Source organism: Calothrix sp. CCY 0018, from assembly GCF_963920925.1.
In the GTDB taxonomy this organism is placed as follows: Bacteria; Cyanobacteriota; Cyanobacteriia; order Cyanobacteriales; family Nostocaceae; genus Rivularia.
The window spans coordinates 1-57,671 of record NZ_CAWUDI010000017.1; the positions used below are offsets into that span (position 1 = coordinate 1).

A 57,671-nucleotide genomic window follows, 5' to 3' on the forward strand; every position below is an offset into this window, starting at 1 on the left:
GCGGTAGTTCAATTCCCTCCTCCAACGAGTTATTTTTCCGCTATTCTATCTTGATCGACTATATTTTTAGCATACTAAGAAGTGAAGAGCCATTGTTAATGTATAACATGAAAATCAACGAAACCACCGCATCAAAATTAGTAGAATTAGTTTTAAACTGTGTCGAATGCGAATATCCCCACAGTAATATCTACTGGCTGAATAGCGATGAAGATGTCAAACCACCGCGTGAATTAACTCCCGCTTTTTACGGCTGTTTGGATTGGCATTCATCGGTACACGGGCATTGGTTACTTACTCGTTTAGCTCGTTGTTTTCCTGGAGCGTCTTTTAGTTTATTAGCCAAAGAGGCTTTAAATAAAAGTTTAACTCCTGAAAATATTGAAGGAGAAGTATCTTATTTCAAACGTCATCCCCGCTTTGAAATTCCTTATGGTGTGGCTTGGTTATTACAACTTGCTGCGGAATTGCACGAATGGGATGATGATTGTGCTAAACAATGGCGAACAATATTGCAACCATTGGAAATCCAGATAGCAGACAACTTACAGCGGTGGTTGGATAAATTAACGATTTGCGATCGCACTGGGATGCACAAACAAACTGCTTTTGGATTGAGTTTAATTTTAGATTGGGCAATTACTACGAAAAATACTGATTTTATTAATTTAATTGAAACTAAAGCAAAACAATTTTATCTAGATAATAAAAACTATTCTTTACGATTTGAGCCACTAGGATATGATTTTCTTTCACCTTCTCTTGCTCAAGCGGATTTAATGCGACGAATACTGACAAAAAATGATTTTTCTGACTGGTTAACTGAATTTCTTCCAGATATATCCGTTGATAATACAAATTGGTTAAAACCCGTTCAAGTTGATGATTCAGAAGACTATATGCAAGCTCATTTCTATGGACTAAATTTGAGTAGAGCTTGGATGTTAGAGGGAATAATTTCTGGATTACCAAATCAAGATAAGCGAATAAATACACTGCAAAATACTGCTACTATTCATCGTCAAATTGGGTTAGCAAACGCCGTTAGCGAACATTACGCTGCTAGCCATTGGTTGGGAACTTTTGCTGTTTATTTAACAACTTCCCGTGGTTTAAATATTTAATTCCCTATTAATTGTAAAATCATCATGCAGCAAAATTTCAGAATATCAAAATTTAAAAAGCCTTTATGACTCGCTTCCCTTACGATCAATTTGCCAAAGACTATCTTAAAGAATTATTACAACCTTTAGGAGAAGTCGAAACCAGCCGCAAAGTACCAGCCGAAATTACAGAAATTGACGTTTATTTCGTTCCCTCATCCCAGCCCACCGTAGATAAAATAGAATTAGGATTATTAGGGAGACTTGCCGATAAAATAGCACTATTTGAACCTTATAGAAACGCAGTTAAGATTCCAGAAATCCGTAGCTGCATGAAGAAAGTGTTCTATGTAATATCCGAAGTAGAGCGCGAAAACAAAAGAGACAATATTCCAACAGTGGAAGACGAGCTTCCCAAAGTATGGATATTAACACCTACTGCATCTACAGCAATCTTGAATAGTTTCAACGCTATTCCAGACGAAGAAAATTGGGGTAAAGGAGTATATTTTCTCGGTGAATCTGCCAAAATTGCTATTGTCGTCATCCATCAACTACCGCGCATCCCAGAAACATTGTGGTTGCGACTTTTAGGAAAAGGAAACGTGCAAAAGCAAGCTATAAATGAATTACAAGCATTACCCCCAGATAATCCATCGCGAGCCAAAGCAATTGATGCAGTATTAAGCTTGAGAAGCATCTTAGAAATCACCCAAAATCAAAACCAAGATATTAATGAAGAGGATAGAGAATTAGTCATGGCATTATCACCAATTTACTTACAACAATTAGAAGATGCAAAGCAAGAAGGAGTTCAGCAAGGAGTTACAACAGAGCGACGTACAGTAATTGAAAATCTACTGCAAATTCGTTTTGGTTCTGATGAAGAATTAAGTACAATTATCGAACCAATTTCAAGACTATCACCCCAGGAATTTACTCCTTTACTGCTACAGCTATCTCGCGAGGAATTATTAAATCGGTTTCGCCAACAATAAACACAATAAAAAAACAAATTAATGCCCGTTTTACAAATCGGTGAAACCAGTATTGATTATACAATCCGTTACAGCAAACGCAGTAAGAGACAGCGGATTATTGTTAGTTTTAAAGGGGTAGAAGTTGTAGCACCAATTAATACCCCTGAAGAACTAATTACTAATTTTGTAGATAGTAAAAAATGCTGGCTATTCAAAACTGTTACGGAAACAATTATCAAATATCCGCCAAAACTACCCCAACGCTATATAAATGGTGCAGAAATTATGTATCGGGGTAGTTATTTTATTTTGAAAATAGAACCAGCAGATGTAGAAAAAGTGATTATAAAATATGAAAATTGCTTTGATATCCAAGTACCACAATATTTAAGTGGAAATGAACAAGAAGCAGCAATAAAACAAGCATTAATTGATTGGAAGCGCGAGCAAGTTTATTTTGAGATTCAACAATTTGCTCAAATTTACGTTAAAAAACTCAACATTCAACCCAAATCTATCAAATTATCCCAACAAAAACGAGCTTGGGGAACTTGTTCGTCAAAAGGAAGTATTCGGATAAATTGGCGTTTAGCTGACGCATCTTTATCAGTATTAGAATACGTTATTGCTCACGAACTTACTCACCTATTGCACCACAATCATAGTAAAGACTTTTGGCAAGCTCTTGGTGATATAATGCCAGATTATAAACAGCGTAAAGCCGATTTGAAAGCATGGGAACTTGAATTACCGCTTTTATAAAAACTCCGCGTTACTCTGCGTATGCCTCCGCGCTCCTCTGCGTTTAAAAAAATATAATCCATACTCGTAGTATCGCCAATATGTCCGCTAGTCGGAACTCTTCTATCCGTCGGCTTAAGTCCATATAATCCGCAAAAGTGAGCCGGGTGACGAATCGAACCACCATTATCAGAACCCAATTCAAAAGCCGAAAAACCGGCTAAAACTGCTGCCGTTTCAGCAAGGTATAGAGGGTTACGATTTGACTGAAAATCAACTGATTGATGCAATGCGAATGGTTAACGCTGCGATTTACGGTTTTATTAGCGTCGAGCAAGCGGGAATGATGACTTTTGAGCGATCGACTGATGAAAGTTATGAAATTATGCTTGATGCTTTGATTGTGGCGATCGGGTATATTCGAGGTGGGGGATAGGGAATTTTATATCTTAATTATTTTGGCTGGATTCATATCCGCAGCGAATAGCAAAAGTCCATGATTTACCATCATTAGCTCAGACAATGGTAGATGCAGCAAATCTTAAAGAAAGTGTAGAAGAAATGCAAGAATTAATTGAACAAGATGAACGAGAAGGTTTGTATTAAGTGACAAGTAAGTGGTTCAAATTAAATCTAAAACCTCACCCTCAATCCCTCTCCTTACTAAGGAGAGGGAAGCCGGAGGCAGGGTGAGGTTCTCTTTCTTATATTTAATTACGCCTGACTACTTATTAGCCCTTTCACAGGTTAACTAAACTCATCAACTACAATTAAATTAAGTACAACATTCCCCACAACATTATTTTAGAGTTATAAAATGCAACAAATAACAGTCCAAGAAATCCAACAAAATCCTTCAAAGTATCTAAACCAAGTTGAAGCTGGTGAAAGTTTTATTATTGTCCAAGAAGACAAGCCTATTGCCGAACTGAAACCAATTACAACAAACAAAAAACCATCACGACCATTTGGTTTATGTAAAGGGGAATTTACTGTACCTGATGATTTTGATGCACCTTTACCAGATGATATTTTAAATATATTTTATACCAATCCAAAATCCAAAATCTAAAATCTAAAATCCAATGCCCCATGCCCAATTCCCAATTACCAATTAATTATTCATGTTTAACAACTCGTCATTCGATTTCATGGCGATTATTTACGCCATTCTCAGCATTGACACCATTTTGCGTTTATTCAATAATTGGGGTTCTTTCTGGGATGATAAAGTAACTGCCAAAGATAGATTTTTGTTAGAAAGAGTTGCGGTATTTATTCTAATTCCTTTAGGAGTATTTTTTCACGAAGTCGGACACGCTTTAGCTACTTTACAGGTAGGTGGTGAAGTTCGAGAATTTCAATGGCGAGTTGCTTGGGGTTATGTTATCGCTGTGGGAAATTTTCTTCCTGTAGAATCTTGGTGGATTGCGTTTAGCGGTAATTTAGTTTCAATTGCTCTGGGTTTTTTGGCAATTTTAGCGGTACCTTTAGTTAAAAAAGCAGTTTTAAAACATTTATTTTATACCTTTTCTCAAGCAGAATTAGTTTACTCGCTGGTGGCTTATCCGCTGTTTTCATTCACTGCCTTTCGAGGAGATTGGGTAAAAATATACGATTTTTCGGTAAAACCCTACGCTCAAATAACTCTGGGAATACATCTATTCCTTGTTTTTACTCTGTGGTTAAATTATAAAACTCAGTGGTTGGCAAAGTTGTTGAAAATACCCAGTTTAGATAAAAATAGTATTGACGAAAGTATTAACGAACAAATCATTACTCAAACCGAACGTTTAATTATTCGCGAGTTTCAAGTTTTAGATATTGAAGCATTAGCGCAAATTATGGCAAAGCCGGAAGTAATGCAATTTTCACTTGATGGTGTATTATCAACAAAACAAACAGCGGTGAAAATTCAAAGCTTTCTTGATTCTTATCAAAAATATGGTTATGGAAAATGGGCGGTAATTCATCGTCAAAGCGGACGTTTGATTGGTTATTGCGGGATTGCGGTTGAAGAAATCGAAGGTAAGTTTGAAAATGAATTGGGTTATAGAATTGATTCGGAGTTTTGGGGACAAGGTTTAGCAACGGAAGCAGCTAATGCTTGTTTGGAATATGCTTTTACTAAGTTTAATTTTGATTATGTTTTGGGAATTGTAGAACCAGAAAATCAAGCTTCAATTAGGGTTTTAGAAAAAGTTGGGATGGAATTTGTTAAGGAATCTACGTGGTGTGGGAAGGTTGTTTGTATTTATCAGGTGATGCGGGAATAAGTTAAAAATCGTTTAATTTGTATAAGTAGGTTGGCACCAATAAATATAACTATGTAACGAAATGTAAAAAAGATTGAAACCCTTGCGATGAACCGCAGCTCCGCTGAATGCAACCGAATGCCTCGTCGCAATGACAAAATATAATCACGTTTATTTACACCCACCTACTTATAGGGGTTCTGAGTTGAGTTCAATTCATCTGATATCTTGCACCAATGTCGTTAAGCCTTCACAACCGCCTAGAAATCAAAATCATCGGCTAATATACAAAGTACGTTAAAACGTACTAAAAGCCTTGCTCAGTCTTATGAAGGAAGACTTCGTATATTAGCCTGAGAATTTATTCTAAGGCGGTTGTTGAGAATGGTGCAAGATGTCAGATTCATCTAAGAGTACTCCACAAAATAACTGATCTAAAATCCGTCATTGCGAGCGAAGCGAAGCAATCCCAGTATCATGCGATTGCTAACGTCGTTCCTCCATTCCCTAAGAGGGAACACTCCGTGAACGCAATGACAAGGCTTTGAGCGATTTGGTCAATAGTTAAAAACCTATTCCCAGGTAGGATTTCAGGACTTCTCTGTACACGATAGCCTTGCCAAAAAGAGGGTGAGGTAAAAGTTTATTAAAAAGCAGCAAAATTAGATGAGCCGAACAACTCTTCGACTTTGCAGCCTACCAAGCTATCCGACTCGGTTTTATATTCGGAGATTGTTAACAATCTCACTGGAGCAGGTCTGGACTCTTATAAAGGTACGCTCGATGAATTCCCATTCACCAACTCTGACACATAAGAGTGCTGGAGGAAGCAACGACAACCCGAAACCCGATGTTGTTGTTGGTGTTATCGCGCTCGTTCCTATTGCGATACGCACTACGGCAGTTCCTCGGATTGTTGTTCCACGAACCGCCACGCAGCATTCGGAATTGCCAACCCCACTATCCAATTTAACACGATAGTTGCAATCTATAATCTATAATTTTGTGTAACTACTTATTTCTATATACCACTTGATTAAATCGTGGTTTTTCTCTATTATAAATAAGTTAGGTCATCGAGCTCCTCAAAAAAAATTCGCTCTTCGCGCGAAACAAAAAGAGAAAAGTAAAGAAGTGTAAAGGCCAAAAGGGTTAAAGTGCAAAGGGCTAAGAAGTCCTGGAGGACGCAACCACAACCCGAAACCCGATGACGTTGACGGAGTCACCGTGCCCGTACCTATAGCGATACGCACTACGGCAGCACCTCGGACTGCAGTTCCACGAACTGCCACGCAGCAGTCGATAGCAATTATCATTCTCAGCTTTTATACAACTATCTCCATTAAATGGCGCACCGTTATAATTTTCATGCCAAAAATCCTGGCACCACTCCAATACGTTCCCATGCATATCATATAAGCCAAAGGCATTAGCAGGGAAGCTATCAACATCTGTGGTTTGTCTTCTAAATTCGCCTTTGGATGCAGAACCATAAGTATAATTCCCATCATAGTTCGCTAGATCAGTGGTGATAGTTTCACCAAAGTAAAATGGGGTAGTCGTTCCAACCCGACAAGCATATTCCCATTCAGCTTCGCTAGGTAAGCGATAGGTTTTTCCAGTCCTTTGAGATATTCTAGCACAAAATTCGACTGCATTATCCCAACTTACACATTCAACAGGTTTATTTATCCCTTTGAAGTGAGAAGGATTTTCACCCATGATTGTTTGATACTGTAGTTGGGTAACTGGAAATTTACCCATAAAAAAGAGTGGAATTGTGACAATGTGCTGTGGTCCTTCCCGATCAAAACGTTCTAGTTCATCCTTTGGGGAACCCATAAGGAAGCTACCACCAGGAATTTTCACCATTTCTAAGAATACACCGTTACCTAAATCTTCCTTAAAAGACTCGGCTCGTCCGCGACTAGGGTTGATTTCACAATTGCTTCGGAAAATTCCAGATTTGACGATTAGGCTAGCTGTTTCAAATTCAAATGGCTGAGTTTGAATAGTAGGATTGCGATGGGGAGGATTCGGTGGGGAAAAGGGTAAGTTTTCCGAGGTATTTGATGAAAATTCTTCAGCTATAGCTTTTAAATATTCATTTCCAGGAGTTTTACTAATTGCAGCACAAACTAAGCCTTTAAGCCATCCCTGAGCTTCTGCCGTACAGATTAAATTATATACAATTTCTTCTAAATTACTACCCCCTACAATTACATCCAAGTTGTGTCCTAATTCATCATCAACCATCATCCTTAATTGAGTGATGTTTGGATAAGCACTAATAATAGCTTTTCGTAGTTTTTGTTTACGCTTATCAGTTTGTTGATTTATATCACCATTACCATACATAAATTTATCTTAATAATTACTTTTAGCAGTATTAATCAAAGCTACTGTAAAATAATAAACTATTATTATTCCTTTTTCTTCAAAACTGGTATAGAACCTTGTGAAGGATTTTCCATTTGAATCGCTACCATACCTTCATCAAAAGCTCGTTGAAACACATCTTGGTTATTTGAAATGTAACCCAGCCCATCATAAAATCCCTCAGAAAATGCAATTGCTGGATTGTCTAGAATTGAGTTATTCATACCAATTACATAATTAATATATTGACTAATTGTCTGGGCAGATTTTTCTGAATGACAAGCATTAAGCAGCACGCATTTAACATAATCAGCGTGTAACTTAAACAAAGATGCTAAAGCGGATGGTGAAACTGACTTATTATTTCCGCCATCATCTTCTAAAATCAAACTACCATCTTTCTCACCATGACCGCAGAAATGAACGATTTGCGGTTGTTCTTCAGCAATTGCTGTACGAATAACTTGAGGAAGTACAGCAGTTCTAATCTTTACTTCAAATATATCTCGATTCCTGGCTCTTTCTATAGCGGATTGAATTTTCCGAATTTCTTTACCTAAAAGCAATCCGTGGGGTATTGCTTCCAAAATCAATATTGTTTGTTGCTGAGTGCTTTGTCCCAATTCTTCAGCTACAGCTTTTAAATATGAATTCCCAGGATTTGATTCAATTGCACCACTAACTAAATCTTGAAGCCATCCCTCAGCTTCTGCCGTAATGATTAAATTAAAGACAACTTCTTGTAGGTTACTACCCCCTGCAATTGCATCCAAGTTGTGATTTAATTCATCATGAACCATGATCTTTAATTTACGGATGCTTGGATAAGCACTGAGAAGACCTTGGCGTAGTTTTTTACGCTGTTCGCCACTTAGCTTTGTCATTTTTTTTTATTAAGCAAACTAAATCTATAATTATAGAAATAACATATTGACAAAGGTTAAATTTTCTGACTTAAGCAATAAATTGCCAATATTCTAATAGACATCTCCGGAAATGAAAAAAACCTCTCTCCAAACCTCTCTCCTGCAAGGAGAGAGGCTTTAAAACCCCACTTCCCTGCTCCGGGAAGGGGGGTAGGGGGGCTCGCGGTTTGCGTGTAATTTTAAACCATAGAAATGTTTTCCGGAGATGTCTAATGTATTTATAGGTTCAGGTTCGCTCTACTTATGCAGTTGGGGTTTAATCTTAATTATGTGTTGAGAATTGTAGAATCAGATAATCAAGCTTCAATTATAATCTTAGAACAAATTGGGATGGAATTTATACAATAGTCTAGATAGTCTACATGGTGTGGGAAAATTGTTTATATAGCGGTTTTCAGTTCAATCCAATACACTCGAAACCTGACCCCACCCATCCTACGGACACCCCTCTCCTTAACAAGGAGAGGGGATGGGGGTGAGGTTAAGCCCGTATTGCATCCAAATAAAAACCGCTGTATATAAGAGAATGTTTTAAAAGTATCGTTTTTAGCCTAATTATCGGTTTATCCCCCCTTCCCCCCTTATAAAAGGGGGGTAACGGCTCCCCCTTTTTAAGGGGGATAATGGGGGATCTAAAAATTTGTGGTTGTATTTATGACTTTTCAAACATCCTCTAAGATTGCCAACAATCCACCTCAATAAATCAATTTTATTTTTTTAGTAAGTAATAAATTTAACCATTTAAGCCGAAAAATAGTAATTTAACTGAGAAAATCCTGGGGTTATATAAATCATAATTGTAAAAATTGCTGCAAATACCAATTACCAATTACCAATTACCAATTACCTCTCTCAATCCTTAAGAATCCGCTGTTCAAATTCCTTCGCTCTTTTGCGATTGGGAATTCCAGTCATCAACCTTTCAACAAGTTGCTTTGGAGTTAAATCTGGATTTTCTTCTAAAGTATCTCTAATTACGACGCTAGCAAAAGGCCCCACAAAACTGCTAAATTCTCTACGACAATAATCTAGAAAATCTGGGTGACTAATTGCGGGGGTGGTTGTCAAACTTGAAACGGATTGAGTTAGCTTTGATGGTTGTTCTGTTTTATATTGTTTCAAAAGTTTGATGTTACTTCTAAAACTTTCTGCTCTTTGGGCATCTGGAATTTTTTGAGCTAAAACTTCTACAAAATCTTTGGACACAATATCGGGGTTTTCTGCCAAAGTTTGTTCCATCACCATGCTAGCTAAAGGCCCCACAAAACTAGTAAGCTGTTGCTTACAATAATCTACAAATTGTGGGTTTTGAGAAACTGGTATTTGTCCGAGTAATTCAAAATTATTCGTATTCTCCGCATTCTGCTGCTCGTTTTGCTGGGTTCTTCTCGGTAAAATATTTGAAATAATGCCACCTAATGACATTTTTGGCTTTAAGTTATTATTAGTAACCGTCTGATTAATATTAGTATTAACGCTTCGATTATTCTGAAGTTCTGTTATTACTTCCGTTGCCGATTGATAGCGTTCGCTGGGTGCTGATGCCAACATTTTATTAAGAATGCCAGCTAAAGATTTACTAACATTTACATAAGATTGCCAATCCCAGTTTAAAGAATTATCTATTAATGAATGCGGCATTTTCCCAGTCAAAAGAATCAGCGCACTCACAGCAAGCGCGTACATATCGCTTGAAGGATAACAATGTCCTAAACGCAATTGTTCCGGTGGAGAATAACCCATTTTTCCTACTACCGAAGCTTGTCTAAAGGATTGCGAGGAATTATTTAAAAATAGCTGGGTAAACTTCTCTTTCACCACTCCAAAATCAATCAATACGGGTTTTGATCGATCCTTGGGAAGCATGACATTTTCTAACGAAATATCGCGGTGAATAATATTGCAACCGTGAATATATTCTAAAACTGGCAGCATATCCAAAAGCCATTCTCTGACTTCCGCTTCCGAAAATGGCTTACCAGTTTGAGAAAGGCGATCGCATAATATTTCCAGATAAGTTTTGCCGTCAATATACTCTTGAACAATAAATAGTTTTTCCTCGTGAGTTAATAAAGCCAAAAACTGAGGAATTTGTTGATGTTTAATTTGATATAGAACTTTTGCTTCTCGTTCAAACAGTTCTTTTGATTTAGTAATAACGCCCTCGTTTTGGGTATCCGGTAAGAACTCCTTAAGCACGCAGGGTTCGTTAAAACGCTGATTATCCAAAGCTAAATAAGTTCTGCCAAACCCACCCCTTCCCAGAGTTTTCTGAATAAGATAACGATTATTAATAAGAGTTCCTGGATTAATTTCAGCGCTCATTTTCAAGTTATTATTTAGTGATAAATATGATTTCTAATTAAATAGGGTTAAACTCTAACGGTTTATGCATCAAATTGTACCTGAAATATTATAAATTAAGAAGGAATTGAGCAAAAGTCTTTGGTATAAATATGATACATTATTTCAAATTTAGTATCAAAATGATACATTATTTTTCCAAATAAACAGTAATTTTAGCTTTAAATTTATTGATGATTATTCTTGTCATGGGCGTTTCGGGTTCCGGTAAAACTAGCGTCGGTGAAAAACTGGCAGAATCGTTAAGTTATAAATTTGCCGATGCTGACGATTTCCACTCGCTAGAAAATATTGATAAAATGCACAACGGTATCGCCTTGGATGATGCGGATAGATTACCGTGGCTGCAAAAAATCCAGGATGCAATCAAAAAGTATCTAGAAGAGAATAAAAATTTAGTCTTAACCTGCTCGGCTTTGAAAGAAAGTTATCGTCAGATGCTTTTGATAGATGGTGAATCTGTAAAGCTAGTTTATCTCAAAGGTTCATTTGAATTGATTCACAACCGCTTAAAAGAACGGTTAAATCACTTTATGAGCGAAAAACTTCTCGAAAGTCAATTTGATATCCTTGAAGAACCATTGAATGCTATTACAGTAGATATTTCGCAGCCGCTTGAAGATATTGTACGAGAGATTTTAGAGAAATTGTGATGGGAATTTTTTGGTAAATATATGCTAACTAAATAGTGCAGTAACGCCGAATTATGCAACCTTTTTATTTACCCAAAATGCCGATGTTGGGTTACGACACAATAATCATAAATTTACTATTGCCTTTCAAATTGAATTTCGTGTCTAACCCAACCTACCTACTGCGAGGAGAGAGGTTTTGATTCTTACTCCCCTTCCCTTGCTCTTATGGGGTTGGGGGTTAGGTTTCCGAGATACCGGAAGTATAGAATAATCTCTCTCTACCTCTTAAATTTAATTCTTCTTCAATTTTCCTGCAAAAACTTTTCTACTTCCTCTGCTGTAGGCTGAGAAGCGATCGCACCGGGTTTTAATGTAGTCAAAGCTCCCGCAGCGCTAGCATAAGCAATAATTTTCTTCACTATTTCTGCATCCTTTAAATTTTGTACGCCATAATTCAACAGTTGGTGAACAAAACCAGCGACAAAACTATCTCCAGCACCAGTTGTATCAACTACAGGAACGGAAAAAGCTGGAAGTTTATCTTCGTTTTCACCGAGACAATAAGCACAACCTTTATCTCCATCGGTGACTAATACTCCTTCTAAAGTGTTGACTCGGTAAGTAATTGCCCCGGCATCATAAGTATCAAACAATAATTCAGCTTCTTCTTTAGCAAGTTTGAGAAAATCTACTTTTTTGATTAATTCGCGAATTTTGTCGGGAGCAGCATCGGGATTTTTCCAAAATACATCGCGCCAGTTGACATCGAGCAAAATCTTCACATTGTGTTGAGAAGCTAACTCTAAAGCTTGGTGAACTGCTGCACCAGTTTCGGGATAAGCTAATTCTAATGTTCCGATCGCTAAAATTTCGGCTGTTGCAAATAGTTTTTCTGGCAATTTGGCAGCTTTAAGACGAGTATCGGCAAATGTTGCGGTGTCATAATCTTTAAATCCAGAAAAAACGCGATCGCCATTTTGTTTCCGCGTTACTAATACTTGTCTCGTAGGTGCCTCGGGATGACGCTGCACCCCAGTTGTATCTACACCAACTTCTTCTAAAAGCTTGACTAATTCGTTTCCGGGTTCGTCTTCACCTACTGCGCCGATAAATCCTGATGACGTTCCCAACTTAACTAAAGCACAAGCAACATTGGCTGGTGCCCCTCCTGGGTAAGAAGTCCACGATTCAACTTCACCTAGCGATCGCCCTAATTGATCGGCAAGCACGTCATATAGTATTTCACCCAAACATAAAACACGGGGATTGCTCATTTCCTAACCACTTTTTAAATTTTTTAAGAGAAATTCTGTATAAAACCTACACTAATATTTAGTACTGCTAAAGCAATGCTTCATACAAATAAACAGCAAAATTGTTTGATAATTGTTTTGCTTAACTCTTGCATCCCAAGTTTCCCAACAGTAATAACTCTAATTTTTTTTTCTATATAAAGTTAAAATAAATACTAATATAAAATACTGTATAGCTATCTACTGAAATAATAAAGAAATTATAGACAATCGTATTGCACTAAACAGTTGAAACGCCTACCAGTAAAAGAATCTTCTACAATGGGAGCATGGCAATTGAGTACATTTACCACTTATCGGGAGGATGGAAATTATAATGGCTGGTGGCGAGTCTCAGACCCCTGTTAGTCTGTCAGACAGAGAACTGCAAATAATCGACTTAGTGGCCACTGGCTTAACTAACCAACAGATTGCAGTGAAACTGGAAATAAGTAAGCGTACTGTTGATAACCATATCAGCAACATTCTTACCAAGACACAAACCGAAAACCGAGTTGCTCTTGTCCGTTGGGCTTTGCACTGGGGTAAGGTTTGCCTAAACGATGTTAACTGCTGTTCTATCCCTCAACCGCAGGATTAAGCGGCAATGATGACAGTTATTTTTTGTTTGTTTTGATTGATTGCTGCCTTCCTTGTCTCCTCACGCTTCACTTTCGGTGCTTGACTCATCTCTAATACGCGCAATCGCAGGGTATTGATCTACGCGCATACAGTTAGCAGCAATCAATCCCCGTCCGACTAACAACGGACGGGTCAATTTTTACTTATATTTTTACTTATATTTTTACTTATATTTTTACTTATATTTTTACTTATATTTTTACTTATAAAAATTATTTTAAAAATCACAGGAATGGCCGCAACCGCAACCAAAAAGTAGGCATTCCCAACTCTAAGATCCCCCCCCTTAAAAAAGGGGGCTTTGCGTAAGTCCTAAATCAAAATAAAAAAAGAGAATGGGGAATGGGGAACGGGCAAGGGGTAATAGGTAATAAAAAATGGGAAACAGGAAATATAAATAAATAATTAAAATTCTAAATTCTGTCTTTATAATTACCTGGTAGATTCATAACCAAATTATTAAAACAAATAAAGATGACTAAAATAATTTATTGTCTGCTTTCAAAATTTTTAATATAGCGATAGCTTAAATAATTAGAATATTCCCCATTCCCCGTTCCCAGTTCCCTCTCCCCCCTTCTTTGAATTTAATCTAGTCTTAATAATCAATAAAAATTAGCAATAATTCCTTTTCCCAAAGGTAACATGAGAGTGGAATATATCTTACCTACCCAGGTGGGAGGAGCGATGAAGAATGGATACCTCAACTTTACAATACGGTAGTGACCTATCTTTTGACTTTTTGAATTTGGATTTGATATCACCCTCTCCCACCCAAGATACCGATTTACTAGAACGGTTATCTTTTGTTCCTGGGTTAAAAGAAATTTTAATGCTGCGTCAGGTTCACGCTTTAGAACACGCTACAGTATGGACTTTAAGCAAATCATACGGCTGTGCAACACAAAAATTAAGCGAGCGTGAGAATGTTGATATAGATAATCAGCTTTACAGTGGTTTATCTACAGAAGAAGGATTTTATCTTTATGGTGAAGCCAACATCAGCAACTTGCGACGCGCTGTAAACCTTGCTCTACAAAGGCTCACCAATGGAGATTGGAATTTAGCCGTACATCCTCGCTGCGGAACAAATGCATCAGTTGCTTTTGTTTTGACAGCCGGATTAGCTGTAGGAATGCATTTATTATTACCCCGAGGACCTATCGAACAACTAATCGGTTTAAGCCTAGCTACAACAACCGCAACCGAACTTGCTCCCGATCTAGGCACTTTCTTCCAGCGTCATATTACCACAGCAATTCCTTTTAACCTCGCAGTTGAAAATATCACCTTCAAGCACGATGCAATGGGACGCAAAGCTTATTTTGTAAAACTTAAATGGAAAGAAAGTCAGTGAGCAGTGAGCAGTTAGGAGTTATTAAGGTTAAAGGTTAAAATTCTCCTTGTCTCCTTGTCCCCTTGTCCCCTTGTCTCCCCATCTCCCCCTCCGGGTTGCGCCACTTGCCGCTCCTGTCGGGGAACCCGCCCAACGCAGTGGCTTACCATCTCCCCATCACTCCATCCCCCTAAAGTGGTATTCATGGCTACAAATAAATAACCATTTTCAAAATGCGTTTTAAGTCGCACGAAAGATGAAGCTGATTCATAAGAGCGTGAAACTAGGAGAGGAATTTGATTCAGAGGAAACTTTTTTTATGCCAGCGACATTAACAGATACTCAACGTAAGGCGATCGCCATGAAGCTAGCAGACATGAAAGTGCTGCAAAACCAGATGATTGCTAGCGAACAGAAATTAATCTCGGCTATCAGCGATGGAGAGATTACCAAGCGCTTACAAGATATGCATAAGGATGATCAAGAAAGCTTGGGAACTATCGAAGCAGCAATTAGCAAATTTGGTACTTCATCTGAACCCCAAGAAAAAGTTAAAAACTTCGCTCAAACCGTTGACAAAATGATGGGTGGTAGTGAATTAGACCTTTATGAAAAAGCTTTGCAGCATGAAGGAATGAAGCATCAGTTAGTAATGACTGGTTTGCTCGTACACAAGTGCGCTCAAACTGCTGGAGAAGATTGGGAAGAAGCGATCGATCCTATCAACAAAGTTAATTTCCAAAATCGTGCCCATCAAGAGCAGTTAAAAGCAATCATTTACGCTTTAGGAACTCGCGAATTAGTTGGTAAAGCACCCGATACAGGAATCTGGGCTTCTGTTGAAGATGGAATTGCTGCTGCGAAAGGTGCGTTTAGCGGTTTGGCTAGCTAAGATTTTTGTAAGTGCCTCCATTGATAATGAGAATTAATCCAGGATTGATACAAGTATTCTGTATTAATTTCTCGTCTTCAAAAGCATGAATGAATTAGAATTTAAATATGAAAGCAGAGAATTGATTTGTGTTCTCTGCTTTTTAGTTTTTTTAATGCTATAAAATAGACTCATTTTCATTGCCATATGCAAAATGAATATACCTTTCTTTAAATATCGCATAGCGCTACTAGCGAGCATGATAATTATCGTACCTTTAGGTTATATAGTCAGGTTTTCTCAAGGATTAAACCCAGCATGGCTACATGATGCTTTAGGAAGCGTTGCCTATGAGATATTTTGGGTATTATTATTTGCTTTCCTTTTACCTAAAGTTTCGCCGTTGCATATAGCAATAGGGGTTTGCATAGCCACTTGTGCGATAGAATTTCTGCAACTATGGAAACCGCCATTTTTACAAGCAGCCCGTAAAACTTTACCCGGCAGACTTGTTTTAGGAAATACCTTTGTTTGGGCAGATTTTCCCGTCTATTTCGTTGGTAGTTTTTTCGGATGGCTATATTTACGCTTTCTAAGGTTAAAGGTTAAAGGTTAAAATACTTCTAACTCCTACTCCCTATTTACCTAACTATGCCCTAACGATCTTGCAAAACTTGCATCTTTGTAGTGAGATAGGCTTTATCTGTATCATTCTCTATTCTAATAGGGTATGAGATATTTTAAGGTTGATACCAATTAAAACATCAATGAGAAAACTTTATTTTTTACTTCCGGGGACAGATAAGAAATTTGCTTGTGGTGGTTTGTGGGCAGAATTAAAAACGCTGAATCTTGCTAAACAAATATGTGATGCTGAGGTAGTGACTTATCGTCAAAGGGAAAATGACAAGCTTTTCTTAGATGATGTATTACAACAGCAAAATTTACATGAAGTCATATTCGTAATTAGCTGGGGTTTTGATGTCGCAAAGCTCGCTCCTCGGCTCAAATCTCACAATGTTGTTTATCATGCTCATAGTGCTGGCTATGGCTTCAAACTTCCAGCCAGTATTCCAATTATTACCGTTAGTCGCAATACTTTAGGGTATTGGGGACAATTATCACCTCACAGTTTAATATATTATTTACCCAATCAAATTAGCGATGAATTCAATAATCAAAATCTGGAACGAGATATTGATGTTTTAGTTTTAGCGCGGAAATCTTCTGAATATCTCATGCAGGATTTAGTTCCAGCATTGCAGCAAAAGTGTAAATTAGAGTTAGTTGATTATTATATTGAAGATATTGAAGGATTATTTAGTAGAGCTAAAATTTATATTTATGATTCCGCTGAATACTGGGCACAACAACGAGTAACAGAAGGCTTTGGTTTGCAACCGATGGAGGCTGCTGCTTGCGGTTGTCAAGTTTTTTCCAGCCTTAATGGTGGACTTTCCGATTATTTAGATCCAGGATTTAATTGTTATAAAATTGCAGCTTATTCTAAAGAATATGATATGCAGCGTATTCTGAAAGTGCTGCAAAACTGGTCGCCTTTAACTTTACCTGAAAGCTTTTTTGAAGAGTATCGCCGCGAAAATATTATTCCTCGTTTACAGGTTATTTTGAATGAATTAAACGAGTTTTTCGACCACAAACAAAATCATTCCTCAAATATTAAACCTTTAACAACAATGCGTCTAGCAAAATTATCTACACAAAGAATATTCAATAAGATAAAAAAGAAATTGCAGTAACACCTCACCCTGCCGACCGCTTCCCTCTCCTTAACAAGGAGAGGGATTGAGGGTGAGGTTATTTGATTTAATCCAATTACTTATTTTTCCTTCTCTTCAATCCCTCCCCAAACGAAATGTTAAATTAATTCTGCACGGATACTAGGGAGTAAATTTAATGAGTCGTAGGTTGTTAGTAACGGGTGGTGCGGGGTTTATTGGTTCTAATTTTGTCCATCATTGGTGCGATAATTACCCGGATGACAGGGTAGTAGTATTAGATGCGCTTACTTATGCAGGGAATCGCGCTAATTTATCTTCTTTGGAAACAAAAAATAATTTTCGATTTATCAAAGGAGATATTTGCGATGCTTCTTTAATCAAGGAAATTCTAGAATCAGAAAAAATAGATATTATTGCTCATTTTGCTGCGGAATCTCACGTCGATCGCTCGATTCTTGGCCCCGGTGCTTTCGTGCAAACCAACGTTGTCGGAACCTACACGCTTTTAGAAGCTTTTCGTCAATACTGGTTAGCTCAAAATAAACCCGAAGATTATCGTTTTCTGCACGTTTCTACCGACGAAGTTTATGGTAGTTTAAGTCCAAAAGACCCACCTTTCACTGAAACTACAGCTTATGCTCCTAACAGTCCATATTCAGCATCAAAAGCCGGAAGCGACCATTTAGTAAGAGCTTATTATCATACCTACGAACTACCAACAATAATTACCAACTGCTCCAATAATTATGGGCCATATCAGTTTCCAGAAAAGTTGATTCCCTTGATGTGTATTAACGCTTTATTGGGTAAACAATTACCAGTTTACGGCGATGGTAAAAACGTGCGAGATTGGCTTTATGTTGGCGACCATTGTAAAGCTTTAGATGTAGTAATTAACAATGGATTACCGGGAGAAATGTACAATATTGGTGGTAATAATGAAGTTGAAAATATCAACCTCGTGCATATGTTATGCCAGTTAATGGATAAATTCGCATCTGAGTTACCAATAGAACCTACAGAAAAATTAATTAGCTTCGTCAAAGATAGAGCCGGACATGACCGCAGATATGCAATTAACGCAACTAAAATAAAAACCGATTTAGGTTGGACACCTTCTGTAACGGTTGAAGAAGGTTTGCGTTTAACGGTGCAGTGGTATCTCAACAATAGCGATTGGTGGAAGCCTTTATTATCTCAACAATATCAAGATTACTATCTTAAAGTTTACGGTTAGTAGTTCGTAGTAGGGCTTCAGCCCCTCCGGATTCGGAGATATGATGCGCTAAAGCGCTACTACGAACTTTTAAGAATTCATTACACCGACGGGGCAAGAAACATTAGTACCACCTAATCCACAATAACCATTGGGATTTTTAGCAAGGTATTGCTGATGGTAATCTTCAGCATAGTAAAATTCAGGAGCATCAATAATTTCTGTCGTAATATCCCCATAACCAGCTTCCTTCAAAGCTTGTTGATAAGAATCTTTTGATGCTTCTGCTAACTTTTTCTGCTTTTGAGAATAAGTGTAAATACCCGAACGATATTGAGTGCCACTGTCATTACCTTGACGCATTCCTTGAGTAGGATTGTGGCTTTCCCAAAAAGTCTTTAAAAGCTGTTCGTAACTTACTTTTTTCGGATCGTAAACAACCAGCACAACTTCATTATGCCCAGTCATTCCGCTACATACTTCTTTATATGTAGGATTAGGAGTAGAACCAGCAGCATAACCTACAGCAGTAGTATAAACTCCATCCAACTGCCAAAACTTACGTTCGGCACCCCAAAAACATCCCATCCCAAATACAACCTTCTCCATACCTTCGGGAAAAGGAGGCTTGAGCGGATTGCCGTTAACATGATGTTTCTCAGGCACTGGCATCGATTCCTTCCTTCCCGGTAAAGCTTCTTGGGGAGTAGGCACAGTCATCTTTTTACCAAGTCCAAATAATCCCATCGCTTATAACTCTTATTTATGAAAAACGTCTTAACTTTCCTTCATATTGTAAATACATTGTGTCCAATCGTGCGAGTGTGGAAGGCACTACAAAGGTTAAAGGTTAGGAGTTAGGAGTTGGGAGTTAGGAGTTAGGAGTTAGGAGTTGGGAGTTATGAGTTGGGAGTTATGAGTTAGGAGTTTATATTTCTCCTTGTCCCCCCATCCCCATCCCCCTAACCGCGTCTAGCCCAAGCAGTGCTGCGCCAGATTGTGATAAATAAAGCAGCAGCAACCAGCGCTCCTAAATTCCACTTCACAGATTTTTTAAATAAGTTAAGCCGTTGATTTGAACGTGCGGTTTGCACTTGTGTTTTAAGTTCGCTTTCACCTTGATTAATAAATGTAGAAAGCTGTTGTTTTGCTTGTTGAAATTCTTCCGGACTTTTAATTTCAGGAGCGCTTCCACCGTTCAAACGAGCTAAAAGCTGCTGCATTTGAGCTTCTGTGACAGGGCCATCTAAACTTTTTTTAACTTGCTCAATTACTGATTGTTGTTGTTTTAAGCCAACTGTAATTTGCTCTTGCTGCTGCTTATGAATTCTAACTGTATTCAGAACTCCTAAAGGTACAGTTATAAAATATATAATTCCTAATAATAAAGTTAACCAGGATAGAACTTTGAGGATTATTTCTTCTTTATTGCCTCGTTCGTTTAATCCTGCTAAAAATACAAATGCAAAACCAATTAATGGTACTGCAACTCTTTCTACTAATGCACCAAAAGTTTGAAATTCCCAGTTCGGATTCATAAATCTGGCTGGAATAAACATTTCGATAACATCAAATAATGCCAGTATCAAAAGTCCATAACCTATCCAGCGTATAATTGGTAGAGAATCTATCATTCCAAAGACAAATCTTGAGAAATCATTGGTAGTTTGATTTAGATTTGCTATTTGAGCTAAGAGTGATTTATTTGAGCGATCGCTTTCAATTTGAGACATAAGTTGAATGTAATTTGTGTGGATACTTTTATTTGATGTATAGAAACGAACTTGAAAATATTTCTAGTTATTCAGGACTTATGTAACCGCAACGATAAATTAACTATTTCAGCCGTTTAGATCCCCCCAACCCCCCTTTTTAAGGGGGGCTTTGCGTTTTTATCCTATTATTATCAAGAAATAGTTTCAGCTTTAGCACATTTATTCTTGCAGGGTGTTGACTTTGATCGAATTTCCGCGTGCTTCGTTCATACAAGTTTTATGCCGGTAACAACCATAATCCTTCTCCCTCACCCCGCCCTGAAGGGCACCCCTCTCTCAAGCTTGGTAGAGGGGAGGGGGAGAGGGCTTTTAGTCGGAAATGCAGTTACTAAAATCACTCTTACCAAAACTAAGACGACAGCAGCAAAAATAAACGCTAATAGGGGAATACGAATTTGGTTCCAAGGATTCATTAATCGGAACTCCCATTACTTAAACTTTTTTCTTCCTGCTGTAACAACAACCAGTAAAAGCATCCGAAAATAAAAATACCAATCATTCCGTACAAATACGATGCTTGCCCTCCATGCCAATTTTCAAAAGCGGCTTTGTTTGATGCAGCAAATATTGCCAACATTGCCACACGAATCCCGTTAATTACAAATCCGATCATTATTGCCACAATCGGCACGAAAAATCTTTTGCTGCGATGTACGGGAAACATTACCAAAGCAAGCATGGAAACGCTGAGAATATAAATAATAGTGTCTATACCGGAGCATTCATGTGTCACTTCTACCCCACCGTTAGGTAAATTGATAAAAACTCCTTGACTAGCAACATCAAAGCCGAAATAGTGCAAAAGAAAGGCTGAAAACTGAGCAGTTAAGGGAGAAATATCAAATAAAAAGCTGGAAATTACACTGGGTACACCCAAGAAAAATAGGATAGTAAGCTCCTGCCAATATTGCTTTAATCCTTTAAAACCAGAAGCCAGTAAAGCAACACCAAAAGCAGAAGTAAAAGATAAAAGCCGCATTGTGTTACCGTCAGCTAGGTTCGCACTTTGCCACAAAACCCAGCCAATTAACCCGATACCCACAATACTTGGCACAAATTCACTTTCAAACTTTAAAGTATGGCGTTTTTCCCAAGTTAAACTTCCTACTGCAAATAAAAACAGCAGACTCATTCCTAAATGTCCGGTATCATCAGCCTTCCAGATAAGAGTTAAACAAATTGCTTCTAAACCCGCAGTAATCCCCAAGAGCCAATAGCGAATATCTTTTATTAGTTTCAGCGAGGCTATTTCAGTTATATTCATTACGAATTGCGCTATCTATTTTTTTCGACGCAGTTTTGGTAAAGCCCCTGAAAACTTATATTTTTAACAGCTTATTTTTTTATAACTATCAATAATGCTTGTTTATTTTAATACATCAGCATTAATGATTCTCTCCCAAAAATTGACAATATCATGTGAAGAGTTTGTAAAAAATTTATCAACGATAAAACTAATATTTTTTGTTAGAGAAGATATTTCTGCTTTGTTGAATTACAGGTTATCCCCTGAGATGTAAAGACGTAGCAGTGCTACGTCTCTACAAGTCAGTTCGTGGTTAAGTGAAGAAGTTTGCTTTCAATTCGTGCTTGTTTATTCTGTCTGTAAGAGTGCAGTCAGGTTCAACAATCGTGTCAAAAGTAAACATGATCCTAACCAGATTGACTTAAGCCTCGGATTTGACAGCCTGCATTTGCTTGCGTTTCTTCATGAATTGAGTACCGAATGCACCTGCTGTTAGGGTTCCTAAGATAGTTAGGGGTTCGGGAACTTCTTCGGTTGTATCTGAAAATGAAGAACCCTTAATGAAAACAGCAGAATCAAGACTGCTGTCGCCAGCATCAGCTACAGCTAACTTAATTGTGTGTGTTCCAGGTGTTAGTGCTAAAGCTTGTGCTGTAAATACTGTGGTAAATCCATCGTATTCGATGTTAAACGGTGTTGGTGTTCCTAAATCGCTTGGATCGTTGTTATTGAAGAACGCAGAATTAGTACCTGTATTTACACTATTAATAGATACGGGCGTTGTTGTACCTGGAACTAAGGCTATATTCTGCCCATCCAAAAAGAAGGCGAAAACATCATTAAAGGATGAGTTTGTAAACTCGTTGTATTCTTCAGAAGCAAATACATAATCGAAGAAGATGTCTCCACCAGCACTTTCAAAATCAAACTCAAGGGTAGCTGCATCTCTAGTATTTTGCGGAATTAAAGCATCTAAATCCGCGTCCCCTGCCGTTCCGTTAACAGTTGTAGTATCATCCGCATTATTAGGTCCGACAGCACTACTAGCCTGTCCAGTTGTCAAAATGATACCGGAGTCGATACCAATACCGCTTAAGTTTCCATTTGTGAAAGTTCCAGAAGCACCGTTGGCACCGTTATAGTTAACCGAGCCAGGTACTACGGTAATCCCCGAACCTAAAATTGTATTAGTAAGAGTATTACCATCGTTGGTTGGTGTAATCGAAATAGCTCGTGCTGACTTTGATATTCCAGTAATTCCTAGTAAGACAGTCGCAGCAGTTAAAACAAAAGTAAATCGTTTCTTCATGTTTATCTCCTTGTAAAGATTCAAAAACTCACGAAATAATAATCAACGAACCATCACCAACACAAAAAATCTGTCCTGGTACAAATACTTCTAAAATCTGCCGATTGGCAAATTGAGAATTTATGCAGGATAAACTTGCAAACTTATTAGTAAATCCACTTTAAGCAAGCAAAAAACCCTCGTGGATTTTAGTAGTCACACGAACTCGCTCTGACACCTGGTAGCATGAGATAATACCCTGTAAAGAGATAGTGTCAGTTATTACTTATTCACTCAGTGATTCTGGCGGTAGATTACATTCGTTGCCTGAGCCGTTACTGCGACTCAGGTATTATTTTGCACCTTAAATGACGGTCTAACTATAAATTTTCTGTAAATAAGTATATAAAATAAATAAATTTTATGTGAAACCACTTAGGGAATAGCACTAATCTATGCTGTTGACTTTGTACCTTTTTAGAGGTTAAAAAATCATGCAAAAAATGTGTTGGTGTTCAAGATAATGCCCTCTCCCAAGCTTGGGAGAGGGGTGCCCGCCAGGGCGGGGTGAGGGAGAAAAATTATGGTTGTTACCAGCATAAAACTTGTATGAACGAAGCACGCGGAAATTCTATCAAAGTCAACAGCCTAGCACTAATCTGATTAAATCTCAATTCATTTTTCGGAAATAAAAATTAGATTTATACCAAAACAATTAACTTATCTTAGAAAAAATACGTTGTATAATTTTTATCCTGAACTTTTAATTTTAATTACTATAAATAGTACTAGTAAGTTAGGACTTACGCAGCAATAACGGAAAGTATAGTGTTCCAGACATTTAAGATCCCCCCAACCCCCCGATTAATTGGGGGGCTTTGCGTAAGTCTTATAAGTAAAATAATTTCTAATCCAAAAAAATATCTAAATATACAAATAACAAATCTCTACTTAAAAGAAAAACCCGGCTTCATAAAGAAACCAGGTTAAAAATAATCAAATCATGACAAACGGTTATATTGCTGCTTATTTACGCTGCGATGTCAGACTGATTTTTACGCTTTTTGTAGAACATTGCGCCGAATCCACTCACCAACAACGAACCTAAGATAGTTGTAGGTTCTGGAACTTCTTTAACTTCAACACTCTTCAAAAAGTAATCATCATCGCTATCGCCGACAGTGAAGCCCAAAACTGTACCCGTCGCATTAAATGAAGTAAAGTCAAAAGTTCCACTATTCGGAATCTGAGTATCGGAAACAAGCTGAGTTTCATCGACAAACAATTTAAACTCATCGTCGGAATCAACTTTGGCAAAAGTCGCAGATAGTAGATTCACTAACTTATTAAACCTTAGATTAAGAGTCTCTCTTTTATTTACACCTACACCATCGATTTGTGGATTTTCTCCTACCCCACGAAAAACTCCAAAGCCGTCTTCATCTTGAAAGACATCGCGAGAAGTGCCATTAGCGACTTTTCCAGTTGCAGTTACATTTAAGCCATTTTTACTTTGGTTAAATGATTCTTTTTGTCCACCATTACCGCTAAAGTCGAATCCGATAGAGGCGGCTGATGCTGCTGATACTGTTGTTAAAGCAATAGTAGTTGCTCCAACAGTAGCAATAGAAAGTCTTTTTAGAATAGTTGTAACAGACATATGTATGGTTCCTTAAAACCTTTAGAAATGATAAGTTGAGAATTAATTATTCACGCAATTATCCGGCGTTAGACATCTCTGGAAAACATTTAAGTAGTTTAATTTTATACGCAGACCTAACCCCCTACCCCCTTCCCTACGAGGGAAGTGGGGTTTTAAAGCCTCTCTCCCTATGGGGGAGAGGTTTGGAGAGGGGTCTTTTTCATTTCCGGAGATGTCTATTACTAAGATTGAGTGTTTTGACGGTATCTCTTCCATCGCGGCTCATAGCAATAGCCACAATAGATAGTTCAATACTGCGTACTAATATCGGGAATTACGGGTAGATCATCCTGCTTCAAGTAACAATTATGCAAGCGAATTTAATTCCGTGAATAAAGTAATTGTAAATAATACATATTTTTTGCTTAAATCAACGTAATAATACTTAAATCTTTTCTTTCCTTTCCGAGCAAAATATGATGTCCCAACCAATATATCCGTTGCTATAGTTGTTTTGGAGGTACGGAATCATGTTCTGGTTGCTCAAACTGCTCCTATGGCTTAATTTTCCTAATTTGAAGTTGATAAAAGTTGATGAATTGACTCGATGGCTAAATGAAAAAGCTTCTTCAAATCCACTAATTTTAGATGCACGTTCCCAAGAAGAATACGCAGTCAGTCATATTAAATCGGCACAATGGATTGAACCGACTAATCCAGATATATCGGCGCTTTCGGAAGTTGCTTTAGATAATCCCATCGTGGTTTATTGTTCAATCGGCTACCGTAGCGCTAAGGTTGCTCAACAGCTACACCATGCAGGATATGAAAATGTTTTTAATTTGAGTGGTGGTATTTTCCAATGGGCTAATCAAGGAAAACCAATTTTTACAGACAAGCATCAAGTAGAAACCGTCCATCCCTACAATTTTATTTGGGGAAAGCTGCTCAAATCAAAATATCATGCTCATATTAAATAGGGCATTGGGCATTTGAGTAATTAAATTTATCTGATAATTGATAATTGATAATTGATTAATGTCTTCAGTTTCGATAATTATTCCGGCTTTTAATGAAGAAACCAGCTTGGGTAGAACGTTGCGTCAACTTGCTCTACTCTCGCCATTACCCCAAGAAATTATAGTGGTTGATGGTGGTAGCGAAGATGAAACGGCGATAATTGCTTTGGCTGCTTTCAAATCTTTTTCTTCAACGGTAAAAACGCAAATTCTTAAATCACCACATCGCGGACGTTCGGTACAAATGAACTACGGTGCAAAAGAAGCAACTGGAGATTTTTTATGTTTTCTCCATGCAGATACCACCGTACCTGACGATCTAATTACTTTAATTGATCGGAATTTAGCCGATGCAACAATTGCTTGTGGCGGGTTTATATCTTTGATGACTGGCGAGCAAACTACTCGCTGGGGTACTTCGCTGCACAATTATCTTAAAACTTATTATGCACCGTTGCTGTTTAAACCTCATTTGTTTTTTAAAGGTTTGCGCTTATTATTTGGGGATCAAGTAATGTTTTGTCGTCGCAATGATTTTTGGGATTGCGGTGGTTTTGATGAAGCGTTACCGATTATGGAAGATGGAGATTTATGTAAAAAACTTGCACGGAAGGGAAGAATATGTATGGTAAACCGTGTAGTGCTTTCTTCAGATCGTCGCGTTGCAAAATGGGGTGCAATGAAAGCAAATGCAATTTATTTATACATCGGGTTTCTTTGGGGAATAGGTGTTGATACTAACTATCTCAAGCGGTTTTATCAGGATATTCGCTGATTAACGTTCTCGATCTTTATTCAAAACATTGATTTTTGTAACAAATGTTGCCAGTTACTGAATATTTTAGAAACTCTCAACCTATAAATTTTATTTAACGGTAAGTGATTAGCCAAACTCAATACTACTTATCTTAGAAAGTCTATCAATGTAATATATACTACTTATTTACTTTTACGCAGTGCATATACTTATTTATCACTGATAAATATTTACATAAAGTATTTAGGTATACCAATGGAATCGGCAGCACCATTAAAGACTACTCCTAGAACAAATAAAATACATTTTCAATTTATCGATGGATTACGTGCTTTTGCGGCTTTATGGGTAATTCTGTTTCATTCAGTAATAGATGCCGATAAGAGTATCTCTCAATTCACTAATACGTTGCCTCAATGGTTTGTGCATATAGTGTTTGAACGAGGTGGTTTGGGTGTGGCTGTGTTTTTTGTTATGAGCGGTTTTTTAGTTGGTCTTTCACAAGAAAATACTCAATTTGACTTTGCCTTCTGCAAAAATTTTATTGTGCGTCGTTTGGTTCGGCTCAGTCCAGCTTATTATGTATCAATTGTTATCACATTAGCTATTGGTTTCATTGCTGCATATGCTAAAAGCGAACAATTTGCACCATTGGGATATCCTTTATCTTTTCCGAGACTAATAGCCCATCTATTTTACTTACAAGATATTCTGAAACTGCATAATATAAATGATGTGTATTGGACATTATGTTTAGAAGTTCAATCCTATTTAGTTTTTGGCATTCTTTTTTGGTTAGCCCAACGGATAGATTCTCATTGGAAAATCAATTGGGGAAGAGTTATTGTATTTGTTCCAAGTGCCACTCTTGCCGCTTTCTATCCAATTGGAATATTCACATATGAAGGTAGAGCGACAATCTTTTTACCTTTGTGGTACAGTTTTATGCTCGGTATTTTTGCTTATTGGACGTACTGTAAGCAATTGAACCCTTGGTTTTTTTACTTTTATGTTGCAATATTAGTCTTTGCAGGAATAGCCAATTCTTCGGATTTTGCGATCGTCAGTTCAATTATTGCCGTACTTTTATTGGAAGTTGCACGTGCTAACCGTATGCAACAATTGCTGAATTGGCAATGGTTACAATTTGTCGGAAAAATTTCTTATAGTTTATATTTAACCCATACTCCTATTTTAGGAGGAGTATATTGGATAGTATTTAAACTGTTTAACCATTCAGTTTGGAGTGAATTTCTTGCTCTGATATTAGCAATTGCAGCTTGTATTGCCTTTGCAACATTAATATGGCAAGTTATAGAAAAACCATCTATTCAATGGAGTAAAAAGTTAAAAGCCCCAAAAGCGACAAATACTTTGGCAAGCAGTAATTAAATTTTATTTAGCCTGGCAAAGTAAAAATTAAAACTTATTTTTATGTTTGATTAATCACAAATTAGTGATAACATTCCCAAGTTACCTTCTATGGGAATGAAGTGTGAAAACGAATCAGCTTGATTTGTTCTCACCGTCGGAGATGCCAACTGCAACAGTTAGTAAAGCTCCCGTGTTGTTAATGGATGTGAAAGCTTTAAAAAGGTGGAAAAAGCAAATATCCGCCCATCAACAACAAGTGAGAACAAGCGAACCAGTGCTACAAGGCGCTTTATTTGAAGTGTCCGAAGCACACGTTGACCCAGATATAATAGATCCGTTTGAATTAAAACCTTGTTCGCTGTCATTTTACAGATTACCAGCAGATAGTCCCGGTCAAGCTTGTATTTACTTTGTAATAGATATGGCTGCCGATTTACTTCTGTATGTTGGTGAAACCTGTAAATCCAATCACAGATGGAAAGGAATACATGATTGCAAACGATACATTGAAAAGTATCAAGATTTGCATTATCAATACGGTTTGAAGACAGCAGTTAACATTGCTTTTTGGTGGGATGCACCCGATTTAACCCAACCCCGTCAAAAATTAGAACAAGCGTTAATTCAAAAATGGAAGTCCCCTTTTAATAAAGAAAATTGGAAACTTTGGGGACAACCTTTTGGGTGAATCAGTGAACAGTGAACAGTGAACAGTGAACAGTGAAAAGTTAATATCTGGCGATTTAAATCGCTTCTATACAAGGAAAGTCCAGCTACCTGGACTAATTATTTTACTGCTCACTGATAACTGATAACTGCTCACTGCTTATAAGCTATTCGTAAGCTTTGTACGAGAAGTACAAGGGAAGCAACTGCTATTAATCCACCCCAAAACCAGTAAGGTAGTAATAATTGTCGCTGGATTTGACCTGTATCGGAAACTCCTAAAGGCCCTGCGGTAGCAGTAAATAAATAATCAAGTTGATGGTAAGTACTTATGCAGGCTTGAACTCCTAGAAATTGAATGCTAAATCCTTGAAACCAACGATTGCCTTTGATGCCAATACCAAGGATGATTAAACCTAAGAGAAGAATTGCTACTATTCCAAAGAGCGATCGCACCCATATTAATACTGAAAATAGTAAAAATCCACCTAGTATTTTTAAACTTAAGCTTGCTGTCTTGAAACTGCGCGATGCCAAAATTAAGATAGCGCCTGCGATTGGCGGCCCCATCAATCCGGCAGCAGCTACAAAGGCACGCCCAATCGGGCCTAAAAATAATCTACCGCTATGATATGCAACACCAGAACCATTAGGAAATATTTTTAGTTGCTGAAAGTTTCCGCCTAAAAATATTGCTGCTAAACCGTGACCCATTTCGTGAAACCAAGTAGCTAAAATGGTAAATGGGTATAAAATATAATCTCCATAGGGTATTTGCCATAGTACAACCGTAGCTACAGCAGCCCCAATCAACCACCATATTCCGATGCGATCGACTTGGGAATTTAACTTAGTTTCTAATGATTTTAAGTCCATAATAGGATTTTAGATTTTAGATTTTGACAACGGATGCGTTTCTTTTAGATTTTGGATTAATTGAGTCTGATGTTTTTTACTTAGTTAAATAAGTATTCCACACTTAAAGAACCGTTTTTTCAGGTGAAGAAATACCAATTACTTTACTTATGCTAGCTTTTTTATAAAAATCAAGGATTGGTTAAACGTCAAAACTGATAACTACCTAATGCCCTATGCCCAACTCCTAACTTCTTAAAACGGATTATAAATTACGGAAAAATATAAACCATTTTCTTGCAAGGTGTCTTTGTCTCCTTCAACTGTAATCAAGGGAATCCCCCAGTCAAAGCGGGCTATGAGTCGTTCTTGGAGTTGCAGACGCAATCCCAATCCTAAAGATAATAAAGTATCGGTTTCGTTTTCGCTATTAGATTCATCTCTTCCTCCCCGATTCCAAGCGGTACCAAAGTCTAAGAAGGGAGCAAGTTGTAAAAGGTTATTTTCTCCAGCAAAACGAGCGATGGGAAGTCTTACTTCGGCTGATGCAAAAACGGCGTTATCTGTTAATAAAGCATCTTGACGGTATCCTCTGACACTTTCTTGTCCGCCTATACCAATTTGCTCTAAAGGAACTAAAGGTCTATCTGCGAACTGTACGTCACCCCGTAATAACAACAGTGTATCGGGTGCTAAAAGTCGCACCCATTGTGCTTGTCCCCTCCAAGCGTAAAAGCGACTATCGGGAGATGTATTGTTAATTGTGGAATCAAGAGCGTCTAGTCCAACACTGAACTGAGAACGTAAGGCGAAAACTTGGCTGCTGCTCCGTGAGGTCCATTCTTGGAAGAAACGCACGGCGCTAATGCGGGTTTTTCCGTCTTCGTCTGCACCTGGTGAATTAGGAAAGGGAATTTCACCATTAAACAAGCTTGCTTTACTTTCTCGACGACTGGCTGTTATACCTAAAGCAAATTCTTGATTCGGTGTTTGTACTATGGGTTGACGTAGCGATAGTTCGTAGTAACGAGACTTTGATTGAATATCAAGCACGTTGAACGGACTTTCAATTACATCGCTATCGGAATTACCGTAGCTGAATGATAAAGTACCGTTGCGGGGATTTACTGGCAAAGTGTAATTGAAGTCAAATGCGTTGCTACCGTCGGTATTGCTATAACCACCGCTGATACTGTCACCCCATCCGAATAAGTTGGCTTCACTTACTTGAATTTGACGGCGGAAACTTCCTACTGCTGGCGATCGCCCGTTATCCAAACTCAGTTGGGTGTTAAAAGTTTTGCTTTCTTTAATTTCTAGTTCTAATAGACTTTCTCCGGGGCGAGTACCGGCAGAAAGTTCGGCAGAAAGTTTATCTATTAAAGGGTTTAGCTGTAATAACTGTAATGATTCAAGTAGCTTTTCGCGATTAAGAGGTTTTCTTGCACCCCTAGCAATCCGAGAACGAATATATCCAGAATTTAACCTGCGGTTTCCACTAACTTTTATGTCTTCTAAATCACCTTCAATTATCTCTATTTCAACCGTACCATCTTCAAATTTTTGAGTTGGGATAAAAGCTCCACTGGTGATATATCCTTTATCTAAGTACAGTTTTGTAAGTTGCGATCGCAGTTGTAAAAGTTCGGCGAATGTTATCAGACGATTAGTATAAGGTTTGGTAATTTTCTCGAAATCTTCCTGACTAAAAACCGTACTACCTTTAATAACAAATTTATTTATAGTAATCTGAAGCGGAAGCTCTCCTGATGGTTTAATTTCTGGTGTCGTAGGCGTACCGTTTGGTTCTAATAAGTCTTCTGGTGGTGGTAAGGTAGGAAGTATATTAGGTTCCGGAAGCTGCCGCTCTGATGGTGGTTTGGTGGTATCTTGAGGGGAATTGCGATCGCCCTGTGGTGCTTGAGAAATACGATGAGGATATCTCCATAAAATATCTGCATCTACAGGTTGCTTTGGAGTTAAATTGGAAGTTAAGTTTGAAGTTAAGTTTGAATTTGAAATTGGCAAAACCGAATTTACACGCTTCGATTTATTTTTTTGAGTAGCATCCTTTAACTTTATGCCTTTTGAAGCTAAGATATTAGTTTCTTTATTATGTTCTGAATTATATTGTAAAAAATTTGCTGTATTATTTAATTCTTGAGCATATATAGGTTTTACGAAAGCAAAACAAGATAGGACAGCAAAACTTAACCACTGACAGTATTTATAAGCTTTCAAAGATAAACAATATTTAACAGGCATAATAACAGGTAAATGAAGACCTGGACAATATAAAATGAACGATTGTTAACCGAGTAATAAAGGTAACATTACTCTTGTAACTGAAGATTTAGTTATTTGCCTCGTTGATTTTACCAACATCCAGTTCAATATATACAAAAACTTTAATCTATTGTTAATAAGGGTTATTAATTGATATCACCAGCTTAGAAATAAGTCAATCAATCAAACCTACTTTTTTAGCACGGATTCTAGTATTGAGCCACTCTCAGGTCTGAAGACGCGCTCGATTCAGGCTAGCTACCTTAACTTGTAGTCCTTTTGACTTATCTGGTTAGGGGCTGCACCTTTATTAGACATCTGCTCCGAGGGACTATAACTATCCCTACTTTTGCGCTCGGCTACTTGATTCGCAGATTGATATTGCTGCCACCCGTCTAACAAGAACGGCTCCGTTCCCGGATACTCGCACTGAGCATCCCAAAGTGACAACTTATTGTTATAGACGCATCTAGCCAAATACGCACTAAATAAATCCCTGTGCATTGGTTGAATACCTGTAACGTCCCTATGCACTCTTTCTGATAGACTTTTCTGTAGGCGAGTACCATCGAGATGAGTTTGAGATAGTGCGGTAGTTTGGGTAGAAAATGTTAGAAAATAACCGTTAGCGATTTCAGCTTTTCGTTTAAGTTCTGATTGGAAAAAACCTGGTGACTTCGCAGACATCGCTTTACCGTAACGTTTCTGCCAACCTTTAATACTTACTCTTTCGGTTTTAATCTGATTGCCATGACGTAAAATCTCGTTAACCAATCTACGGTTCTGAGACTTTGCGTAGCTAGTTTTACGACGTTCTAGTTCAGCTTTTCTAGCTTGTATTCGGCGATAATTTATTGTTTTTATCCATTGCTTTTTACCTTTTTTGACCTTGCCTTTTTTGCGAACAATCTTGTTGCCAACTTTTGCATTAAAGTCATATTCAAAATTATCTGGATTGTGCATTCTTTGAGAACGCTGCATTTTACGTTGCAGCGTTTTTACCTCGCGTTCAAATGTTGGTACTTTATCTGCAAAAGGTAACAATCCAGCTTTATTGTCAGCAACAAACGCAACATTAGAAATGTTAATATCTAGTCCAACTATCCCTTGTGTTGCGTAGTTAGTCGGTTTTTGATACGGTAAACCTTCGTTAATTAATTGAACATACCAGCGCTTTCTACCGTTTAAATTACGCCATAGAATACGGCAATATTTAACAGGTGAATTTAGTCCATGAACTAATACTGGGTTATTCAAGTCAAGAATAGGTTGAATAGCTAATTTCTTCCACAAAACTTGATTGTTGACGAACCTAATACCAGTTGTGTTTGATTGCCCTTCTACAGACTTAAAACGGGTCGTTACTTTAAATCTGACTTTTTTGACCTGACCAAACAATATTTTATCTACGGCTTTAAAAGCTCTGGTACCTATCGTTTGCTTCTCATGGGCACCAAGCTTGTCGCTTATCCACTTGCTACGATTAGCAGTTTGAGTTGCAAATGTTTTGAGAGCATAATCGTTAAATCTATGTTGTTCTCTAGCCTTATTAAATAAGTCTTGTCGCTCTTTTTTACTACCTCCTCGCAGCTTTTTAGCTTGTTGATATGCGATAAAGTTTTTAACTAAGTCCATCCGCAACAAAGCTTCATTTAAGCAAGCATTGTATAACTGTCTTGCAGCCTGAAAACGCGCAAGTAGTTCTTTTTCTTGCTTACTATCTACTTTTAGCGGAAGCTCTGTTACAAACGATGGTGTTTTACTCTTAGCCATTGACCGACCTCTCTAATAGCTGTTATAAATAGTATAACCACTCGATACCGTATCGTAAACTCTTCATGAGAAATTCTAAAGGACATTTTGTTAAAGGGCATGAAGAAGGTTTTACGACTAACAGGAAACAGCCCTTAACTGCTCAAATCGCTATTAGGCTAACTCCTCAAGTTAAAGAAAAACTAAAAAATATCCCTAACTGGAAAAGTCAAGTCAGGGATTTTATTGAAGTTCTGGTAGGAGAAGAACACGGCGACTAAAGTCGCTTGACATCGAACTAAACCAGGTTTAAAAACGCCCTCGTTTGCGTTCTCTTAGAATTTCTTATCATTCGGAGATTTTTTCCTTGATTCTTTAATTCTTCACAATAAAGATCTCCGGAAATGAAAAAAGAACTGTATACAAACCTCTCCCCCATAGGGCTACGGTGTACACAGAAGTCTTCTAAGTTGGTTTTATAGCGTTTTGATCCCCCCTAACCCCCCCTTGGAAAGGGGGATAGAGGCGAGATGTGTGTACACCGTAGGGGTAGGGAGATTAGGTCTACGTATAAAATTAAACTATATAAATGTTTTCCTGAGATGTCTAATCAATAGTTTTTAATTTTATTACCATTTATATCAAGCATTTTAAAGCAGGAAATCGCGTTTATTGAGATTGGTGCAAGGTGTAAGTTTACCTGGATTTTTAGCCAATTAATAAATAAATCAAATTTTTTCTTATCACCGACACCTTTTTTTCTGCGATTAGATAAGTTTTTGCAACTACCTCTGACTATCTTATTTTGCAATCGATCCTGACAGTTCAGAGCTTTTTTATTACAGCAATCTTTACGCATGGGTATGTTGCGAACGTTAAAAGACTGTAACTCCTACAATCTTTATCAAAAAAGAAGTTTAAACAATATACTGCGTTCTCAATCAATAGCATTTATTGATTATTTATTAGAAATATTACTACTATCAAAATGTAACATCTTATAAATTTGTACTTAGACAATTAGTCATTTATCCGTAAATTGCAAGACATATAAATTTTAAAAGATAATAATTAAAAAACTCGCGGATAAATAAGTATTTATACTTTTAATTCGTTCAAAAAATATTAATGTTGAATAAATGGATTAAGGACAGTTATATAAGTATTTTTTCCTGAGTATTTATCTCTATTTTTTACATTCAAATGTATTTAAGATAACTTGAAAGCCTGAAATTTATCGTTAAAAATAAAAGTGTCAGGTTGAAATCAGCGTGCGTTTGCCGAACTCATTTACAGGAAATACATTACTTATGAATGATTTCGACATACCGCTTAATAATCAATTGCAATTAACTGCAACTTCTCAAGAATTAGTCCCTAGTTCTACATTAGATGGAAAAGACTTGGTTTCTGACGGTTCATTATCAACAAGTAATTCTTCGATGCTACCGACTTCAGAAGAAGATATTCTACGCTACGAAATGGAAGACTTAAAACTGAGCAACTATCAAATTGAGTCAAATGATGTTTCTTCAGGTGGCAAACATATCTCTCTTTTAGGAAGCGATCGCAATACGGGAACTGCCACAGGTGTTTTTAAAGGCGAAGCCGGTACTTATCAGGTAAATGTAGGTTTCTACGATGAAAATGATGGAGTTTCTGCTGCCGATATTACCGTTGCGGGTGATACTCAAAGCTTCTCATTCGATAAAGATTTGCCTGGAGGTAGTGCCGTTGCCAAAACTTTAACATCTCGTACTACTCATTCGGAAATTGAATTACAACCAGGGGATGCTTTCGAGATTAAAGGTAAGGCTAATGCTGGTGAATATGCTCGTTTTGACTATGTTGAATTCGTTCCAACTGAGTCTCTTACTGATACCGATACAGGTAAAGAGGTAAAATCTCCTACTCCTACTAGTGCTGATACCAATGCTGATACATTCTATGTTTCACAAAAGGGTAGCGATGATAATCCAGGTACAAAAGAAAAGCCTTGGAAAACTATCGATTATGCTGTTGGTAAAGAATCTGCGGTAGAAGCTGGAGATACTATATTAGTACAACCTGGTACATACACCGAATTGATTACCCTCGAAAAATCGGGTAATGAAAAACTCGGTCATATTACCTTAAAAGCCGATGGTGCAGTAACTCTGCGCGACCCCGACCCCAAAAAAGGAGGTTTTAGAGAGGGTGTTATTCAGTCTGCTAATCAGGGGCACTGGATCATCGATGGCTTCCGAATTGAGAATACATCTTGGGCCGGAATTTCTTTAAGAGATGCAAATAATATGATTGTGCAGAACAATCATACTTTTGAAACAGGTGCTTCAGGTATCATAGTTTTACCTGAAAGTTACTATGGTGGTGGAGAACGTGAAGTTACCAGTAAAGATATCAAAGTACTGGATAACAAAATTGAACGAGCAAACTGGAGATGGACTGGTAAAGGAGATACCATAGGACAGCAAGAAGCTTTAAGTATCTGGGGTGTAGATGGTTTTGAGGTTGCAAATAATATTGTTAAAGAAGCAACCCGCGAAGGTATCGATATTAAAACAGGTTCTCGAAATGGCTCCGTCCATAACAATACTGTGACGGGTGCTGCAAAAATCTCCGGTACATCTAAAGGCTATAACGGTGGCCCCGCTATTTACGTAGACGGTAATCGGGCCAATACTTTCAACGTCGATATTTACAGCAATGTTGTCTACAAAAACACCTCAGAAGGAATTGTAATTAACGATGAAGAACCCGGAGCGGGTGATGTTAAAGATATTCGTGTCTTCAACAACGTGGTTTATAACAATGGTACAAAAGGTGTAAACAGCGGTGCGGGAATAATGGTAGGTAGTAATGTCAAAGATGTTGAAATTACTAATAATACTTTCTCTGGGAATGTTCAATCATTTGCGATCGATGGTAGTGATTTCTTTGGAGGAAAGAAAGTTGACAATGTGGTATTACGCAACAATATTTTTGCTAATCCCAGCTACCGCAATGGTTTCATCGAAAATGCAAAAGATGTAATCTTGGACAATAACTTGTTTACCGATAGCATTGACAAGATATTTGAAGAAGGTAGTCGAGTCGAAAATATAAAAGATACAAACAACCTTCAGGTTAAATCAGTTGGTTTTTCAGATTCAAAAGCTAACGATTATCGTCTAACTTCTGATTCCCCAGCAGTTGATACTGGTACCAACTCAATTCCTAGTTATTTAACTACCGATAAGGATGGAAAGCAGCGAAAGATCGGTAAAGCTGTTGACATAGGAACTTTCGAGTACGGTACCTCTAGCGGTTCTCCAACCCCTATTAACGCTGGTAGTAGCAAAAAATCAGATGACAAGGATTCTTCAGATGAAGAAGAGATTGTTCTAAGAAACAAATTCTTCTAATTTCTTCCGAAGCGATAAATTTAGTTATCAGAACTTACGTAAACCCCCCCTTTTTGGGGGGTATCAATTCTTTAGTTTGGTCTTGCTCACTAGTGAGGAAAATCCTTAAACGAGCGTCCATATTTCAGTCACCTTAATAGATGTATTTTCCGTATTTACTTATCTTTAGACATCTCCGGAAAACATTTCTATGGTTTCAAATTACACGCAAACCGCGAGCCCCCCTACCCCCCTTCCCTACGAGGGAATGGGGGTTTTTTAAGCCTCTCTCCCAGTGGGGGAGAGGTTTGGAGAGGGGTATTTTCAATTCCTACGATGTCTTTTACATGATTTGGTTTTTTTGCGCCCACCTACTTAACAAGTACTGAAGAACCTAAAGAATTCTACCTATATACTTATTGATACAGCACGGTAAATACTATAAGATATAACGCTTTAATAATATTAAATAGCTCGGTTTGTCCGAGTAAAAAATTATGTTTACAAATACTTAGTTCTGCTTTATTATCAATACTAATTGAACTGAAAAACTTGCTCATTTTTCACAGAGCAGCATTGCTTTTTGGAAGTCAGCTACCAAAAATTTGTCGCATTTTTTGGAGATGCCGATTTAGTAAAAAAAGTTACTAGTACAAAATATTCTTTTAATGTAGTTCTACATTTTTAGGACTTACGTAACGAAAAATTCCTTTTTGGAGACGCATCTACTTTGTTCTAGGTGACTTTGATGAAACAATCCAGACGCAATCGGGGCGTTATCCTCACCCTTAAAGGCTGGGATAAGCTCCAATCTGCGAAAACTAGAGCCGAATTGGAAGAGAATGCTAGCAACAAGTTGACTTTGGAAGAACTCAGCGATCGCACTTGCTTAGCCTTGCACACCATATCGAAAATCTTAGGACGATGCGAAACCGTAGATAAAAGTTCATTACAATCTACCTTCGCTGCCTTTGGCTTAGAGTTGTGTAAACACGATTATACTCAACCTAGCCCTCCTGACGATTTGTCAATCCGAAGCACAAATCCTCAGTATGACTGGGCAGAAGCACCGAATGTATCTGTGTTTTATGGACGCAGTGAAGAATTATTGCAGCTACGACAATGGGTGTTAGAAGAACGTTGTCGTTTAGTTGGGCTGCTGGGAATTGGTGGTATTGGCAAAAGCACTTTAGCAGTGAAGTTGGGGCTGCAAATTCAAACTGAATTTGAAGTAGTAGTATGGCGTAGCCTGCAAAATGCACCACCAGTAGAGGAGCAATTAACCAACATCCTACAATTTTTACTGTGGGCGCTGCGAAAAGAGATGGTAATCCCCGAAAGTTTTGATCATAAATTATCAAAGCTGATGGAATGTCTGACAAATCATCGCTGTCTACTTATTTTGGACAACGTTGAGACAATTTTAACTAGTAATGGTCAAACGGGTCAATGTCGCCCTGGATACGAGGGTTACGGTCAATTACTTAAGCATTTTGGCGAAGTACCCCATCAAAGTTGTGTTTTGCTCACTTCTAGGGAAAAGCCCAGAGAATTCATACCTTTAGAAGGAGAGAAAACAGGGGTAAAATCTCTGCTATTAAAGGGATTAAACCCTGGTGAGGGACAACAGTTATTTCAGCAAAAAGGACAATTTACGGGTACAGAACGAGAATGGCAAGTACTAGTTGAGCATTATGGCGGCAATCCCTTAGCACTCAAGGTAGTAGCAGCCGGAACCCAAGAGCTTTTCAATGGTAAGATTGCCCCTGCTTTAGAATATTTAGAACAAGGTGTACTAATTTTTGAGGACATCGGCGACTTGTTGTCATGTCAGTTCCAACGTTTGTCGGCGGTAGAAGCAGAAGTAATATATTGGCTGGCAATTAATCGAGAGCCAGTATCCCTTGTCGAGTTAGCTGCTGATTTAGTAACATCTGCTTCTAAATGTCTCGTACCTTCAGCAATTAAATCTCTATTGCAACGCTCATTAATTGAAAAAAGCGGCGAACATTTCTTTTTACAACCAGTCGTAATGGAATATACGACACAGCGATTGGTTGAACAAGTTGGTCAAGAATTAGTAGCAAAAAAGCCCGTCCGTTTACGGCTGTTTCAAGCCCATGCTTTAATTAAAGCAACAGCTAAAGACTACATCCGAGAAACACAAAAGCAACTAATTGTACAACCCTTACTTGAGCAATTGTTGTTAAAGATGGGCAGTCAACAAAAGCTGGTAATTTTGTTGCAGGATGTATTGGAACAGCAAAGACATCAAGCTGCAATACTAACTGGGTATGCCGGGGGCAATGTCCTCAATTTGTTAGCGCATTTGCAAGTAAATTTACAGAAGTATGATTTCTCAAATTTGATTATTAGGCAAGCGGACTTGCAGTGTGTAAATTTAGCTGGAGTAAATTTCCAAAATACTGCTTTTGATCAGTCTGTATTTGCGGAAAATTTAAGTAGTGTGAGGTCAGTAGCATTTAGTCTAGATGGCAAATTATTAGCCGTAGATAGCATTGATGGACAAATTTGCTTACACCGCAGGTCGGATTATCAACTTCTTTTAACACTTAAAGGGCATCATAGTTCAATATCTACTGTTGCTTTCAGTCCCGACAGCAGTATTTTGGCAAGTAGTAGTAGTGATGATCATACGGTTAAATTATGGGATGCTCAAACAGGTAATAGCTTAAAGGCTTTACAAGGCCACACCGCACCGATTTGGTCGATAGCTTGGCATCCTGATGGCCAAATTCTAGCGAGTGGCAGTGATGATCAAACTATTCGCTTGTGGGATGTTAACACGGGCAACTGCGTCAGCATATTTCCAGATCAAACTTATGCAGTATCGGCGGTTAGCTTTAGTCCAGATGGTTCTACCTTGGCAAGTGGCAGTCGTGACTCCTCAATTCGGTTATGGGATGTCAGCAACGGTCAGTGTCGCCAAGTGTTACACGGTCATACTGGTTGGATCACCTCTTTAAGGTTCAGCCTAGATGGTTGCATCTTGGCAAGCGGTAGTCAAGACTCCTCAATTCGGTTGTGGGATCAAAAAATAGGCAAATGCTTAAGGGTTTTAGAGGGTCACACTGGTATAATTTGGTCAATAGCATGGAGTCCTGATGGTCGTAAGATTGCAAGTGCGAATGACTCTGAGTTTGCTGTTCGATTATGGGATGTAGACTTTGGAGGGTGCCTAAAAATTTTGCGGGGACACACAGGCGCAATTTTTTCGGTGGCTTGGAGTCCAGATGGTTTAACTGTGGCTAGTGGCAGTCACGACTCTAGTGTGCGATTTTGGGATAGTAAGCTTGGTAAATGTGTCAAGGTATTACAGGGGCAATGTAACTCAGTACGCTCTGTAGCTTGGAGTTCAGATGGTTTAACTTTTGCCAGTGGTAGTGATGACTCAAATGTAAGATTGTGGAATTTTTATAATGGTGAGTTACTTAAAAAGTTTCAAGGGCATCACCGTGGAATAATGGGGATCTCTTTTGCGCCTACATGCTCCGTTAACAGTCAAGACTTACAGATATTGGCAAGTGGTGGTTCAGATGGCACAGTCCGGTTGTGGGATATTCAGGCAGGTGAAGCTTTAAGAATCTTGCGTGGTCATACTAATCGAGTGTGGGATGCATCTTGGAGTCCAGATGGCCGCACTCTGGCAAGTGGCAGTGCAGACTTTACCATCAGGATCTGGAATGTTGCCACAGGTGAAACCTTAAAAGTATTAGAGGGTCATGATAATTGGGTTAGTGCAGTAAGTTATGCACCCAGCATTAGTTTCAGTAATAATTCTGAGGTTATCCTTTTAGGAAGTTGCAGTTTTGACGGTTCGATTCGTTTATGGGATTCCCTAACGGGTACTTGTCTCAAAGCGTTACGTTATGGTGTCAATCATGTATTATTGGCACTCAGTTTCTCTCCAGATAACCAGATATTAGCAAGTGGCAGCGATGACGGTTCAATTTACTTGTGGGATGTGCAGCAGGGTAAGTGTTGCTTAGTATTGCGCGGTCACACTCATCGCGTATGGTCAGTATCGTGGAGTCCCGATGGAAGAATTTTAGCAAGTGGCTCTCAAGACGGTACAGTGAGGTTGTGGGATGTGGCGCAAGGTATATGCCTGAAAGTATTACAGGGACATACAAATGAAGTATGGTCTGTAGCTTGGAATCCACACGATCGCACCTTATTAAGTGGTAGCCTCGATGAGACAATGAGGTTTTGGGATATCAGTACGGGAGAGTGTACAAAAATACTGAGAAGCGATCGCCTTTATGAAGGAATGAACGTTAGGGGGGTGGCTGGGTTAACAGCAGCGCAGCGCTCGGCGCTTTTGGCTTTGGGGGCGGTGGAAGGTATTAGTTAAATTTCATATCTAAACTAGTTTTAGGTAAAGAAAAAACTGTACTGGAATGAAAGTTTAATATTGGTTAAATGACAAAACTTTACTACCGAGGAATGGCTGAGAAAGACGGAAAACCGAAAATAGGGCGTAGCGCTCGTTTATTAGACATCTCCGGAAAAGAAAAAGACCCCTCTCCAAACCTCTCCCCCACTGGGGGAGAGGCTTAAAACCCCCATTCCCTCATAGGGAAGGGGGGTAGGGGGGTTAGGTTTGTGTGTAATTTAAAACCATAGAAATGTTTTATTTTCCAGGATTAGTTATAGCAGAAAACATTTGGCAGGAGCTTGGCTCATCAAAGATGTTTAGAGCCTTTAGTTTAGGCTATGTTTGGAAGACTTATGAGGGTGAAGTTTATAAACCACTAATAACATCATTAGATTTAAAAAATAAGCTTCATGAATTACTAATTTTGCAATAGTATCAGTAGGAACTTTTGACCCATCCACCTAGTATTTTTATGACATGGTAATATCTTGGTTAATATTAGTCACGATGATTTAATAAAGCTTTAGGATGTGGAAACTCTTGAGTGCATGAAAACCCTGAAGGTAGATCGCCTTTATGAAGGAATGAACATTAGGGGGGTGACTGGGTTAACAGCAGCGCAGCGATCAGTGCTTTTGGCTTTGGGGGCTGTGGAAGGTGTAGAGTAAGTAGGTTTTTGATGGGGGGGCGATCGTTTCTTTAAGATAGTTGGTAATAAGGGGGCGATCACTTGCTTTAGTCTTATCACCAGAAGTGCGATCGCCTTTACGAAACATTAAAAGATCAAATAGATGATATTCAAATATCCACGCTTTCTCGATACATTAAATCTCTGGGTGGCAGTCTGACAATCATCGCGCGTTTTCCTGATCAAGAGGTTGTAATTTCTCAGTTCGATTGATACTCGACTAGCGATCGCTCATTTGACAGATTTGCTCAGAGTGCGATTGTGATCAAACGCATAGTCATAGCTGATGGCGATCGCCTACTACCCCTTGTGTTTTTTATTATATTTAAGAATATTATTAAGTAGGTTGGCACAAATTAACCTAACTATGTAACAGATTGTAAATAGCCTTCAAAACCTTGCGATTGCTTCATTTCACTTCGTTCCACTCGCAATGACATACCTTGGTTTTTTAACGCCGACTTACTTAACAATCTTTTCAAAGGACGCGCATTCGGATACGCTCATCTTCAACCACACTGAAATGTCCTGCCCAGTCAGAGCGAGATGCTATGGCAGTCGCCACTTTTTAAGCTCTAGCTTACCTAATTACAACCCGATTGTAACTGAAACTGGAGATTGTATGTATTAGAATATTAATGCATCGCGTCCCTCTGGTCAGTCCTATCGTTTACTCTCCTATACAGCAAGCTAAGCTTTCTCTATGTCCTTTGGAACAAACACGTAATAAAAGTACGCGATCGCCTATACTAACTCAATTAGATTAACAAGAGGTTTAAAAATGGAAACCACAACCAAAAAACAGCAGTTATTAAAAATAATCTACGAGAAATTAGAACAAGCTTATGAAGACACTTTAGAAGATGTTATAGAACTATTAGACATTCGTAAAGAAGAAGATTTAGAAGATGTTCAAGCGTTTAAGGATGCTAAAAATGATAATAAAATACCTTGGGAACAAGTACAAAAGGAACTAGATTTGTGACTTATCAGGTTGAATTTACCAGTAAAGCATTTAAACAATTAGAAAAATTATCAAATGATTTACAACAACGAATAAAAATTAAAGTATATGAACTAGCTGAAAATCCGCGTCCAAGTGGAGTTGTTAAACTAGAGAATAGCGATAAATACCGTATTCGCGTTGGTAGCTATAGAGTATTATATCAAATTGAAGACGATTTGTTAATAATTACTGTTGTTAGAGTAGGGCATCGTAGAGAAGTTTATAAAGAATGAAAGTCAGGAATCAAATTAATGAAAACTGGTCTTATAGATTTTTTGCGATAAAACATATAGATATAGCGGTTCTCAGTTGAATGTAATATAGTCGTAACAATGGGTTAACTAACTAATCATATCTATTACAACATAAGCACCAGTTTAAAGCAGATGCTCCCAGTCACCAAATTCAGGTCAAACTATTGTGCTTTATGTTTGAGATAACGTCTCACAGATGAACTAATACCAATAGTAGCAAACACTAATGTTCCCAAGATTGAAGAAGGTTCTGGAATAGAAGTGCCATCAATCGCTATTGAAAATTTTACAGCAGTATTAATAGGAATTGTTTGTGCATCCGCGAAAAGATACTCTCCTACGGGAATTACTCCTTCATTAAAGGTTATTTTTTTCCCATCTGGAGATGTTTGAATATTTTTGTATATGTTAGAAACTCCATTCCCCCAGACTGCATTTTCATTGGGGTCAATTGTGAGAAACAAACTAGTTACATTGAAGTTAGAATCATTCCTAGATACAAAGGGGAATGCGCTAGTACTAGAGGCAATTTCTTGACCGGGGAAACAAACACCTACCTGGCTGCAAGTCCCAAGTACAATATCAGAGGCTTGGGGGATATAGGAATCTAATTGAGGATTGATTACAGTCAGAGCCATTCCTTTACTACTTATGGTTAAAAAGCTTACTAGAGCCATACCGTAAATTACTGGTAGTTGTCTTAAGTTCATCGATCAATCTCCTAATGTTAAATTGAATTTTTGCAGACTTACTGAGAAAGACAAGCCGCTTTCTAAATACACATTTAGCAAAGCGCAGTACAGTTTAGCTACACAATGCGATGTAATTTTTATAAAGTATAGCTTACATATTTTTACTGGCTTTCACCAGGCAACTTAAGCAAGTTAATTTCAACTTAAGGCTTTTGTAAATAAACAAAAGCAATATAATCAACAAAAATTTCTATAATTTAAAAATGTAAATTTAGCATCTACCAAAAGATATATTTTGCACTAAATAAGTTTGATGGAAAAAAAGATCGATGCTACATACAAATAAATTATTGACTATTGATACGGATTATTTGCTCTACTGAGACTCTGGCTATTTTCCGTAAATTTTGAGTAATTGTATCTGCTTGCACGCACAAACCAATACTTAGTAATCCGAGAACTCCAATTAGTAAACAGAAAGATTTATATTGGGATTGTTCGGGGCTTTTTACTTTTTTTATAGGTGATTTTAATTCTGTAATTAATTCTTTTTCTATACTAGGACTCCAATTATTTTTAATCACAGAATTCAAATCCGATCTATTCCTTATATCTAAGTATTCGGAATAATAGTTTAGAGGATTGTAATTCTCTCTATTAGACATTTTTGTTACCTATAATGATTTGATTATTATTTGGAATACCATAGATTTATCTCTAGGACTTACGCAACCGGTACATTTTTCTTGTAGGGGGCTGTGACACTTTGAAAAACTCTGAACGTAGTAATAAGGTTTTTGGTGTCACGCACCAGCCGCACCGAAGTGACAATTGCGTAAGTCCCGATCTCAAACTAATCAAGCTACTCAAATTACAGACTATGATGACTTTGCTTCCAATCTCTTCCTTTTGATGGAAAAATAAACAAACAGAAATATAATTATCAATTCTAAAGGAGTTAAATAGCTCCAAGATGGTGACATTTTATCTAGAATATGCCAGGGAAGAATAAGTAAGATAAGATATGTTAATTGATGAAGCTTTTTCCAATTATGCTTTAAGCCTTTTACACTCCAATCATTTGAAGTTATTGCAAGTAGACTCATGATAAACAATATCAAAATACCTTGAAAGTATCGAATATATGTATCAGCAGATAGTAAATTAATATTTTTTTGAATTATCATAAGTAAACCATGATTAGATGCTAAAACGTAAGATATAATCCCTATATGTCGTCGTCTTTTCAATAGCCAAACCAAAATTTTATTGCTACGCATATTTGGGAAGACTGTTCTAAATGTACTTGGTAATAAAGTTGCAATATAAGCTATTAATGCCAAAAAACCCAGAAAATTTGCTAGAGTTACAGGCTTAAAGTATAAAGCTAGAAGTACAAATGCGATGTAACTAGTTAAGCAGAGAGTGAGAAAAATGAGAGATTGTTTGCTTTTGACAAGATTTGTGAGCATAAATAATTCAATGCATATATCTTCTGATTCAATGTATATATAGTAAAGATTTATTTTAAAAATCTCACTACTTTTAGCCTCTAATGTATTCCCTGACTTACACCAGGTAACTTTAACAAGCTAAGCTCAACTTAAGGCTCTCGTAAATAAACGAGAGCGATCGCCCACATCAGCCTCATCACCAAAAATGCGATCGCTCTACGAAGATTACGAATATAGATTATGTAGGCTCGCAAGTTATTTTTTATTATTTCTTACAAACTAATTTCCCGTTCACATTATCAATTGTCTTGCAACTACCATAACCAACTAGTCTTGTATATTTTTATTGACCACGTTTATCTAGACATTCAGCTTCCAAAGTCGGTTCAAGACCAGGACGAACATTAGTAACTTTAATATTTCTGCAAGATTGAGTGTAACTTCCGGCGGGAGCCGCAAAAGCTGGCAAAAGTAACATCTGAGCAGCAAATAAAGAAGAAACTAAAATGACTTTTTTCATCATCTTTTTACTCATTTTTGATGGATTTAAAAATCTCTTCTACGCTTCTATAGTTTGCATATTTTCCCTTACTTATACAAGGCAACTTTAGCAAGTTAGTTTCAATTTAAGACTTTTGTAAACAAACGAGAGCCATTTGCTGAAAGCAGCAGTGCTGAGTGCAAAGCACAGGCTCCGCGATCGCTTATAGAACCCATTTGACATTTAAGACTGAAGAGCAAGCCTTTTAATCATCAGCCTAATAAAACTGCATATTAATTTTGGCAGTAGCATTAGTTAGATTCCTCTTAAAGTTCTTAATAGACATCTCCGGAAATGAAAAAAACCCCTCTCCAAACCTCTCCCCCACTGGGAGAGAGGCTTAAAAACCCCCATTCCCAAGTAGGGAAGGGGGCTAGGGGGTTAGGTCTATGTGTAATTTGAAACCATACAAATGTTTTCCGGAGATGTCTAATGAGAATTTTGCATCTTGTAATCCTTGCATTTAACCGCTCAATCACCCACCTGGCTGCAACCGGGATAAAGCCAGATTTACCTTGCAGTTTTTTCTTTTGTTTCGATGGCTTCGGCGAAAGCTCATAAATATCTAAATTTTAAATATTTTAGGACTTACGCAAGCCCCCCTTAAAAAGGGGGGTTGGGGGGATCGAAAATGTCTGGAACACTATATTTTACGTTATTGATGCGTAAGTCCTATATTTAATGTAATAACTATTCTCTTTTTTGTATATCTTCTAATCTTGCTAATAAAAGGTCACTGATAATTACACCCATTAGCTTAGAATCGTTATTAAACACTGGAACAGAATAAGTTGTTAAAAGAATATCCTCGCCAGCTTTTCCAATATCAAAGTAAGGAACGCTCCAAACAGGTTTTCTTTGCTTTACTGGAACGTCATACCAAACTGCATTCGCGTATATAAATTCCTTGGCTATATCTTTACTTTGAAATCCACTTTTATTTCTGAATACGAAAGGACAAGAACAAAGTATTTCAGGTGAGAAAGCAAAGGCACTGCCGAGTATTTCTGGTTTTTTTTGTAAGTGATTTGTTAAAGAAGTAAAAATATCATTTATATCTATAGGAATATGCTGAAAAGAAGGAACTAGTTCAACAGTTGCTTCCTGAATAACTTTTCTTATTTTATCCCTATGATTGACTACTTGTTTACTTTTTAAAATAGCGAGATAGCCTTCTAAATAAGAAATATCAAAGTTAATATTTTTAAATATATTATTCATTTTTTTGTTAATGCTATTTCGGAATTGCCAATGAATTAATGATGCACCGCGACTAATCATTAGTAGGGTGCTTTACTTTTATTTTAAACAACTGCATCTCTAAAAAGTTGAGATACACGCTTATTACTAAAATCTAGCTCGTTCGGGGAACAGAAGGGAAGAAAAGGAGAATCAATCAACCCCTAAATCATTAATATCACACAAAAAGTTTATACAATAAAAATATAAATTTAAAAACGATATATTTTTACGAATTTTTGGTAAATTTTTAGATTTGGAATAAAAAAAAATTTCCGAGGAATAAAAATAATATATAATGTCTAACCGTCGATATTTTATTATGATTTCTTTATCAACACTATATAAATAATTTAACTTCGTATTTGGAAGGGAATGGGGAGTAGGGAGAGAATAAATAACATTGGTAATCTTTTATATCTCGATGGGAACAATATTATTTATGTTCGCTGTTTAGCATCTCCCCAAACTTAATTAATAGATAGTTATTTTTATAGCAAACGCAACTGTGTATTTTCACGATTTTCAGAGGCTTTTACATCTTCCGAATCCTCGCTATTAAAGGAGTTTAACAAATCATCCTCATCATCTCCTAATAATGTATGTGCCGCTTCTAACATAATCCCTGCTATATCCTGAAGGTCTTCACGGTTGTTTAAATAAGTTTTTAATGCTTCCATCGGATCGATACTGCTACTAGTGCTTAATTCTGGAACGCGGGGACGAGCTAACTGACTTACTAATTCTGGATGAATAGTATAAGTATGCGCTGGACTTAACATTTCTTGCAATGAAGAGTTATCAATTAAATCGAGCTGTTCCGAACGAAGCTTGTAAACCAACCTGACAACCGCATCTTCAATATTGTTTTTGGCTATAGATTTGGCGATCGCCGTTAATGGATCTTCTGTTTTCGACACGTCTACTTCAATGGTAAGGAAGGCGCGAACTGGTAAAGGGCAAAATTCCCATTTAGCGCTACCCGATTCGACTTCTACCATTACATAGCCTTTGTCTTCCTTTTCTTCGCTAAAATCAACCCGTTCGATGCTTCCAGGATATATTACCGGGGGCTTGTTTGACTTATTCAAATTTTGGTGACGATGCACGTGTCCTAAAGCTACATAATCAAAGCAAGGACGTGTTATTAAAGATAGAGGAAGAGTGAAACCTTTACCCACGGCTAAAAAACGTTCCGCTCCCAAGTTTGCATTATCAGCCATTAAATGAGCTAAAAGTACAATCGGTATATCGGGATCGAGACGACGGATTTCTCCTTCCAATACAACTTGCAAACGTTCAGTTAATAACTGATTGATTTCTCCTAACGATAAACCTTGAGTTTCTTGACGAGTCATCAAAGCAGAACGAGTTAACCAAGGTAAAGTAATCACCTGTACTTCACCACTTCGAGTTTGAATATTATGCGTATCTAAAGTATCACCTACTACGATTCCAGGAACCCCCAAAGTACGGTAAATACATAAACTTGCTCCACCTTGCCCTTGAGAATGTTGATCGTGATTCCCCACAAGCAATACAGTAGGAATTTGGGCATCTACCAAGCGGCGAAACTGACCCGCAAACGCTTGCTGTACGTAAGGTGGTGGAGTTGCATCGGGGAAAGCATCGCCACCAAACAACACCAAATCTACCTGTGATTCAATAGCGCGATCGATACATAAAGATAAAGTACCGACAAAATCTTCCAATCGCGTATTTAAACCAGTTTCCGGATTGATACGTCCGTGGGTAAAACCGCTTCCCATATGGATATCGGAAAGGTGGAGAATTTTAATCATAAGAAGGTGGTTAGTTGATAGTTGTTAGTGGTTAGTTGTTAGTTGAAAGTTATTTTTTTAATCCAATATTTTTGAGGCAATATAATTTATAGTTTATACGCACATCTTCCACTATTCTCAATGCTACCTGAAAATAAAATTTCACGGCTCATAGCGAAAGTTGTCGTTATTCGATCTAAAAATTATTTTTAGTCTACTTGAGTAGACTTTGTTTATTAGCCTGGGAATTTATTCCAAGGCGGGTTAGCGAGCAGTATTAATAATGGTGTTCCAACAATTTCACGCTTCTTATCGATACAAATCAAAATACAAAAAGACGTTGCACTGCAACGTCTCTACATCATTTCTATTTATCACTATTTAGATGAAATAGTACAACTCCTAACAACTAACTCTTAAATGTGAATTCCACATTCAGTTTTACCGCTACCACGCCATCTTCCATCGCGTTCGCTTTCACCTTCTCCAACTTTAGTGGTGATAGGTTCATCGCCAATGCTGGGATAACCTTGGTCGTGTAAAGGATTGTAAATAACTTTGTGTTCGCCAACGAAATCCCAAGTTTCTTTACGAGTCCAGGTAGCTAAAGGATTGATTTTAAGGCGACCTTTTTTATCTAATTCAAAAATCGGCATATTTGCACGAGTTGGTGCTTGATCGCGTCTGCGCCCGGTTATCCAAGCGACGGTATCAAGTTCGTCTAAGCCTCTTTGTAAAGGTTCGATTTTAGTAACATCGTGAAATTTTGCAATGTCTTTATCCCAAAGCGCTTCACCGTATTTAGCAGTAAAAGCTTCGCGGCTATCAACATCCTCATTTTTATAAACTTTCAAATTTACGTTATAAAGCTGCTTAACTTTTTCCACTAATTCCAAAGTTTGGGGGAAATGAAACAGGGTATCGAGAAAAATTACAGGTGTTTGCTGTTTGAGTTCGCGATAGAGAATGTCAGTGATCACAATATCATCGACATTAAAAGCGCTAGTTTGCACCAACCCTGTAGGAACATTCTCTGCACTCCATGCCAAAATTTCTCTTGGATGAGCAGTTTCGTATTTTTGGTTCAACTCTTCCAAGTTGAAATCACTCTTATTAGTAGATGCGGTCGAAATAGTCATAACAATTAATCGTTTAAATGCTTGCATCGTCAGGATAAAGTAATTTTACCGCACAAAGGCACATATTCCGGTCGGGATTCAGCAGTTGACAGTTAGGAGTTACCAATTAAGTAGTTAACTACATTGTTCTACGTGCCGCGATTTATCGCTCTCAAGGACTTAAGTCCTTACTACAAACTGGTCACTGATTAATCACTGTAGTAATTACTAAGTAATATTGCGTATTTTTAAGTTTTGATATGCTTTTGTAGACAATTATACGGAAATTGCTAATCTAGTAAAAAGGTATTAAAAACAAAAGGTTGTGAAAAATGAAGGAATCAAAAACTGTTAATCCACTCAAAGAATCTTTACTAATGGGCCTTTTGGTGATGATTACTGGCGCAAGTGTAATCACTATCATGAATATGTTTTAAGACAGAAAATAAATTTTCATTTAATATAAGTTTACAAAACCCCACTCTTAGCTGAGAGGGGTTTTTAGATTTCTAAGCTGCGTTTATACATTCTTTGTTCCCAATTACCAATTACCAATGCCCAATTCTCCATTTCCTATTCCCTATTCCCTGTTCCCTGTTGCCGATAATAAATAGGAATCTCAATAATAAAACTTGTTCCTTTACCAAGTACAGATTCACAAAATAATTTTCCTTTGTGTTTATCTACAATAATTTGGTAGCTCACTGATAAACCCAATCCCGTACCTTTGCCTACTTCTTTAGTGGTGAAAAAGGGGTCAAAAAGTTTTGATATTATATTTTCAGGAATACCGAAGCCGTTATCGTAAATGCAAATTTGAGCGGTATTTTCGTTGATTTTTTTAGTGTTAATAGTAATTTGAGGGATAAAACTAAAATTATTTGAATAACTATTTTCTCTTATTCCTTCCTCTAAGGCATCAATTGCGTTAACTAAGATATTCATAAATACTTGATTTAGTTGAGAAGGATAGCATTCAATTAAAGGAAGAGTGCCGTATTCTTTAATAATCGCAATCCCAGAAACATCAAGTTTTGGCTTTAAACGGTTTTGTAAAATCATTAACGTAGAATCTATACCTTCATGAATATTGACTTTCTTGAATTCAGATTCATCTAACCGTGAAAAATTACGTAATGATAAAACAATCTCTCGAATGCGTCTTGTACCTTCTTCCATTGAGCGAATAATGTTTCTCAAATCTATTTTAAGAAAATCAAATTCTATATTGTCAATTTTTTTCTGAATTTCTTGTGCTGGATTTGGGTAATGTCTTTGATATACTTCTACAAGTCCGATTAAATCTTGGGTATATTCGCTAATAAAAGAAAGGTTTGCATGAATAAAGTTAGCGGGATTGTTAATTTCGTGAGCTACACCTGCTACCATTTGACCTAAACCGGACATTTTTTCAGTTTGAATCAGTTGTGCTTGGGTAAGTTGTAATTTTTTAATAGTGTTTTCTAACTCAACAGCTTTTTCTTGTACCTCAATTTCAGCTAATTTTTGCTTAGTGATATCAGTTACGCAACCGAACCAAATTATTGAATTATCAGATTGTAATTCTGGTTTAGAAATGTCTTTTAACCATTTTTGTTTATTACTTCGGGTTGTAATTCTATATTCGTATTCCAAATTATTTAAGGTTTTAGCTGAAGTAGTAATACTTTCTTTTATTTCAGAAATATCATCGGGGTGGACTAGTGCAAACAATAAATCAACATTTTCATAAACTAAAGAAGGTTCTATTTCATAAATGTCTTGACATCCAGAAGATATAGAAGGAAATGACATTTTACGCTGGGGAGTTAAGCAAAATTCGTAAATCATCCCCGGTACATTATCCGTGAGTTTTTTTAGTCTTGCTTCAGTTTTATGGAGTGCTGCGGTACGTTGTTCAATTCTTAGTTCTAATGTTTCATTAAGTTCTTGAAGCGCATATTCGGCTTGTTTTCGCTCGGTAATATCAACAACACAGCCATCCCAAATAATTAAATTATCTGGTTTTAATTGAGGTTTAGAAATGCCTTTTAACCATTTATATTTACCACTTGGAGTAGTAATCCGCCATTCATATTCCCAATTTTGTAGAGTTTGAGCAGAATTGGCAATTGCTTGCTTGACTCCACCAATATCGTCGGGATGAATCATTGTAAACAACAAATCACCATCATCACACACCTGTTGCGGTTCAACTTCCCAAATATCTTGACACCCAGAAGAAACATATAGAAAAGACTTCGCACCATCGGGGTTTAGTTGAAACTGGTAAATCATCCCCGGTACGTTATCTGCTAACCGACAAAGACGAGTTTCAGTTTCACGTAACTGTGCTGTACGTTGTTTTACTTTAACTTCTAATGTTTCATTTAGCTTTTTGAGTTTTTCTTCTGTTTGTTTTCCTTCGGTAATATTGTCAAAAAAACCAAAAATACCCACCACGTTACCTTCACTATCGCGTAAAGGAATTTTACTCGTATCTAACCAAAATAGATTTCCATCAGCTTGAACTTGAGTTTCAATAATATTTAATTCGGGCACACCACTATCCATAACCCGCTTATCGCATTGGCGATAAAAATCCGCTTCCTCTTTTGTCCAAGGTAAATCATAATCGTTTTTACCCACTATATTGGACGGTTCACCAATACCAGCATCATCAGCAAAATTGCGGTTGCAGCCCAGATAAACCGAATTCCGATCTTTCCAGAACACAGAATGCGGGATATTATCGATCGCAAGTTGAAATAATTGTTGCGAGGATTGTAATTCTGCTTTTAACTGCTGATTTTCCTGCTTGAGGGATTCATAAATACTTTTATCAACAGCGATCGAATTTTCAGTCATGGTAGAAGTTTTATTTATAATTACAGCGTTCAGTATTTATGATTCCCAAATATCAGTGAGCAGTGAACAGTTACAGCCGATTTCATCTGAATGAGGTACAGAACATATCGTTATAAGGCAAGGGAGCAGGGGGGCAGGGGGAATGTACCTCGTTTACCTGCAAAGTGCTGTATCAGTTATCAGTGAACAGTTAGGAGTTAGAAATGTAGTGGGAGCGTCTTGCTTTCTGCCGACAATAAAGCTGTAAATTTCTAATTTCTCCCCATCACCCCACCACCCATTACCAATCACCCATTACCAATTAGCCATTACCAATAAGCCATTAGCCAATAATCATGAAATTAATTTTATACAGCAAACCGGGATGTCATTTATGCGAGGGTTTGCTCTCAAAGTTGGAAACAATAAAGCAAGCCCCGGATTTCGCGTCTTTAGATTTAGAAGTGCGAGATATTACGACTCGTGAAGATTGGTTTGCTGCTTATGAGTATGAAGTACCAGTGTTGTGCGTACTAAAAGATGATAATTTACAAACAATTCCCCGCCCTTCTCCTCGTGCTTCGGTAACACAGCTAGAAAAAACTCTCCGGAAGTATATTTAGGTATTTGTATATCGTGAAAAATGTTGCAGAATAGGCGCTGTTGCATAAATCAATCATATTTTTACGTCTTTTAAGCTGAAGACAATCTAAAATCTAAAATCTAAAATCCAAAATCCAAAATCCAATTGACGAGGTTGACTAAATGAAACTGCGTGAATTACTAGGTGCTATTGATGGTATGTCGCAATTACCACAACATCCCGCTATGGATGCTGAGGTAAACGGTTTGACGACGAATTCCCATGCTACCAATGTGGGGGATGTGTTTATTGGAATGCCGGGTACGCGAGTTGATGGCGGAGATTTTTGGGAAAGCGCTATCAAAGCTGGTGCGATCGCTGCTGTTATTTCTCCCCAAGCCTATGAAAAGTTTCCTCCCTTGGCTCCCCCTTATCAAGAAGGTGTTGACGGAAATTCTCCTTTGGTTATCGTCGCGGCAGATATGAAGTCAGCTTGCGCTCAATTAGCTGCGGCTTTCTTCGATTATCCCGGACAAAAATTAAAGTTAATTGGCGTTACGGGGACAAATGGTAAAACAACAACCAGCCATTTAATTGAATATTTTCTTAGTAAAGCTGAGTTACCTGCGGCTTTGATGGGAACTCTGTATACTCGCTGGAAGGGTTTTGTCCAAACTGCTGCTTATACTACCCCGTTTGCGGTGGAGTTACAAAAACAATTAAAAGCCGCTCTCGATGCTGGTAATGAATATGGAACAATGGAAGTAAGTTCCCATGCTTTGGCACAAGGAAGGGTTTTGGGTTGCAAGTTTGAAGTTGGAGTATTTACCAACCTGACTCAAGATCACCTAGATTACCACAAGGATATGGAAGATTATTTTGCTGCTAAAAGCTTACTATTCAATTCCGATTATCTCGCGGGAAGGGCAATAATTAACGCCGATGACTTGTATGGTAAGCGGTTAATAAAATCTTTAAGTGATGACAAAGTGTGGAGTTACAGCGTTAACGATTCCACTGCTGACTTATATATGAGTGACTTGAGTTATGAACCCAATGGCGTTAACGGCACCATGCACACGCCAAAAGGTGACGTAGCTTTTAGTTCGCCACTAGTCGGACAATTTAACCTAGAAAATCTATTAGCAGCCGTAGGAGCCGTTCTAAACTTCGATTTAGATTTACAAATTATAGCTGCTGCGATACCCGAATTTGAGGGAGTTCCCGGACGTATGGAAAGAGTCCAAATTGACTCAAACCAAGATATCAGCGTGATTGTAGATTACGCTCACACTCCCGATAGTTTAGAAAACTTGTTAAAAGCATCACGCCCATTTATTCCGGGTAAAATGATTTGCGTATTCGGTTGTGGTGGAGACAGAGACAAAACTAAGCGTCCCAAAATGGGTAAAATCGCCGCTGAGAAAGCCGATTTAGCCGTAGTTACTTCCGATAATCCCCGCACCGAAGATCCAGAAGCCATTTTACAAGATATCTTGACTGGAATTCCCGATACAGTTGAACCGATGGTGATTGGTGACAGAGCTACGGCAATTCGTACTGCAATTATGCAAGCCAAATCCGGAGACGGAATATTATTAGCAGGTAAAGGACACGAAGATTACCAAATCCTCGGTACGGAAAAGATTCACTTTGACGATAGAGAACACGCGCGGGAAGCTTTGGGGGAGAGGATGGGGTGATGGGGTGATAGGGAGAGGGAGTAGAGGGGGTAGATTAAGTAATTCATAACTCCTAATTCCTAACTCCTAACTCCTAACTCAATTCTAATTTTCGATCTTTTTGTGAAAAAATTACACTTAGGGGGGAGAATCTAAGAAAGTATTATTTATTGCTATATACTTCTTGGGTTTTCCTTTTTTTGTTTTCTGTAGTTGTTATGAATTTATCTCCACCTCAGAACTTATCTATCTATCAGTTGGCAATGGATGTACAACTGCCTCCGAAACGTCTAATTCTTAGTTCTGCAACTCTGCTGTCAATGGTAAAGTCACAAATTGATTTACTAATAGAACAGAAAATCTCGGCTACTATTGTGGCTAAATTTCCACCGTTAAATATTTTTGAGTCGGAATTAAAGCGTTATCACCAGCATTTAGGTGATGCTACTATTTATAATTGCCAACTGGCTCAGGTTGGAGAAGTTAAAGCGGATATTAATGCGGATGTTTCAGTTATAAAATCCTATCGTTTGCTGCAACTGATCGCGGATAATCCCCAAATTGAGCGAGAATACTTTTTAATTATTTTGTCTGCGGAATTTTGCAGCTTGATTTTGGCACATCGTCCTTCTAAGATTAAAAAGCAAGTTTTAAATCAAAGAAATAATCAAAAAATTCCGTCGATGGTAACTGTTCATACTTTTGACGGTAATGTAATTCAACGAGTATTAAATGGTATAAAAAATTTTATTAACTCAAAAGATTTTTATAAAATAACTGACGAATTTATTTATCCTCAAGTACCAGAAGCAGCGTTCACAAGTCAATTATTTATGACACAAGTTAAAAAACAAGAAGAAATAAATTCTCGAAAATACAAAAGTCGTTTCAGCAATTTTAAACAGCATAATCAAACACTTCGTAGCAAGTTACAAGCCAAGGATGAATATTTAAGGAATGTGTGTCAAGAATTACTTTCTCCTCTGACGCACATCAAGACAGCACTTTCGCTGTTAAACTCTCCAAGTATGAAAGCACCTCAGCGACAGCGTTATTTGGACATGATTAAACGAGAGTGCGATCGCCAAAATTATTTGATGACTGGCGTAATGGATCTCGTCGAGTTGGAACGTAATTTAGACAATACTTTTTTGGAACCTGTATGTCTGTCTGAGATAGTTCCAGGTGTTGTCAGCACCTACCAACCTCTAGCACAAGAAAGAGGCATCATGCTCGCATATACCGTACCAAACGATTTACCTCATGTTTGGTGTGTCAGCGGTGGCTTAAGACAAATTGTAATTAACCTTCTTTCTAACTGCATCAAATTTACACCTAATGGCGGTCAAGTTTGGGTAAGAACTCGCTTACACCCAGGTTACGTACAGTTAGAATTCCGCGATACTGGTATAGGCATCCCGGAACCGGAAATTTCTAAAATATTTAATCGTTTTTACAAAGTACGCCCCGTTGCCAACGAAGAAACAGCAAGCGCGGGTTTAGGTTTAACTATTGTAGAAAAATTAATTCAGCGTTGTGGTGGAAGTATTTCCGTCTCTTCAATTCCTGGTGAAGGTTCTAGTTTTAAAGTACTTTTAGCCAGCGTTTCGGGGTGATGTGGTGATGGGGTGATGGGGGGACAAGGGGACAAGGGGACAAGGGGATGGGGAGAGAGGTTAGCAATTAACAATTACCAATTACCAATTACCAATTACCAACTCCTAACTCCTAACTCCTAACTCCTAACTCCTAACTCCTAGCTCCTAACTCCTAACTCCTAACTCCTAACTCCTAACTCCTAACCTTTGACCTTTAACTTTTAACCCATATTGTGCAAATTTATCGAAGCAATTATTAGAATTACTGACTTCTTCCAAGGGCAGATAAATCGTTATGACTTCGCCATGTTGAGGGCGTTCGCGTACAGTCAATTTACCGCCAATAGCTTGGAATAAATGCTTGGTGGCAGCCAAATTCAGGCTAATTGTACCAGTTTCTGGTTGAAACGTTAGTAATTGACCAATTGCTTTACGAATGGGTGGCGTATTACAAGATTGGGCTGTTTTAATGTTTTGGGGAAAGTTCGGTTGCAGTTGCAGCTTCAACTGATGCCCAGCTTGAATTACTCGCACGCTTATATTGCTACCCGCAGGTAAGTTGCGAGTAAAGTTTTCTATCAAGCCAGTCAGAACTCGATCGAGCATGACTGGGTTCGTTACTACGGTAGGCAAAGAGGGCGGTAAAACCACATCCAATGTTAAATTTCGCCGATTTGCAGCTTGTTGCCAGCGAGGAATACTTTGCTGCAACATTTGCTCCAAACACATAGACGTTAGCTGAGAGCTTGATGGATTTGTGGAAGAAGATGTTTCTAATTCCGCAGCCCTAAACAGCAGCTCCATACGATCTATTTGTTCGGTGCATTCGCGATCGATAGATTGCAATCGTTTAATAACTTTGTCTGGTAAATCTTTCTGCTTTAACAATAAACGAGTTGTAGTCCGAATAGTTGTTAAAGGAGTACGCACTTCATGAGCAAAAGCTTGCAACAATTCTACGTCAGAACGAGATATATGTTTCGTTGATGTAGAAGTGGCATATTCGTGAGAGTCATGAACTTCTTCAAACTTACCTTCAAACTTACTTTTATGTTCTACCGTTGCTTTACCGTGAAATTTTGTTTCCTTATCGTGAGGCTCTGGATACTCTGCGAGCAACAACTGACTAAACTGCATAACCAGTCGATAATCAGGTGCAACCGGGTAATATTCTTGTACCAATTTATCCAATTCCATGAAGAAATCGGGATTACTTAGCATTACCCTACCAGCAAGAGCCTGCCATGCTTTTTCAATTACTTCTGGTTCAAAAGAGAATAAAAAC

The 57,671-nt window shown here is 37.7% G+C and carries 49 protein-coding genes (1 of these 49 running past the window's edge); 26 read left to right on the forward strand and 23 right to left on the reverse strand.

Annotation, left to right across the window (positions count from 1 at the left end):
• Positions 1 to 107: 107 nt before the first annotated feature.
• From ACM03V_RS14055 to ACM03V_RS14065, 3 genes are all read left to right on the forward strand, one after another.
• The gene (locus tag ACM03V_RS14055; RefSeq protein ID WP_414621515.1) at positions 108 to 1,124 is read left to right on the forward strand and encodes a DUF2891 domain-containing protein; all 1,017 of its coding nucleotides are present in this window, start codon (positions 108 to 110) and stop codon (positions 1,122 to 1,124) included.
• A gap of 65 nt (positions 1,125 to 1,189) precedes the next feature.
• Positions 1,190 to 2,101, forward strand: coding sequence for a hypothetical protein (locus tag ACM03V_RS14060; RefSeq protein WP_414621413.1), 912 nt, complete (start codon positions 1,190 to 1,192; stop codon positions 2,099 to 2,101).
• Between the two features lie 21 nt (positions 2,102 to 2,122).
• On the forward strand, positions 2,123 to 2,845 hold the full coding sequence (locus tag ACM03V_RS14065; RefSeq protein WP_414621414.1) for a M48 family metallopeptidase: 723 nt from the start codon (positions 2,123 to 2,125) through the stop codon (positions 2,843 to 2,845).
• Here the strand turns inward: ACM03V_RS14065 and ACM03V_RS14070 are convergent.
• Positions 2,788 to 3,114, reverse strand: a complete 327-nt coding sequence (locus tag ACM03V_RS14070) for an amidase family protein (protein ID WP_414621415.1) — start codon at positions 3,112 to 3,114, stop codon at positions 2,788 to 2,790. The genes ACM03V_RS14065 and ACM03V_RS14070 overlap by 58 nt on opposite strands.
• Here ACM03V_RS14070 and ACM03V_RS14075 point away from each other — a divergent pair.
• The 3 genes from ACM03V_RS14075 (at position 3,114) to ACM03V_RS14085 (ending at position 5,100) form a co-directional block, all read left to right on the forward strand.
• Entirely contained in the window at positions 3,114 to 3,260 is a 147-nt protein-coding gene (locus tag ACM03V_RS14075; RefSeq protein WP_414621416.1) for a TetR-like C-terminal domain-containing protein, read from the forward strand. The two genes, ACM03V_RS14070 and ACM03V_RS14075, sit on opposite strands and share 1 nt — an antisense overlap.
• A 381-nt stretch (positions 3,261 to 3,641) precedes the next feature.
• Positions 3,642 to 3,896, forward strand: a complete 255-nt coding sequence (locus tag ACM03V_RS14080) for a type II toxin-antitoxin system Phd/YefM family antitoxin (RefSeq protein ID WP_414621417.1) — start codon at positions 3,642 to 3,644, stop codon at positions 3,894 to 3,896.
• A 52-nt stretch (positions 3,897 to 3,948) separates the two neighbouring features.
• On the forward strand, positions 3,949 to 5,100 hold the full coding sequence (locus ACM03V_RS14085) for a GNAT family N-acetyltransferase (protein ID WP_414621418.1): 1,152 nt from the start codon (positions 3,949 to 3,951) through the stop codon (positions 5,098 to 5,100).
• A gap of 774 nt (positions 5,101 to 5,874) precedes the next feature.
• Here ACM03V_RS14085 and ACM03V_RS14090 read toward each other — a convergent pair.
• From ACM03V_RS14090 to ACM03V_RS14105, 4 genes are all read right to left on the reverse strand, one after another.
• The gene (locus ACM03V_RS14090; protein WP_414621419.1) at positions 5,875 to 6,021 is read right to left on the reverse strand and encodes an SUMF1/EgtB/PvdO family nonheme iron enzyme; all 147 of its coding nucleotides are present in this window, start codon (positions 6,019 to 6,021) and stop codon (positions 5,875 to 5,877) included.
• A gap of 225 nt (positions 6,022 to 6,246) precedes the next feature.
• The gene (locus tag ACM03V_RS14095; RefSeq protein WP_414621420.1) at positions 6,247 to 7,437 is read right to left on the reverse strand and encodes an SUMF1/EgtB/PvdO family nonheme iron enzyme; all 1,191 of its coding nucleotides are present in this window, start codon (positions 7,435 to 7,437) and stop codon (positions 6,247 to 6,249) included.
• Positions 7,438 to 7,502: 65 nt separating this feature from the next.
• Positions 7,503 to 8,342, reverse strand: coding sequence for an effector-associated domain EAD1-containing protein (locus tag ACM03V_RS14100; protein WP_414621421.1), 840 nt, complete (start codon positions 8,340 to 8,342; stop codon positions 7,503 to 7,505).
• A gap of 894 nt (positions 8,343 to 9,236) precedes the next feature.
• Positions 9,237 to 10,709 (reverse strand): protein kinase domain-containing protein, encoded by a 1,473-nt coding sequence (locus ACM03V_RS14105; RefSeq protein WP_414621422.1) that lies wholly within the window; start codon positions 10,707 to 10,709, stop codon positions 9,237 to 9,239.
• 212 nt (positions 10,710 to 10,921) lie between these two features.
• Between ACM03V_RS14105 and ACM03V_RS14110 the strand changes: the two genes are divergently transcribed.
• The gene (locus tag ACM03V_RS14110) at positions 10,922 to 11,401 is read left to right on the forward strand and encodes a gluconokinase (RefSeq protein WP_414621423.1); all 480 of its coding nucleotides are present in this window, start codon (positions 10,922 to 10,924) and stop codon (positions 11,399 to 11,401) included.
• A 284-nt stretch (positions 11,402 to 11,685) separates the two neighbouring features.
• Here the strand turns inward: ACM03V_RS14110 and ACM03V_RS14115 are convergent, their stop codons facing one another.
• The gene (locus ACM03V_RS14115) at positions 11,686 to 12,657 is read right to left on the reverse strand and encodes a carbohydrate kinase family protein (protein ID WP_414621424.1); all 972 of its coding nucleotides are present in this window, start codon (positions 12,655 to 12,657) and stop codon (positions 11,686 to 11,688) included.
• A gap of 355 nt (positions 12,658 to 13,012) precedes the next feature.
• On the opposite strand from ACM03V_RS14115, the gene ACM03V_RS14120 reads away from it, so the two are divergent.
• From ACM03V_RS14120 to rfbB, 6 genes are all read left to right on the forward strand, one after another.
• The gene (locus tag ACM03V_RS14120; protein ID WP_414621425.1) at positions 13,013 to 13,276 is read left to right on the forward strand and encodes a helix-turn-helix domain-containing protein; all 264 of its coding nucleotides are present in this window, start codon (positions 13,013 to 13,015) and stop codon (positions 13,274 to 13,276) included.
• 735 nt (positions 13,277 to 14,011) lie between these two features.
• On the forward strand, positions 14,012 to 14,674 hold the full coding sequence (locus ACM03V_RS14125; RefSeq protein ID WP_414621426.1) for a DUF6391 domain-containing protein: 663 nt from the start codon (positions 14,012 to 14,014) through the stop codon (positions 14,672 to 14,674).
• 298 nt (positions 14,675 to 14,972) lie between these two features.
• Complete coding sequence (locus ACM03V_RS14130; RefSeq protein ID WP_414621427.1) at positions 14,973 to 15,545, forward strand: hemerythrin HHE cation-binding protein; 573 nt, start codon at positions 14,973 to 14,975, stop codon at positions 15,543 to 15,545.
• A 193-nt stretch (positions 15,546 to 15,738) separates the two neighbouring features.
• Positions 15,739 to 16,140 (forward strand): DUF2809 domain-containing protein, encoded by a 402-nt coding sequence (locus ACM03V_RS14135; protein ID WP_414621428.1) that lies wholly within the window; start codon positions 15,739 to 15,741, stop codon positions 16,138 to 16,140.
• A 151-nt stretch (positions 16,141 to 16,291) separates the two neighbouring features.
• Entirely contained in the window at positions 16,292 to 17,284 is a 993-nt protein-coding gene (locus ACM03V_RS14140; protein WP_414621429.1) for a glycosyltransferase, read from the forward strand.
• Between the two features lie 157 nt (positions 17,285 to 17,441).
• Positions 17,442 to 18,503, forward strand: coding sequence for a dTDP-glucose 4,6-dehydratase (rfbB, locus tag ACM03V_RS14145; RefSeq protein WP_414621430.1), 1,062 nt, complete (start codon positions 17,442 to 17,444; stop codon positions 18,501 to 18,503).
• A 69-nt stretch (positions 18,504 to 18,572) separates the two neighbouring features.
• Here rfbB and msrA read toward each other — a convergent pair whose 3' ends face one another.
• The 5 genes from msrA to ACM03V_RS14170 form a co-directional block, all read right to left on the reverse strand.
• On the reverse strand, positions 18,573 to 19,229 hold the full coding sequence (gene msrA, locus ACM03V_RS14150; protein ID WP_414621431.1) for a peptide-methionine (S)-S-oxide reductase MsrA: 657 nt from the start codon (positions 19,227 to 19,229) through the stop codon (positions 18,573 to 18,575).
• A gap of 215 nt (positions 19,230 to 19,444) precedes the next feature.
• Complete coding sequence (locus ACM03V_RS14155; RefSeq protein ID WP_414621432.1) at positions 19,445 to 20,215, reverse strand: HpsJ family protein; 771 nt, start codon at positions 20,213 to 20,215, stop codon at positions 19,445 to 19,447.
• A 454-nt stretch (positions 20,216 to 20,669) separates the two neighbouring features.
• A complete protein-coding gene (gene crtA / locus ACM03V_RS14160) occupies positions 20,670 to 21,521 on the reverse strand; it encodes a cyanoexosortase A (RefSeq protein ID WP_414621433.1) in 852 nt (283 codons plus the stop codon).
• 403 nt (positions 21,522 to 21,924) lie between these two features.
• Positions 21,925 to 22,812 (reverse strand): PEP-CTERM sorting domain-containing protein, encoded by an 888-nt coding sequence (locus ACM03V_RS14165; RefSeq protein WP_414621434.1) that lies wholly within the window; start codon positions 22,810 to 22,812, stop codon positions 21,925 to 21,927.
• A 1,009-nt stretch (positions 22,813 to 23,821) separates the two neighbouring features.
• A complete protein-coding gene (locus tag ACM03V_RS14170; protein ID WP_414621435.1) occupies positions 23,822 to 24,451 on the reverse strand; it encodes a PEP-CTERM sorting domain-containing protein in 630 nt (209 codons plus the stop codon).
• A gap of 512 nt (positions 24,452 to 24,963) precedes the next feature.
• Between ACM03V_RS14170 and ACM03V_RS14175 the strand changes: the two genes are divergently transcribed.
• The 4 genes from ACM03V_RS14175 to ACM03V_RS14190 all read left to right on the forward strand — a co-directional run bounded on the left by ACM03V_RS14175 (position 24,964) and on the right by ACM03V_RS14190 (position 28,271).
• Positions 24,964 to 25,413 carry a rhodanese-like domain-containing protein gene (locus tag ACM03V_RS14175; protein ID WP_414621436.1) on the forward strand — a complete coding sequence of 150 codons (450 nt, stop codon included), beginning with the start codon at positions 24,964 to 24,966 and terminating at the stop codon, positions 25,411 to 25,413.
• A 58-nt stretch (positions 25,414 to 25,471) separates the two neighbouring features.
• Positions 25,472 to 26,227 (forward strand): TIGR04283 family arsenosugar biosynthesis glycosyltransferase, encoded by a 756-nt coding sequence (locus tag ACM03V_RS14180; RefSeq protein ID WP_414621437.1) that lies wholly within the window; start codon positions 25,472 to 25,474, stop codon positions 26,225 to 26,227.
• A gap of 237 nt (positions 26,228 to 26,464) precedes the next feature.
• A complete protein-coding gene (locus ACM03V_RS14185) occupies positions 26,465 to 27,601 on the forward strand; it encodes an acyltransferase family protein (RefSeq protein ID WP_414621438.1) in 1,137 nt (378 codons plus the stop codon).
• A gap of 103 nt (positions 27,602 to 27,704) precedes the next feature.
• Positions 27,705 to 28,271 (forward strand): GIY-YIG nuclease family protein, encoded by a 567-nt coding sequence (locus ACM03V_RS14190; RefSeq protein ID WP_414621439.1) that lies wholly within the window; start codon positions 27,705 to 27,707, stop codon positions 28,269 to 28,271.
• 131 nt (positions 28,272 to 28,402) lie between these two features.
• On the opposite strand, the gene ACM03V_RS14195 is transcribed toward ACM03V_RS14190, so the two are convergent.
• The 3 genes from ACM03V_RS14195 to ACM03V_RS14205 all read right to left on the reverse strand — a co-directional run bounded on the left by ACM03V_RS14195 (position 28,403) and on the right by ACM03V_RS14205 (position 33,163).
• Complete coding sequence (locus tag ACM03V_RS14195) at positions 28,403 to 29,125, reverse strand: M50 family metallopeptidase (RefSeq protein ID WP_414621440.1); 723 nt, start codon at positions 29,123 to 29,125, stop codon at positions 28,403 to 28,405.
• A gap of 234 nt (positions 29,126 to 29,359) precedes the next feature.
• Entirely contained in the window at positions 29,360 to 31,369 is a 2,010-nt protein-coding gene (locus tag ACM03V_RS14200) for a ShlB/FhaC/HecB family hemolysin secretion/activation protein (protein WP_414621441.1), read from the reverse strand.
• Positions 31,370 to 31,648: 279 nt separating this feature from the next.
• Positions 31,649 to 33,163 (reverse strand): RNA-guided endonuclease TnpB family protein, encoded by a 1,515-nt coding sequence (locus ACM03V_RS14205; RefSeq protein WP_414621442.1) that lies wholly within the window; start codon positions 33,161 to 33,163, stop codon positions 31,649 to 31,651.
• A gap of 65 nt (positions 33,164 to 33,228) precedes the next feature.
• On the opposite strand from ACM03V_RS14205, the gene ACM03V_RS14210 reads away from it, so the two are divergent.
• The 6 genes from ACM03V_RS14210 to ACM03V_RS14235 all read left to right on the forward strand — a co-directional run bounded on the left by ACM03V_RS14210 (position 33,229) and on the right by ACM03V_RS14235 (position 42,851).
• The gene (locus ACM03V_RS14210; protein ID WP_414621443.1) at positions 33,229 to 33,423 is read left to right on the forward strand and encodes a hypothetical protein; all 195 of its coding nucleotides are present in this window, start codon (positions 33,229 to 33,231) and stop codon (positions 33,421 to 33,423) included.
• Between the two features lie 1,029 nt (positions 33,424 to 34,452).
• Positions 34,453 to 36,546, forward strand: a complete 2,094-nt coding sequence (locus ACM03V_RS14215) for a right-handed parallel beta-helix repeat-containing protein (protein WP_414621444.1) — start codon at positions 34,453 to 34,455, stop codon at positions 36,544 to 36,546.
• 727 nt (positions 36,547 to 37,273) lie between these two features.
• A complete protein-coding gene (locus tag ACM03V_RS14220; protein ID WP_414621445.1) occupies positions 37,274 to 40,900 on the forward strand; it encodes an eIF2A-related protein in 3,627 nt (1,208 codons plus the stop codon).
• A 68-nt stretch (positions 40,901 to 40,968) separates the two neighbouring features.
• Positions 40,969 to 41,106, forward strand: a complete 138-nt coding sequence (locus tag ACM03V_RS14225; RefSeq protein WP_414621446.1) for a hypothetical protein — start codon at positions 40,969 to 40,971, stop codon at positions 41,104 to 41,106.
• Positions 41,107 to 42,393: 1,287 nt separating this feature from the next.
• Positions 42,394 to 42,597 carry a hypothetical protein gene (locus tag ACM03V_RS14230; protein WP_414621447.1) on the forward strand — a complete coding sequence of 68 codons (204 nt, stop codon included), beginning with the start codon at positions 42,394 to 42,396 and terminating at the stop codon, positions 42,595 to 42,597.
• Entirely contained in the window at positions 42,594 to 42,851 is a 258-nt protein-coding gene (locus ACM03V_RS14235) for a type II toxin-antitoxin system RelE family toxin (protein WP_414621448.1), read from the forward strand. Before ACM03V_RS14230 ends, ACM03V_RS14235 begins: the two co-directional genes overlap by 4 nt.
• 182 nt (positions 42,852 to 43,033) lie before the next feature.
• Here ACM03V_RS14235 and ACM03V_RS14240 read toward each other — a convergent pair whose 3' ends face one another.
• From ACM03V_RS14240 to ACM03V_RS14275, 8 genes are all read right to left on the reverse strand, one after another.
• Complete coding sequence (locus ACM03V_RS14240; RefSeq protein WP_414621449.1) at positions 43,034 to 43,582, reverse strand: hypothetical protein; 549 nt, start codon at positions 43,580 to 43,582, stop codon at positions 43,034 to 43,036.
• 329 nt (positions 43,583 to 43,911) lie between these two features.
• The gene (locus tag ACM03V_RS14245) at positions 43,912 to 44,148 is read right to left on the reverse strand and encodes a hypothetical protein (RefSeq protein ID WP_414621450.1); all 237 of its coding nucleotides are present in this window, start codon (positions 44,146 to 44,148) and stop codon (positions 43,912 to 43,914) included.
• Positions 44,149 to 44,442: 294 nt separating this feature from the next.
• Positions 44,443 to 45,036 (reverse strand): ferric reductase-like transmembrane domain-containing protein, encoded by a 594-nt coding sequence (locus tag ACM03V_RS14250; RefSeq protein WP_414621451.1) that lies wholly within the window; start codon positions 45,034 to 45,036, stop codon positions 44,443 to 44,445.
• A gap of 325 nt (positions 45,037 to 45,361) precedes the next feature.
• Positions 45,362 to 45,541, reverse strand: coding sequence for a hypothetical protein (locus ACM03V_RS14255; RefSeq protein WP_414621452.1), 180 nt, complete (start codon positions 45,539 to 45,541; stop codon positions 45,362 to 45,364).
• Between the two features lie 708 nt (positions 45,542 to 46,249).
• On the reverse strand, positions 46,250 to 46,840 hold the full coding sequence (locus ACM03V_RS14260; protein ID WP_414621453.1) for a cache domain-containing protein: 591 nt from the start codon (positions 46,838 to 46,840) through the stop codon (positions 46,250 to 46,252).
• A 449-nt stretch (positions 46,841 to 47,289) separates the two neighbouring features.
• Positions 47,290 to 48,600 (reverse strand): exonuclease subunit SbcD, encoded by a 1,311-nt coding sequence (gene sbcD, locus ACM03V_RS14265; protein ID WP_414621454.1) that lies wholly within the window; start codon positions 48,598 to 48,600, stop codon positions 47,290 to 47,292.
• A 395-nt stretch (positions 48,601 to 48,995) separates the two neighbouring features.
• The gene (gene cysH, locus ACM03V_RS14270; RefSeq protein WP_414621455.1) at positions 48,996 to 49,718 is read right to left on the reverse strand and encodes a phosphoadenosine phosphosulfate reductase; all 723 of its coding nucleotides are present in this window, start codon (positions 49,716 to 49,718) and stop codon (positions 48,996 to 48,998) included.
• Positions 49,719 to 50,270: 552 nt separating this feature from the next.
• A complete protein-coding gene (locus tag ACM03V_RS14275; protein WP_414621456.1) occupies positions 50,271 to 52,544 on the reverse strand; it encodes a PAS domain S-box protein in 2,274 nt (757 codons plus the stop codon).
• 335 nt (positions 52,545 to 52,879) lie between these two features.
• Between ACM03V_RS14275 and ACM03V_RS14280 the strand changes: the two genes are divergently transcribed.
• The 3 genes from ACM03V_RS14280 (at position 52,880) to ACM03V_RS14290 (ending at position 56,404) form a co-directional block, all read left to right on the forward strand.
• Positions 52,880 to 53,146, forward strand: coding sequence for a glutaredoxin family protein (locus ACM03V_RS14280; RefSeq protein WP_414621457.1), 267 nt, complete (start codon positions 52,880 to 52,882; stop codon positions 53,144 to 53,146).
• A 142-nt stretch (positions 53,147 to 53,288) separates the two neighbouring features.
• Entirely contained in the window at positions 53,289 to 54,809 is a 1,521-nt protein-coding gene (locus tag ACM03V_RS14285) for a UDP-N-acetylmuramoyl-L-alanyl-D-glutamate--2,6-diaminopimelate ligase (protein WP_414621458.1), read from the forward strand.
• Positions 54,810 to 55,006: 197 nt separating this feature from the next.
• A complete protein-coding gene (locus ACM03V_RS14290) occupies positions 55,007 to 56,404 on the forward strand; it encodes a DICT sensory domain-containing protein (RefSeq protein ID WP_414621459.1) in 1,398 nt (465 codons plus the stop codon).
• 168 nt (positions 56,405 to 56,572) lie between these two features.
• Here ACM03V_RS14290 and ACM03V_RS14295 read toward each other — a convergent pair whose 3' ends face one another.
• Positions 56,573 to 57,671, reverse strand: partial view of a sensor histidine kinase gene (locus tag ACM03V_RS14295; RefSeq protein ID WP_414621460.1) — the 3' portion only. It continues 431 nt past the right edge of the window; only the last 1,099 of its 1,530 coding nucleotides appear in the window; the start codon falls outside the window, past its right edge; it ends in the stop codon at positions 56,573 to 56,575.

Coding starts and splice junctions, on each gene's coding strand:
- ACM03V_RS14285 (WP_414621458.1), top strand. CDS start 53,289: ATGAAACTGCGTGAATTACTAGGTGCTATTGATGGTATGTCGCAATTA.
- ACM03V_RS14180 (WP_414621437.1), top strand. CDS start 25,472: ATGTCTTCAGTTTCGATAATTATTCCGGCTTTTAATGAAGAAACCAGC.
- ACM03V_RS14080 (WP_414621417.1), top strand. CDS start 3,642: ATGCAACAAATAACAGTCCAAGAAATCCAACAAAATCCTTCAAAGTAT.
- ACM03V_RS14275 (WP_414621456.1), bottom strand. CDS start 52,544: ATGACTGAAAATTCGATCGCTGTTGATAAAAGTATTTATGAATCCCTC.
- ACM03V_RS14280 (WP_414621457.1), top strand. CDS start 52,880: ATGAAATTAATTTTATACAGCAAACCGGGATGTCATTTATGCGAGGGT.
- ACM03V_RS14215 (WP_414621444.1), top strand. CDS start 34,453: ATGAATGATTTCGACATACCGCTTAATAATCAATTGCAATTAACTGCA.
- ACM03V_RS14225 (WP_414621446.1), top strand. CDS start 40,969: ATGACAAAACTTTACTACCGAGGAATGGCTGAGAAAGACGGAAAACCG.
- ACM03V_RS14170 (WP_414621435.1), bottom strand. CDS start 24,451: ATGTCTGTTACAACTATTCTAAAAAGACTTTCTATTGCTACTGTTGGA.
- ACM03V_RS14105 (WP_414621422.1), bottom strand. CDS start 10,709: ATGAGCGCTGAAATTAATCCAGGAACTCTTATTAATAATCGTTATCTT.
- crtA (WP_414621433.1), bottom strand. CDS start 21,521: ATGAATATAACTGAAATAGCCTCGCTGAAACTAATAAAAGATATTCGC.
- ACM03V_RS14095 (WP_414621420.1), bottom strand. CDS start 7,437: ATGTATGGTAATGGTGATATAAATCAACAAACTGATAAGCGTAAACAA.
- ACM03V_RS14140 (WP_414621429.1), top strand. CDS start 16,292: ATGAGAAAACTTTATTTTTTACTTCCGGGGACAGATAAGAAATTTGCT.
- ACM03V_RS14200 (WP_414621441.1), bottom strand. CDS start 31,369: ATGCCTGTTAAATATTGTTTATCTTTGAAAGCTTATAAATACTGTCAG.
- ACM03V_RS14255 (WP_414621452.1), bottom strand. CDS start 45,541: ATGATGAAAAAAGTCATTTTAGTTTCTTCTTTATTTGCTGCTCAGATG.
- ACM03V_RS14290 (WP_414621459.1), top strand. CDS start 55,007: ATGAATTTATCTCCACCTCAGAACTTATCTATCTATCAGTTGGCAATG.
- ACM03V_RS14155 (WP_414621432.1), bottom strand. CDS start 20,215: ATGTCTCAAATTGAAAGCGATCGCTCAAATAAATCACTCTTAGCTCAA.
- ACM03V_RS14185 (WP_414621438.1), top strand. CDS start 26,465: ATGGAATCGGCAGCACCATTAAAGACTACTCCTAGAACAAATAAAATA.
- ACM03V_RS14090 (WP_414621419.1), bottom strand. CDS start 6,021: ATGCTGCGTGGCGGTTCGTGGAACAACAATCCGAGGAACTGCCGTAGT.
- ACM03V_RS14100 (WP_414621421.1), bottom strand. CDS start 8,342: ATGACAAAGCTAAGTGGCGAACAGCGTAAAAAACTACGCCAAGGTCTT.
- ACM03V_RS14065 (WP_414621414.1), top strand. CDS start 2,123: ATGCCCGTTTTACAAATCGGTGAAACCAGTATTGATTATACAATCCGT.
- msrA (WP_414621431.1), bottom strand. CDS start 19,229: ATGGGATTATTTGGACTTGGTAAAAAGATGACTGTGCCTACTCCCCAA.
- cysH (WP_414621455.1), bottom strand. CDS start 49,718: ATGACTATTTCGACCGCATCTACTAATAAGAGTGATTTCAACTTGGAA.
- ACM03V_RS14205 (WP_414621442.1), bottom strand. CDS start 33,163: ATGGCTAAGAGTAAAACACCATCGTTTGTAACAGAGCTTCCGCTAAAA.
- ACM03V_RS14250 (WP_414621451.1), bottom strand. CDS start 45,036: ATGCTCACAAATCTTGTCAAAAGCAAACAATCTCTCATTTTTCTCACT.
- ACM03V_RS14240 (WP_414621449.1), bottom strand. CDS start 43,582: ATGAACTTAAGACAACTACCAGTAATTTACGGTATGGCTCTAGTAAGC.
- ACM03V_RS14135 (WP_414621428.1), top strand. CDS start 15,739: ATGAATATACCTTTCTTTAAATATCGCATAGCGCTACTAGCGAGCATG.
- ACM03V_RS14110 (WP_414621423.1), top strand. CDS start 10,922: ATGATTATTCTTGTCATGGGCGTTTCGGGTTCCGGTAAAACTAGCGTC.
- ACM03V_RS14085 (WP_414621418.1), top strand. CDS start 3,949: ATGTTTAACAACTCGTCATTCGATTTCATGGCGATTATTTACGCCATT.
- ACM03V_RS14165 (WP_414621434.1), bottom strand. CDS start 22,812: ATGAAGAAACGATTTACTTTTGTTTTAACTGCTGCGACTGTCTTACTA.
- ACM03V_RS14260 (WP_414621453.1), bottom strand. CDS start 46,840: ATGATTAGTCGCGGTGCATCATTAATTCATTGGCAATTCCGAAATAGC.
- ACM03V_RS14055 (WP_414621515.1), top strand. CDS start 108: ATGAAAATCAACGAAACCACCGCATCAAAATTAGTAGAATTAGTTTTA.
- ACM03V_RS14130 (WP_414621427.1), top strand. CDS start 14,973: ATGCCAGCGACATTAACAGATACTCAACGTAAGGCGATCGCCATGAAG.
- ACM03V_RS14175 (WP_414621436.1), top strand. CDS start 24,964: ATGTTCTGGTTGCTCAAACTGCTCCTATGGCTTAATTTTCCTAATTTG.
- rfbB (WP_414621430.1), top strand. CDS start 17,442: ATGAGTCGTAGGTTGTTAGTAACGGGTGGTGCGGGGTTTATTGGTTCT.
- ACM03V_RS14075 (WP_414621416.1), top strand. CDS start 3,114: ATGCGAATGGTTAACGCTGCGATTTACGGTTTTATTAGCGTCGAGCAA.
- sbcD (WP_414621454.1), bottom strand. CDS start 48,600: ATGATTAAAATTCTCCACCTTTCCGATATCCATATGGGAAGCGGTTTT.
- ACM03V_RS14060 (WP_414621413.1), top strand. CDS start 1,190: ATGACTCGCTTCCCTTACGATCAATTTGCCAAAGACTATCTTAAAGAA.
- ACM03V_RS14125 (WP_414621426.1), top strand. CDS start 14,012: ATGGATACCTCAACTTTACAATACGGTAGTGACCTATCTTTTGACTTT.
- ACM03V_RS14210 (WP_414621443.1), top strand. CDS start 33,229: ATGAGAAATTCTAAAGGACATTTTGTTAAAGGGCATGAAGAAGGTTTT.
- ACM03V_RS14230 (WP_414621447.1), top strand. CDS start 42,394: ATGGAAACCACAACCAAAAAACAGCAGTTATTAAAAATAATCTACGAG.
- ACM03V_RS14220 (WP_414621445.1), top strand. CDS start 37,274: ATGAAACAATCCAGACGCAATCGGGGCGTTATCCTCACCCTTAAAGGC.
- ACM03V_RS14120 (WP_414621425.1), top strand. CDS start 13,013: ATGGCTGGTGGCGAGTCTCAGACCCCTGTTAGTCTGTCAGACAGAGAA.
- ACM03V_RS14195 (WP_414621440.1), bottom strand. CDS start 29,125: ATGGACTTAAAATCATTAGAAACTAAGTTAAATTCCCAAGTCGATCGC.
- ACM03V_RS14115 (WP_414621424.1), bottom strand. CDS start 12,657: ATGAGCAATCCCCGTGTTTTATGTTTGGGTGAAATACTATATGACGTG.